At 43.1% G+C, this 42480-nt stretch carries 33 protein-coding genes (1 of these 33 cut by a window edge); 10 read left to right on the forward strand and 23 right to left on the reverse strand.

Annotation, left to right across the window (positions count from 1 at the left end):
- The 3 genes in view from M0413_RS14680 to M0413_RS14690 are tightly spaced (at most 28 nt apart) and all read right to left on the reverse strand, a layout consistent with a single transcriptional unit that may run on beyond the window.
- Window positions 1–2633, reverse strand: the 5' portion of a protein-coding gene (locus M0413_RS14680) for a beta-N-acetylhexosaminidase (RefSeq protein WP_249554751.1). The gene continues 58 nt to the left of window position 1, outside the view; only the first 2633 of its 2691 coding nucleotides appear in the window; the start codon lies at window positions 2631–2633; the stop codon falls past the left edge of the window.
- A gap of 28 nt (window positions 2634–2661) precedes the next feature.
- Entirely contained in the window at window positions 2662–4149 is a 1488-nt protein-coding gene (locus tag M0413_RS14685) for a methyl-accepting chemotaxis protein (protein WP_249554753.1), read from the reverse strand.
- Window positions 4149–5138 carry a substrate-binding periplasmic protein gene (locus M0413_RS14690; RefSeq protein ID WP_249554755.1) on the reverse strand — a complete coding sequence of 330 codons (990 nt, stop codon included), beginning with the start codon at window positions 5136–5138 and terminating at the stop codon, window positions 4149–4151. Before M0413_RS14690 ends, M0413_RS14685 begins: the two co-directional genes overlap by 1 nt.
- 490 nt (window positions 5139–5628) lie before the next feature.
- Between M0413_RS14690 and M0413_RS14695 the strand changes: the two genes are divergently transcribed.
- Window positions 5629–6537 carry a sulfite exporter TauE/SafE family protein gene (locus M0413_RS14695; RefSeq protein WP_249554757.1) on the forward strand — a complete coding sequence of 303 codons (909 nt, stop codon included), beginning with the start codon at window positions 5629–5631 and terminating at the stop codon, window positions 6535–6537.
- A 60-nt stretch (window positions 6538–6597) separates the two neighbouring features.
- Here M0413_RS14695 and M0413_RS14700 read toward each other — a convergent pair whose 3' ends face one another.
- From M0413_RS14700 to M0413_RS14710, 3 genes are all read right to left on the reverse strand, one after another.
- Window positions 6598–7287 carry a SapC family protein gene (locus M0413_RS14700; protein WP_249554760.1) on the reverse strand — a complete coding sequence of 230 codons (690 nt, stop codon included), beginning with the start codon at window positions 7285–7287 and terminating at the stop codon, window positions 6598–6600.
- 35 nt (window positions 7288–7322) lie between these two features.
- Window positions 7323–8846, reverse strand: coding sequence for a tryptophan halogenase family protein (locus M0413_RS14705; RefSeq protein ID WP_249554762.1), 1524 nt, complete (start codon window positions 8844–8846; stop codon window positions 7323–7325).
- A gap of 96 nt (window positions 8847–8942) precedes the next feature.
- A complete protein-coding gene (locus tag M0413_RS14710; protein WP_037421023.1) occupies window positions 8943–11567 on the reverse strand; it encodes a TonB-dependent receptor in 2625 nt (874 codons plus the stop codon).
- A gap of 426 nt (window positions 11568–11993) precedes the next feature.
- On the opposite strand from M0413_RS14710, the gene M0413_RS14715 reads away from it, so the two are divergent.
- Window positions 11994–13034 (forward strand): LacI family DNA-binding transcriptional regulator, encoded by a 1041-nt coding sequence (locus M0413_RS14715; protein ID WP_249554764.1) that lies wholly within the window; start codon window positions 11994–11996, stop codon window positions 13032–13034.
- A gap of 143 nt (window positions 13035–13177) precedes the next feature.
- Here the strand turns inward: M0413_RS14715 and M0413_RS14720 are convergent, their stop codons facing one another.
- Complete coding sequence (locus M0413_RS14720; protein ID WP_037421015.1) at window positions 13178–14467, reverse strand: NAD(P)/FAD-dependent oxidoreductase; 1290 nt, start codon at window positions 14465–14467, stop codon at window positions 13178–13180.
- Window positions 14468–14659: 192 nt separating this feature from the next.
- The gene (gene glnB, locus M0413_RS14725; RefSeq protein ID WP_011073353.1) at window positions 14660–14998 is read right to left on the reverse strand and encodes a nitrogen regulatory protein P-II; all 339 of its coding nucleotides are present in this window, start codon (window positions 14996–14998) and stop codon (window positions 14660–14662) included.
- A gap of 246 nt (window positions 14999–15244) precedes the next feature.
- Here glnB and M0413_RS14730 point away from each other — a divergent pair, with 246 nt between their 5' ends.
- Together M0413_RS14730 and M0413_RS14735 are read left to right on the forward strand one after the other, a co-directional pair.
- Complete coding sequence (locus tag M0413_RS14730) at window positions 15245–15757, forward strand: GspH/FimT family pseudopilin (protein WP_099457641.1); 513 nt, start codon at window positions 15245–15247, stop codon at window positions 15755–15757.
- 275 nt (window positions 15758–16032) lie between these two features.
- On the forward strand, window positions 16033–16527 hold the full coding sequence (locus M0413_RS14735; RefSeq protein WP_144346248.1) for a GspH/FimT family pseudopilin: 495 nt from the start codon (window positions 16033–16035) through the stop codon (window positions 16525–16527).
- A gap of 150 nt (window positions 16528–16677) precedes the next feature.
- Here the strand turns inward: M0413_RS14735 and M0413_RS14740 are convergent, their stop codons facing one another.
- From M0413_RS14740 to murJ, 12 genes are all read right to left on the reverse strand, one after another.
- The gene (locus M0413_RS14740; protein WP_047536832.1) at window positions 16678–16983 is read right to left on the reverse strand and encodes a TapY2 family type IVa secretion system protein; all 306 of its coding nucleotides are present in this window, start codon (window positions 16981–16983) and stop codon (window positions 16678–16680) included.
- A complete protein-coding gene (locus tag M0413_RS14745; RefSeq protein WP_047540417.1) occupies window positions 16980–17372 on the reverse strand; it encodes a type IV pilin protein in 393 nt (130 codons plus the stop codon). Before M0413_RS14745 ends, M0413_RS14740 begins: the two co-directional genes overlap by 4 nt.
- 10 nt (window positions 17373–17382) lie before the next feature.
- Complete coding sequence (locus M0413_RS14750) at window positions 17383–20895, reverse strand: pilus assembly protein (protein WP_218738107.1); 3513 nt, start codon at window positions 20893–20895, stop codon at window positions 17383–17385.
- Window positions 20896–20898: 3 nt separating this feature from the next.
- Window positions 20899–21360, reverse strand: coding sequence for a pilus assembly PilX family protein (locus tag M0413_RS14755; protein WP_144376112.1), 462 nt, complete (start codon window positions 21358–21360; stop codon window positions 20899–20901).
- Between the two features lie 11 nt (window positions 21361–21371).
- A complete protein-coding gene (locus M0413_RS14760; protein WP_144346244.1) occupies window positions 21372–22331 on the reverse strand; it encodes a PilW family protein in 960 nt (319 codons plus the stop codon).
- Between the two features lie 13 nt (window positions 22332–22344).
- Window positions 22345–22932: a type IV pilus modification protein PilV gene (gene pilV, locus M0413_RS14765; protein WP_047536846.1), complete on the reverse strand. Its 588-nt coding sequence runs from the start codon at window positions 22930–22932 to the stop codon at window positions 22345–22347.
- A 192-nt stretch (window positions 22933–23124) separates the two neighbouring features.
- Window positions 23125–24081, reverse strand: a complete 957-nt coding sequence (gene ispH / locus M0413_RS14770) for a 4-hydroxy-3-methylbut-2-enyl diphosphate reductase (protein WP_037421194.1) — start codon at window positions 24079–24081, stop codon at window positions 23125–23127.
- Between the two features lies 1 nt (window position 24082).
- A complete protein-coding gene (fkpB, locus tag M0413_RS14775; protein WP_249554766.1) occupies window positions 24083–24505 on the reverse strand; it encodes an FKBP-type peptidyl-prolyl cis-trans isomerase in 423 nt (140 codons plus the stop codon).
- Window positions 24505–25017, reverse strand: coding sequence for a signal peptidase II (lspA, locus tag M0413_RS14780; protein ID WP_037421196.1), 513 nt, complete (start codon window positions 25015–25017; stop codon window positions 24505–24507). Before lspA ends, fkpB begins: the two co-directional genes overlap by 1 nt.
- 9 nt (window positions 25018–25026) lie before the next feature.
- Complete coding sequence (gene ileS / locus M0413_RS14785; protein WP_249554768.1) at window positions 25027–27849, reverse strand: isoleucine--tRNA ligase; 2823 nt, start codon at window positions 27847–27849, stop codon at window positions 25027–25029.
- 32 nt (window positions 27850–27881) lie between these two features.
- On the reverse strand, window positions 27882–28817 hold the full coding sequence (gene ribF / locus M0413_RS14790; RefSeq protein ID WP_055648482.1) for a bifunctional riboflavin kinase/FAD synthetase: 936 nt from the start codon (window positions 28815–28817) through the stop codon (window positions 27882–27884).
- Window positions 28818–28882: 65 nt separating this feature from the next.
- Window positions 28883–30442: a murein biosynthesis integral membrane protein MurJ gene (murJ, locus tag M0413_RS14795; protein WP_037421205.1), complete on the reverse strand. Its 1560-nt coding sequence runs from the start codon at window positions 30440–30442 to the stop codon at window positions 28883–28885.
- 252 nt (window positions 30443–30694) lie between these two features.
- Between murJ and rpsT the strand changes: the two genes are divergently transcribed.
- Window positions 30695–30961: a 30S ribosomal protein S20 gene (rpsT, locus tag M0413_RS14800; protein ID WP_037421209.1), complete on the forward strand. Its 267-nt coding sequence runs from the start codon at window positions 30695–30697 to the stop codon at window positions 30959–30961.
- A 61-nt stretch (window positions 30962–31022) separates the two neighbouring features.
- On the opposite strand, the gene M0413_RS14805 is transcribed toward rpsT, so the two are convergent.
- The gene (locus M0413_RS14805) at window positions 31023–31319 is read right to left on the reverse strand and encodes an ArsR/SmtB family transcription factor (RefSeq protein ID WP_006084975.1); all 297 of its coding nucleotides are present in this window, start codon (window positions 31317–31319) and stop codon (window positions 31023–31025) included.
- Window positions 31320–31454: 135 nt separating this feature from the next.
- Here M0413_RS14805 and M0413_RS14810 point away from each other — a divergent pair, with 135 nt between their 5' ends.
- The gene (locus M0413_RS14810) at window positions 31455–32861 is read left to right on the forward strand and encodes a M28 family metallopeptidase (RefSeq protein WP_133182182.1); all 1407 of its coding nucleotides are present in this window, start codon (window positions 31455–31457) and stop codon (window positions 32859–32861) included.
- A 101-nt stretch (window positions 32862–32962) separates the two neighbouring features.
- Here M0413_RS14810 and yaaA read toward each other — a convergent pair whose 3' ends face one another.
- Both yaaA and M0413_RS14820 read right to left on the reverse strand, forming a co-directional pair.
- Window positions 32963–33736 carry a peroxide stress protein YaaA gene (gene yaaA / locus M0413_RS14815; protein WP_249554771.1) on the reverse strand — a complete coding sequence of 258 codons (774 nt, stop codon included), beginning with the start codon at window positions 33734–33736 and terminating at the stop codon, window positions 32963–32965.
- Window positions 33737–33844: 108 nt separating this feature from the next.
- On the reverse strand, window positions 33845–35311 hold the full coding sequence (locus M0413_RS14820) for an alanine/glycine:cation symporter family protein (protein ID WP_249554773.1): 1467 nt from the start codon (window positions 35309–35311) through the stop codon (window positions 33845–33847).
- A gap of 430 nt (window positions 35312–35741) precedes the next feature.
- On the opposite strand from M0413_RS14820, the gene M0413_RS14825 reads away from it, so the two are divergent.
- The 4 genes from M0413_RS14825 to pgi all read left to right on the forward strand — a co-directional run bounded on the left by M0413_RS14825 (window position 35742) and on the right by pgi (window position 42323).
- Window positions 35742–38108, forward strand: coding sequence for a phosphoketolase family protein (locus M0413_RS14825; protein WP_172589581.1), 2367 nt, complete (start codon window positions 35742–35744; stop codon window positions 38106–38108).
- 239 nt (window positions 38109–38347) lie between these two features.
- Window positions 38348–39460, forward strand: coding sequence for an OmpA family protein (locus M0413_RS14830; protein ID WP_249554775.1), 1113 nt, complete (start codon window positions 38348–38350; stop codon window positions 39458–39460).
- A gap of 248 nt (window positions 39461–39708) precedes the next feature.
- Complete coding sequence (gene tal / locus M0413_RS14835; RefSeq protein ID WP_047536880.1) at window positions 39709–40665, forward strand: transaldolase; 957 nt, start codon at window positions 39709–39711, stop codon at window positions 40663–40665.
- A gap of 20 nt (window positions 40666–40685) precedes the next feature.
- Window positions 40686–42323, forward strand: a complete 1638-nt coding sequence (gene pgi, locus M0413_RS14840; RefSeq protein WP_249554777.1) for a glucose-6-phosphate isomerase — start codon at window positions 40686–40688, stop codon at window positions 42321–42323.
- The last annotated feature ends 157 nt before the right edge of the window (window positions 42324–42480 follow it).

Genomic DNA, 42480 nt, shown 5'->3' on the forward strand with positions numbered 1-42480 from the left:
TCAACGGGCGCAGTTACCGCCTGCCCTGCTTGATAGGATTGCCATTGCCCACTCGCTTGTCGCCACTCAATCTTAAGTCCTGGATAAGCCACGTTGGCAAACAGTTTACCGTCACGGATCTCGGCACCTACAGTCGGCACTCGGTAATCGATACCTGTCTTATCGAGTTTAATAAACTCCTTATGCCCTAATGTGTTGGCCATTTGCTGCCAAGATTGTGCCTGCGCGTCACGCATTGCCGCAGTAAAGTGCCCAGTGCTTTGGTTATACAATGCACCTTGATATTGGTAAGGCACTTCCCACTCTGCTTGATGCCAAGCACGCTCAGCCAGCATCAATAAACGAGGGAAAATCATGTACTCAACGGTATCGTTGCTGCGAATGGTTTCACTCCACAACTGCCCCTGTAAACCAGCAAAGTTTTTACCTTGCTCCCGTGGTCCAGATTTTTTGCCTTTCTCATCGGTTCTTGCCCTATCGTCGGCTTCGAAAGGCAGATTTTGCAAGTCGGTCCACTGCTCCGCATTCGCCACTAAGTTATCCGGCATAAAGCTAAACACTTTGTGCGCGTTGGTGGCGCGGCTTGCCCAGTAATAGCCGTGCTCTTTAGGATCGGCTTCGTAGGGAAAATCAAAATAAAGCACTTCAGGATTAGAGAGCACCACATCCCAACCGTTGTTCACTTGCTGATTGGCATGCTCATATCCTTTATAGGCGATCACATCCCAAATATTGGATTGGACTTTAGCAGGCATATAGCTTGGGCGAACATGGCTCATGCCATCACTCCAACCTGCGGCTTCAATGCCTTTTTCCGCCAGTTGATTCGATATCCGCTCAATAAAGTAAGCGCCTAAATCCTCGATGGATTTCACGCCTTTATCGTTATTGGCTACAAAGGATAAACACTCAGGAGATTGCTTCCACGCCCCAGCGGTTTCGTCGGCGCCGATATGGTATCGAGTTAATGGTTGACCCGCGGCTTGGTGTAATTTGGCAATTTCATCAATCACTTTATCGACAAATTGATAGGTCGATTCCATACAGACGTTCAGGGTGTTGTCGTTGTAATACTGCACCGAAGAATACACAGTCGTATCAGCCGCATCCGACAACAAATAGGTGTTCGCCTCCGTAGGCTTACCTTGGGCGAGTAATTTACGGTAACGCGCCTCCATGGATTTTATCGCTGCGCGACTATGGCCAGGCATGTCCATCGAAGGGATCACTTGAATTTGGCGGGCATCGGCGTATTTGACTATATCGATATAGTCTTGTTTGCTATAGAAACCATTAACGCTCGACTCCGCAACAGGCCCACTGCCAAGCTGCGGTAACAAACAGGTAGTTTCCTCAAGATCGTGGCAACGCTTACTACCAATATCGGTCAGTTCAGGCAGGCCATCAATCTCTAAGCGCCAACCTTCATCATCGGCCATATGCAGATGTAATTTGTTGAGTTTGTAAGCCGCCATTTGATCTATCAGTGCAAAAATCATCGCCTTACTGTGGAAATTACGGGCCACATCGATATGCATACCGCGGAATGGATATCTTGGGCTATCTTCAATAGTCATCGCATTTACGCGCAAATCCTGCACATCAATCAAACTGGCAAGCGATGATAACGCATAGGAAAATCCTGCCGCATCACCTGCGGCAACCTTGATACCATCAGGTTTGATATCCAGCAGATAACTGCTCTCTGCGCCTTGGCGCCAGCTCAGTTTCACCACTAAGCCTTGGTCTGACTCTTTAACACCCAAACGTGCTAAGCGTTCAAGCGCCGCAGCCACTTGCTCGGTTTTAAAAGACTGATTTTCAGCGGATGGACTCAATACTGACGCGACATCCAATTTAATGCCAGAGGTGAGTGATACCGCTTTATCGTGAGAATGGATCGTCACTTTTTGCGGCGAAGGAATAATGGTATTGACCGCTAAGCTGGCATCTTCACTGACATTTTGGTTGTTGCTAAATAGCTGTGATGCGGTCGCAGGCACTAATTTATCCGCATCAGTGCGGCGATACTGTTTCACCATATCGGTGAACGGCTCAACATAGGGACGCACTTCCATTCGAGTATCAGGATCTTGCTGCACTTGCGTGCTGGCAATCACCACTGGCGATAAATCCCCAGCAACGATGTAGTAGTTTGGCATGGCATCGGTTTCGGACAATTGCCAAAGCTCACCACGGAACCTTAAGGTCTTTTTAACCCCTTTGTTAAAACCGCTGAATGCCTCAGTAGGCGTTATCCGATAAAGATCGCCCTTGATATGAGTGATGGAAAACTCTTTGCCTTCAACCGATTGCACCGGACGCATCTGGCTAAAATAAATCGCCCAGTCGTGACCTTTGAGATCAACGCCAGGGACAAAATCAATTTCAGCCACAAAACAACGACCTTCAGCGGCGGCTTTATCACAGTTATTATCGGGCCTGTTAGTGAGCACGCGATAACTCACGCCCAAGGTATCCCCAAACTGCTGCAATTGCGCTTGGGTTAATGACGCAGGCGTGGCGAGCTCGGCTGAGCTTGGCACTGGCACATTCACTGTTTTAGGCGCTTGGCTGCAAGCACTTAAACCTAATGCAAATAAAATGGCGGTGGCGGCAATCGTTTTATTCATGATATTCCTTTTCTAGCTTCAGAAATGGCTACAATCTGAAGGAAGTTACTAACGTCCGCAGTCTTTCCCCTTGGTGAAACAGTCGCTCACTCGATTGTGCTAGATGCTCACTATCGAGGGAGGCTGAACCTGAGACATTGGCAAGATCATTTAATGTACGAGAAATCGCTTCGGTGACACAGGTTTGCTCCTGCGCCGCATGGGAAACTTCGATATTCATATTACTGATATTTGAAACTAAATCAGTCACTTTAGATAGAACGAGCTTAATTTCTTCCGAACGATTGACCCCTTGATTGGAGAGAGTCTGGCTCGATTGCATCACATTCACGGTTTCGGCAACTCGGCTTTGCACCTGTTGGATCATTTTTTGGATTTCTCCCGTCGCCTGTTGGGTGCGGCTCGCTAAAGAGCGCACTTCATCGGCAACAACGGCAAAACCACGCCCCTGCTCACCCGCTCTGGCAGCTTCAATCGCAGCATTTAACGCCAGTAGATTAGTCTGTTCGGCAATGCTGCTGATCACCACTACAACTTCATCAATACGCTGCGTTTCCTGTTGTAACTGCGACACCGACTGAGCCGAACGTGCTAACTCAGCCGCAAGTTGGCGAGTAATGGCTAAGCCCGAGTCAAACTGACGCTGGCCATCGTCAACCGCTCTATCGGCTTGGTTTGCCGCATCGGCGGTACGTTTAGCATTGATGGCCACTTCGTTGGCACTGGCACTCAATTGAGTCACGGCCGTGACTGCGGCTTCGGTTTCTTTAAGCTGAGCTTGCACCCTTTGATTGTTGCTTTGCGACAACGTGCCCAGCGCTTTAGCATCGCCCAATAGCAGACCAGAGGTTTCATGCACCCTTGAAATCGTGCCGTGAATGTGTTCGACAAAACCGTTGAAAGCATTGGCGAGTTTGCCAATTTCATCTTCAGTTTCAACGGGTAATCGATGACTTAAATCGCCATCACCATTAGCAATCTCTTCTAACGCGGTGACAACCTTATCTAATGGGGTGATCACTAAACGCTTTAAAATAATGAAAATCACGAAGAGGCTGCCCGCTAAAATCAACAAAGCCTGTATAAAGTAGCTCAGCAACAACTCGGATAACTGCGCTTTTACGGGCAAAATGGAAAAAGTAATGGTTAGACGCCCGGTAGGATTACCTTGGTCGCTGAACTGTAACTCTCTTGTTTGTAGATAGTTGGTGGCAACTGCCTCGACTTGTTTATCCTCTGCGAGCAGCTTACCGCGATGATCCACAACGGTAATTTGATAAATTTGTTCAGACTTTAACATGACGGATAATACAGCCCGGATCTGTTCGTAATCGTAGGTAAAAATCGGCTGTGCCATTGTGACTTGCAGATTAGCGACCGTATTGTCTTCAAAGGCCATTTCGCTGCTCATTAACTTATTGCTCGCCAACCAATAGGACGCCCCAAACAAGGCGCTCACTATCATAAATATCGCCGCAGCTAGCCCAATTTGTACTTTTAAGGCTAAATTTTTCATTATGTTGCACCTTGCATACTAAATAGATCTAACCACAGCTCCTGGCGTTCAATCGGCGTTAAGGGATGTAAATCTGGCGTATCTAAGCGGATAATCACGCGCCGCTCAAACTGCGCATCACGGTAGAGCTGCTCAATCTTAAGTTCACGATTAAACATTTCATCGAAGCTACCGTCGCTAATCATGTGCTCAAGCCCCGCTAAGATTGCCTCAGCTAACTCGGGGCGTTTTGGTGAGACAAAAAAATAGGCCGGAGAGCGATATTGCAGCAGGATATGGCTATCAATCTTAAGTGCGGGATCGGGGTGGCTCGCAAGTTCATCGCCGATTTCCTGTGCGCCAAGCGCAAGGTAGTCGAACCGTCCACCTTCTAACATAGGGTATAGATTGGTGTACTGATAGCTCGTTACCAACGGCACACCATTGGCTTCGAGAATGCTCGCATCGGGCCAATAACGGTTTTGCCCAGCGGTTAATTGTTTAAAATCCGCCAGTGTTTTTACGTTGGCAAACTTAGCCTCATCACTCTTACGGATAATTAATAATCTGTTACCAAGCAATCCCTTAAACAGTGGGATCCGTACGGGCAGCATGGTTTCCTCAAGCTCTTTGGAAGTCATGCTCCAAAATACGTCAACAGTGCCGGCAAGTGCTTCTTCTGCATTGCGTTTTTGGTTCATCTGCGTCGACATTTGTTCTACTTGATACGGCTTGCCGGAGCGGCGCAGCGCCTCTTTAAGCAGATTAAACTGCCATTGCTGTTGGATGGTAGTCACTATCTTGATAGGAGTGGGATTGCTTGCCGAAGAAGTGCCAGCCGCAAAAGCAGCATTAGTAAGCGTGAACGACGTTGGCTCCACAGCGGCTATCGCGGTGAAACTCAACGCACACAGCATAACGCTCGGCCAGAGTCCCAAGATGGACATCAACAAACGCTTAGCCAGAGTTGTCACTACGCTGCAAAGCAATGTAGCAATATGAATAACCATGAATCGCAGCCTCTTTTATAACTGGAAAATCCAGCGAGTTTTATTTATTAATGCCGCTAACTTGTTTGCTTATCCTAAGCAAGGTCGCTCTACCTAAAAAAATGGCTGGGCACTGCTTACAGTACCCAGCCAACGCTAGTTTCTGGGGAGAGACTATCAAATATTAAAGACAAACGTACCGCCGCCCGACCAGCAATACTTCTGCCAAAAACATGAATAAGGAGACCTCATCCTCTTCATGCAGACCTTACTAAACAACGCATCACACAAGCAGATGACAGCGTTGTCATTCATTAAATTACACAAGAAAGAACAGGATTTCTACATTTTTTTGACAATTAGCTTTATATTTTTAAGAAAGATAAACTTATTCTTTAAATTTCAATTATTTAAATTTAAATCTATATTTATCAACCTATATGACAACGCTGTCTTTGACTGATAACATAGGCGCAACAACTCAAACGCCACACTCAGTTATCTTAAAAAGATGCTCACATATATCCCTACCTTTAAGCGTAAAAACACCTTCAGCGGCCAATATTATCGGTCGTTAACGGTACTGCTCACTCTGTTAAGCACATGGATAGTTTGGTTTGTTCAATTCGCACAACCATTTGAGTTAATTAAAGAATATGGCAAGTTTATATTTTTAGGAATAACAGGAGCTATCTTTGCTAATTCAACTGGAGCAGGCGGAGGCGTTATTTTCATCCCTGTTTTCTCTAGTTTAGATTTTACCGAAACTCAAAGCGTTTCAACGTCTTTTATGATCCAGTGTTTTGGCATGACTGCTGGCGCAATTTCATGGTCAAGATACTATCAACGGCATCACCATATGGATAAAACTTGGTATGGTTTTATTCCATGTATCTTGCTTTGTGCATGCTTTTCAGTACTTGGCCTTTGGAGCAGCGAGTTATGGCAACTAACTTCGCCCTCTTCACTCCACACCAGTTTTAGCCTTTTCTCTATCGCACTTGGGATAGCAATCATTTTCAGCAGTCAACACCGCTATCTGCAAAGTAATAGTCTTAAATCCATAGACTATTTTTGTTTAGCGGTTATTGGTTACTTTGGCGGGATCATCACCGCTTGGTTGTCTGTTGGTGTAGGTGAACTGATTGTAATCTATCTGATGTTACGAGGTATCTGCGCCAAGATGGCCGTCGCGGTTGGCGTTGTGGTATCGGCCATAACCGTTTGGTCGGCAAGCCCAATACACGTGTTCTCCAACCACAGTCACGCTTTATATGAATTAGTGCTATTTGCAGGACCCGGTGCAATTATCGGAGGATTGTTAGCCCGCAAGCTGGCGTTATTTCTCCCAGTCAAAACCTTAAAACTGTTTTTTGCAAGCTGGATTATTTTGACTGGGAGTGTGATGCTAGCAAACTAAATAGCCCCAATTACAATAGTTCGCTTTAATATTATTAAAACGAACTATATAAAATTGAGTTTATTTTTCCATCACTAAATCAATTAAATTTAATGAGCAAAGATGCGCATAAATAGCCGAATAGAAACCTCGTTTAGCAAAATCAAGCAATGTCGTATCGTCTAGCTGCTGCAGTTTTCCTTCATCAATGGTATATATTCCATCAATATTGGTTTTAGTGCCATCAAGTGTAGTCACTGTTAATGTACGTGGTTGCAACAGTCCATGATTCAATAACACTTTGATAAAGTACTTTGTCATCTCATGATAACTAGCCTGTAAACTCGCCAATTCAAGTTTTTTTGATAAATAAACCGTTTGATTGCCTGAATCATCAAATAAACGATGCGCTTCATGTTCTGCCACTGATGAATTATTGACATCGACACCCAAGATAACGTTGTCGTTATCTATATAACTCATTCCAAAAGGATACAATTGAACTTGAATAGGTAAATAGCGGCATTGCCACTGACCGTTTTTGAGCAACTTATTAGTATTAGGCTTAAGTGCAGTAATCGCAATGGAGAGGAACTCACCAGTTTGAGCGTTTTTTGTAAACACGATAGGGAAACTGGTCGCAGCAGACATAAACTCTTGAACCTGAAGAGGGAGCATATGCATGGTTTCAAAAAGGCTGTAATCAACCTTATCCCCAATCGCTAAATTTTTATGACTTGCGTCATTTAAAGGTACAAATTGTGTTTTCATTTTATTTTTCCTTTTTACACATTAAAATAAAGCGTTTAGATAGATTGCAAGCCATAAGTACAAATCTTATCAATCAATTCTCTATGTTCAGGTAACCCCTCAAACATATGGCGCTTCATATTCGACATGTTACTCATATAAGCATTCAAATTAGCTTTTGCGACTAAACCTCTATCATGCGGTTGAGTCGGATATTTCATCCCATAAAGAACATATAAGTAATTATCTAAGTTAAACACCTCAAACTTTGAGGGGAAATCCTCTGCAATAGGGCTAAATGACTTCCACATGTTAAGCCGCTCTTTTAACGGCTCAGGAATTGTCTCTTCACGCTGATTATCAAGCCAAAATGCCGAGTCAGTTCTATCTGACACACAATAATGCAATTTGGCAAATTCGACGACCCTTTCCCATGCGTGGTTAACAGTGCGATTAAAACGTATTGATAAGTAATCCACCTCATCTTTATTAGCAGGGAAACGTTCAGCAAGAAATCGAGCAGAAAAGTCCGTTAATAAAATTGAAGTCGCTTCTATGGGTTCTAAAAAGCCCTGTGCCAGCCCTAATGCAACGCAGTTTTTGACCCAAAATTGTTGACGATAGCCTACCGTCATAGGGATTTTGCGATGGGGAATATCGGCAAGTTTACCACCAAGATAACGGTCAAACTTTTGTTCAGCTTCAGTTTGATTCATATGCGCTGATGAATATACAAATCCTGTACCGCGGCGCTGGGTAAGCGCAATATCCCAAATCCACCCGGCTTGATGTGCTGTTGCTTTAGTATAAGGAGGAATAACATCAGCAGGCTGAGTCGGAATTTGCGCAACTAATGCCGTATCAATAAAAAGTTGCTGCGCTTTACTGATAAATGGCACTTTTAATGCCTTAGCTAACAAAATAGATTCAAAGCCACTGCAATCAATATAGAAATCAAAAGATAGATTCCCCTGCTCAGTCTGCAATGACTCGATAGCGCCATCTACATCTAAGCACACGTCGTGTACTGTCGTTAAAATATGCTCTACATTAAATTTCTCAATGGCATTTTTAGCGAGTAATTTGGCAAACTTTGCCGCATTAAGGTGATAGGCATAGCCTAAAATGCCCGCATATTCTGGCGTAGTAATGAGCTTTGGTGCTTTAGCCGCTTCGCAAGCTAAATGCTGTGGGGAAATAAAATCGGCAAAATGTCCGCTTTGTTCGGCCAACCAAGCCGATACAGCGTCACCTTGGTGTAAATTAATGATATCAAATAGATGATGATAAAAATTATGCTTTCCGTGACGCGATTTATCTAACCAGTTCACAAATTTAATAGACTGTTTAAACGTGACATCGCATGTTCGAATAAATTCTGACTCACTAATACCAAAACTCTGTAATGATTTTCTAATCGAAGGCACAGTACCTTCCCCGACACCAATAATAGGAATATCAGGAGATTCAATCACTGAAATAGATAAGCCGGGACGTCCCTTTAACACCCGACCTAAATGATTTGCCGCTAACCAACCTGAAGTCCCGCCCCCTATGATAGCTATTTTTCTGATTGTCATCACGAGCCTCTAAATTGGAGAAACCTAAGTTTATTATTAAATTTATTGATAATAAAAAGCCTAGCGAATGCTAGGCTTTTTCGTGATTAAATTGAATTAGAAGCGTAACGCTACACCAAGCTTGTAGCGAGCTTCACCATCGAAGCTCCATACTGGGTAGTTATCTTTAAATTCACTAATAACACCTTCTGCATCAACAGGTGAAACACCTTTCTGAATACTGTCTTCTTCAAGTAAGTTAACGACTTCAAATGTTACAGATAGATAATCTGTCACATTATAGTTAGCACTTAAATCTACTGTGCCATAAGCTTGATGCTCGCGGTTACCGTAGAAACCTGGTAATTCACGCATCATATACTCTGAACGCCAGTTATATGCTATACGAGCAGAGAAATCATCCATCTCGTAGTAACCGACTAAGTTTACAGTGTGCTTAGATGAGTCTGAGAACACTCCTACACGATCAGCATAATTTTCAGCAGGTGAGGTTGCATCGGCAAAGGTGTAGTTAGCGGAGTAACCAAAACCGTTATCGAATGAATCTAGTAATTGCAGTTCAATACCATCGATTGAACCACCTGTAGCATTATAGTTTTCACTCACTGTCCAACAGTCATATATACCTGCACCACAGGAGCTACCACCTTGACTCACTAAGTTTGGATCTTCAATACCAATTTGTTGATTTAATTTTTCACGGGTTGAAATAAATGAACTAACATCTTTAATAAAGTAAGTTGCTGCAAATAAACCTTCGCCGCTGAAATACCACTCTAAGCTTAAATCTGCTTGAGAGGCTTTAAATGGCAACAGATTCACACTCCCAGTTACTTTCTTTTCGTTACCTGGAGTACCGTCGTTAAAACCAGGTAATTTAGAAGTCGCAAAAAGATCTGCGTAGTTAGGGCGAGACATAACTTGTGCTGCTGATGCTCTTAAAATTAAATCGCTTGCTAAATCAAATGCAATGTTTACGCTTGGTAAAACATCATTATAGCTTGCCTTATCTGTACTTAAATCATCGGCATAAGTACCTTTTGTGCTGAATGCGTAATAATCCGATTCAACATCGGTAGAGATATATCTTAAACCGAAATTACCCCGTACACCTTCACCAGCAAATGTGGCCATAGTGTATAGAGCTAAGTTTTTCTCTTGAAGCGTACCGTAACCAGATTTGTCTAAAGTAAAACCATCAATGGCGGCGTAAGCATCTCTGATCATATTGTCAAAGATAGGCTTAGGTAAGGTAAAACCTGCACCTGATGATATAGTTCCTGAGTAATATTCAGAGGCGTCTTTTGCAGTAATATTTGATGATTGCGCAGCTTCAGTCGTTTGAGTTACGTCATGATCCGCATAGCTAATACCTGATTTAATTGAGGTAATAACACCAAACTCAACTGGAACAGTTATATCAAAGGTCGCAAATGACTCTTCATCAGTATTAGGTTGTTTTTTCAACGCCCAACCCGCAGTTTCCAACTTGCCATTAAAATCACTGGCATCGAAAGCATTATTAGCGATGTCAATTTTGATAACATCACCAGTTGCATCGTAAATACCCGCAAAATCTGCCGCTTTACCAATAGACTGACCATAGTTGGATGTCAAATCGGTACCACCCTCAGCTTTAGTCTTACCGATACGGCCTTCTAACTTATAGGCATCAGCTTGATATGCAAAATCGAGGTCCACTGTATCAGAGGACATGCTTGCCTTACGAGCCCAAGTTTGTGCCCATGCAAAACCACCTTTATCGGTATGCTCAACTAAAGTACAAACACCTGCGGCATTTTTCTTAAGACACTTGTTTTCACCCTGTTGGGTCGGGAATAAGAAAATTGACGTATTGGCATTGTTTGCATCAAGCTGCAAACTCATAACATTTAGACCGAACTCAAGGCTATCAGTTGGTCTGTATTGGAAAGCAGCATTAACAGCAGTGCGTTCACGGTCTTGTTGGAAAGTTGTTGGAACAATTTCCCCCCAACCAAGTAACGACTCAATACCATTACGTTGGTATTCAGTTTTATCTAATGAACCAGCAACTAAAAAGCCAAATTTTTCGTCTTCAGTTTTCCAGCTATATAAACCTGAGGTCTGCGGATCTGTCGCTTCAGAAACAGTACCGTAATCACCTTTCGCACTTAAAAATACAGAATTAGCTTCTAAATCAAGCGGCTTACGAGTCTTAACTAACACTGTGCCGCCAATACCGCCCTCTGCAACATCAGCCTGAGAAGATTTCTTGACCTCTATACCACCAACTAATTCGGGAGGAAGTAAGCTGTAATTAAAACTGCGATCAATGGCTTGTTGATCAAACCATCCTGTTGAGGCGACAGAATGCCCATTTAATAATGTGCTAGTGAGTTGGCTAGAAGCACCTCGAATAGAAACTTGTTGACCTTGGCCAAACTGACGGTTTACCGCAACACCAGGAATACGGCCTAAAGACTCCCCCACGTCACCGTCAGGAAATTTACCAATATCTTCAGCGGTCACAGCATCAACAACAGCGTCAGAAAAACGTTTGTCGTTAACAGAAGCTTTCATTGAAGCTCTCATACCACGCACTTCAATTTTTTCAATATTTTCAGGAGCGGCTGCAGTTGCAGCTGCTTCTGCAGCGACAGCACTGATTGAAACCGCGCTGCCGAGGAGGATAGCAATGTTTGTAGCTAGTACACTTTTCTTAAAGGATGATGGTCGCATCTCGTTTCCCTTCCATAACTTTATTATCGTTTTAGTATTCATAACCATTCCGATGGAATGACAACGCTGTCATGTCTAGAGCAAACATTACACAATAATTAACAGCCTTGCCACAACAAAATAACTCTGGACGAAAAAAAATGTCATAACACTGACTTTGGCAGGATAGAATCTGAATATATTTAAGCAAAAATAATCACTTAAATAATTTGATGTAAAATTACAACTTATAACGGAGTGTTAACAGTTGAAAAATGCCGCAGTTTGTAACAAATGAGCATTGCTATACGGCATAAATGCTCGCACTATAAGCAACATAATAAAAAGTTAACTGACAACGCTGTCGGCTTGTAAATTACGCTTAAAGGATTGAGGTTCATCAATCTGCTAGCCCTTCGCAAATTCGAATAAAGAGTTTTTAGATCAATGAAAGTCACTATCAACGACGTCGCTAAATATGCTGGAGTGTCAATCAAGACAGTTTCCCGCGTAACCAATAATGAGCCATCGGTGAAACAAGCCACGATTGATAAAGTGAACGAGGCCATTAAAGCATTAAATTATCAGCCCAATCTTGCCGCAAGAAATCTGGCAGGGACAAAATCCTATGCTATTGGTTTTATTTATGATAATCCTAACGCGTATTACATTATTGATATGCAAAATGGGATTTTATCGGCATGTAAAGATAAAGGCTACGAGCTTGTTATCCACCCTTGTAATGCTAAATCTGACACAATTTGTGATGAGCTGACTCAGCTTGTTAAACATTCGAGGCTTGCAGGTTTAGTGTTAACACCGCCACTTTCAGAAGATCCAAAAGTACTGAAATCTCTCAACGAGATCGATGCAAATTATGTCCGCATTATTGCAGGGGAAGGAGTTAAAGAGCCTGATGGGCTCACCATTTTAGTGAATGACAAGTCGGGGGCGGTTGAAATAACCCAGCATTTGATTGATTTGGGCCATAAAAATATCGCTTTTATAAGTGGTGATTTGCACCACGAATCCACGAAAGAACGATTACTTGGCTATAAACAAGCATTAACAAAAAACCATCTAATTCTGAATGAGGATTACATAATTGAAGGGAAATACTCATTTGAATCGGGGGTCGAAGGCGCAAATATCCTGATTAAACTTAAAAATCGTCCTACTGCGATTGTTGCTTGTAACGACGAAATTGCAGCTGGAGCACTTTTTGCCGCTCGTTTAGCAGGGCTTGATATTCCTAGCGATCTATCAATTGTAGGCTTCGAAGATAGCCCATTTTCACGCCAAACTTGGCCGAAACTTACCACAGTGCATCAACCCAATTCTGAAATTGCCCAAGTTGCGACAGAACTGTTAATCGATAAACGTCGTGAGCTAGATGCTAAATTTGCAAAAACATTTACCCCAGAGCCGGTTATCCGCGATTCTTCTGCCTCACCTAAACACGCCGATGTGTTGACGTGTAAGAAATAGCTTTATACCGATATTGCTGATATTTAAAAAATTACTGCAACGTCGTTATAATACGTAAGCGAATGCTCTTGCAGCAGAAATACCAAAACCAATAAATGCTACACAAAAACACGAGGGAGCATAGCTCACTCGTGTTTATACCATTAGTGTAATTTCAGCTTTGGTCTTTGCCACTTGAGTAGCTTTTGTGCGATGCGATAAATAATCGCAGAGAACCAGCCATATAGGCTCGCTAAATGCCTTTGATATAAAGAGATGTACATCAGCCTTGCGATATGGCCTTCAACGAAGAAAGTACCAGAGCGCAGATTCCCCATTAAATTACCCACGGCCGAAAAGCGGCTTAATGAAACTAAGGAACCATAATCTTTATAGACAAAAGCCTTTTCAGCCTTATTTTGTAGCCGGTTCACAATATTCTCATATAGCGTATCTGCCATCTGAGCAGCGGCTTGAGCGCGTGGCGGAACAGGTTGACCAGACTCAAGAATTAATAGGGCGCAATCCCCAATGGCATAAATATCTTGATGGCCTTTCACCCGCATACAGGCATCAACTTCGACTTGGTTTCGCGGCGTAATAGGCAGTTTAGAAAAATTTCGGAAGGCTTTTGGACCTTTAACGCCAGCCGCCCAAACCTTTAGGCCTGCCTCAATCACATCACCATCTTGAGTGATGAAGCCGTCACGCGTCACTTCCTTTACCTGCACCCCGATGTGTAAACGAATACCGATTTTATCAAGTACGGCTTGGGCTCTAGCACTTACACGCTCTGGTAGTTGGGGAAGAATTTTGGGAGAGGCTTCAATAAGATGCACATCAAGATGATGTTTTGAGATATTAAGGTAACCATATTCTTTAACTGATTCAATCACATGATGAAGTTCAGCGGCTAACTCAACGCCTGTTGCGCCTGCGCCAACAATGCCTATACTGACTTTCTCTTGTGTTTCATTGAGTTGTAACAAGGCATCCAAGAGCTTTTGATGAAATAAGTTAGCGTTATCTAAACTATCGAGAAAAATACAATGTTGCTCCGCTCCTAGGGTATTAAAGCTATTGGATACTCCACCTAAGGCCAGAACTAAATAATCATATTCAATCTGACGAGGTTCAAGCAATAATTCTCCTGAATCACTATATACAGCAGCAAGCTGAATAGTCTTTGCATCTGGTTCACACTGCTCAATTTCACCACGAATATAACGATATCCATTTTTAAGGCCATGATCTCTGTAAAGTAATCCCTCAATCGACTGATCGATAACCCCCACAGCAACTTCGTGTAATTTTGGCTTCCAGATATGAATAGGGCTTTTATCAATTAAGCAGACATCGACGACATCACCACCGCCCAACTTACGGCCTAATTTTGAGGCCAGCGCTAAACCTGCAGCTCCACCGCCCACAATCACGATTCGTTTCGTAGCCAAAATAACAACCTCACAAGCTCATTTAAGTGGCTAAGTTATACCATGGAACAGATAAGAGATAACTACTTTAGTCTAACTAAGCAGACCATTTTACATTAAAGATATTTCAGAAATCGAACGACTTAATGAGCTACATGATAAAATTTAGGCAACAAAAAAGGGCCCTCAGGCCCTAATTTTAAAAGAATAGATTTAAACCGCTTCTTCGTTTTCTTCCCCAGTTCGAATCCGGATAACCCGCTCAACATCTGTCACAAAAATTTTGCCATCACCAATCTTACCAGTACGTGCAGTTTCAACAATCACATCTATAGCTTGATCAACGAGATCATCTTGGATCACAAGCTCAATTTTTACTTTTGGCAAAAAATCAACCATATACTCAGCACCACGATAAAGCTCCGTATGTCCTTTCTGACGACCGAAACCTTTGACTTCGAGCACAGTCATTCCCGTGATCCCAATCTCAGCAAGTGACTCGCGCACATCATCTAATTTAAAAGGCTTAATAATGGCTTCAACTTTCTTCATCAAACATTCCTCAGCACTTGCTTACAGATAATCAAACAGAATAACACTAGCTTACACGTGGTTAAGGCATTATTGAAGCATTGGCATCGCTTTACTCATAAAACACAGTTTCTATAAAACGGTTCTTAGCACATAAAAATCTAAAAATTACATCGCAGATCCTAGCCTGACATTTATACTTGGAGTTAGCTGTTGATGTTTAAAACCGCCTGCTGGATGCGGGATACTTATGACAAAGGAACTGTTATGAAAACCCATCAAAATGGTTTTAGCCTGATAGAACTATTCACCACTTTATCCATATCAACACTTCTCCTTACGATTGGGGCTCCAGCGTATACTGACATAACTGACCATTTTAGAGCAGATTCGAATATAAAAACTGTTCAACAAACATTCGCATTTGCACGTAACACCGCAATAAACTACGGATATAGGGTAACTGCTTGTCCTCTCGTTAATGGACAGTGCACTGATAACTGGCAGCAAGGTATCTCTGTTTTTACTGACTCAGGTGCAGCTGAAACACTTGATTTAAATGATAAAGTGATAATGATTATTGATGAATTCGATAGCAAAGATTTCATAAAGTACAACCGTAACTCTGTAAGATTTCAGCCAGATGGGCTTGCATCAGGCAGTAACGGCACCTTTAAATATTGCCCACGAACATTAGATAACAAAAATTCTAAAGCAATTGTGGTCAATCAAGCGGGACGAGTTCGCTTATCTACGGCAAAAAATATTGACTGTAAATAAATGCATATTGGTTAATATGCTAGTACACGACCCATTGAATGCAGCTAAGTTGTTAATGCACTGCCACAGTATTGAGATGCAGAGCATCAGCTTTCTCTATACTGAATATAAATTACTCGTACATAACTAAAACCATTTAAACCTAGTGTATTGGCTGTGCTAATTATAAACGACACTGTAAAACAACTTATTGGTTATATTGAATATCTTAGATAGTTACTGATCTTGTAGGCTCTCTCGCATATACTTAACCGAGTTAACGCGAGGATTATTCAATGTTTACTCTCTCAAAAGGTTTTACTTTAGTTGAACTAATGGTCACCATCGCAATTGCGGCTTTACTTCTTTCTATTGGCGTCCCCTCTTTTACTGCAATGTATGAAGCGACTCGTAGCGCAAATGAAATACAAAAAATTAATGACCTTTTTGCCTTTGCGCGAAATCAAGCGGTGAATTACGGTTCTACAGTCACAGTATGCCCCTATGCAGCCTCCCCCTGTGGTAATGACTGGAGTAAGGGGTTTAGTGTGTATATTGAAAAAAATGGTTCAAAAAAAGTCCTAAAGGTAATAGATGGATTTAACTCTAAAGATACTATTTCACTAACTGGCCCGACAGATAAAACCGTGAACTTTACTTCTGATGGCCTAGTCTCTACTGAAACATCGATTATATATTGCCCAAGTGGAGAAAGTGATGGTTCTAAAAGCATAAACATTAGTACATCAGGATTAATTAAAGAGGGAAGTGATAACCAAAATTGCTTATAACTGACTGAGCATCCACTTACAAATTATCACTATATTCAATTTCAAAAATGCCAAATCAAATAAAACGATTTGGCATTTTTAATGCTAAGTTTAAAACCATCGTTTTGGCGCTAAGTTTTTATTAAGCTTAAAATGAATCACTAAAAGTGTTTATCTAGGTGTCAACTTATCCAATTCTTGAGCCTTAAGGCTGTTGAAAGAAGCATTAAGCTCAACGCATTCTTCTACTGCATTGATGTAAGACTTTTTACCATCACTCGACTGACGAAGAGTCCCAACAAGATTTGCCATTCTCAATGGCATTTCACTCATTTTCCAACGATAAAAAGCAATTTCAGCATTATTTTTAAACGTAATATAACATTTAAAATCCTGTTCGACCTGTGGATTTCCGCTGTCAGCCCAAACTTTACTCGATATCAACACCAAAATCGTGGAGAGAATGACTCGTTTCATTTCCAACACTCCGTACTTGGACCTTTAGCCCCGGTATCTGTAATGGTTAAAGGTGTACAGGATGAATCTCTGCTTGCCTGTACTCCTTTTGCGACTGCTTTTAGCGTAAATGATGTAGTACCACTTGATGTCACAGAGTAATTACCATGTTCAGTAATATAGGGATCTGCGCCTATCAGCTTAGTTAAATCAGTAGCATACTTACGATTATCTAAGTAATACTGTTCTTGTAAATTGGCTAATCTCATCAACGCCGACAAACCTTCAGCTCTCGTACTTTGCGCCACGTATCGAGTATAAGAAGGATATGCGATTGCCGATAAAATTCCGATGATAACAACAACTATCATCACTTCAATTAATGTAAAACCGTTATCTTTAATCTTCATATACAAATATTTACTCATTTATATGGTAATAAATTTTATTTACACCTAAACCAGAAGCGACGTTTATCGTGCCACTGTATTCACCATTTTCATTTTTATCGCCTTTTCCGACACCAATAATATAGATATAGGGATCCTTACCAGATTCTGGAGCTGGGATCACAATTTGCGGCGTGTCAGGAACTCTTTCTCCGAGTTCATAATATAACTGAGAAAAAGATCTTGTTCCTTTATGTAAATCAAATGCATAGAGCTTACCAGCACCAGAAACTAAACAAACGTTATCAGCAACAGAATCAGCTGGCGGTGAATAAGAGGTAAAATATACTTTTCCTTGAACAATCAGTGCCGCAGTCAAGCTTTTTTCACCGAGTCCAGAAAAATCATAATACCAACCAAGTTTAGTACCGAAATTGATATTATCCGTTTCTGACGTAGGAGCACTTGATGTCACATCATACAAATTATTAACTGTAATCGTTGCGGGCACATTACTTCCCGTAAAACTCTTAGTGACGACGTTACGATCCTGAAGCATAAAAAACATATCATTAACATCAGTACTTGAAGGACTTGGCCTCATTCCACTACCCACAGCAACGGCATCATAGGGGACATTTTGGTGTGTTTTCGTCGTTACGGTTTCGGTCCCTGTTGTCACCGATACTTCGGACAAATTAGTAAACATTGTTTGCGCAACCACAGGTTCTGCGAAGAAACGTCTATTATCGCTATTTGAACCTCCCAATGAAGCAAACTTAAAAGCGGTCCATGTACTTGAACTTGCTGTAGGTAAATCCATACGCCAAATATTACCTGTAACATCCGATGCATATATGCGGTCTGTATAGCCATCAGTGTTGCTATCAAGCACTGCGACTGAATTAGGAATACTGCCTTGGATACCTGGAAGCACAGTTGCTCCACTCGCCGATCCGCCAAAAGAATGGATCAGCGTTCCCTTTTGTGCATCAACAATATATACAACACTACCTAGGGGTGAAGTCGTCGGCGTAGCATCAAAGCTCACATCATAACCTCCACCAAAAATCAATACCGGTTTATCGTAACCTACGATTTTAGTCACAATTGGTTCCGACCATGTCTGACCTAGATCGGCAAAACCATCACTAGAAGGATTAATAGTCCACATAAGAGAGGGACTGTCTGGATTAGATACATCTAGAGCATAATAAGATGAGCCACCACGCCGCATACCTACAAAAACCCAAGCCTTGTTTACTTTACCGGTAGAATCCGTTTCAGTATAAGCAACGGGAGATGAATCCATTCCATACACAGTGTGGACACCTGATGGGTCATTCGTTCTAAGCTCAAATAAATTTGGTAAAAGCTCGTAGGGTATAAATCCCCATGTTTCTGACACTGACTCACCAGCATCTTTAAACATATGTAAAACGCCTTGGTTTGTGCCCAAAATAATTCGGATATCCGTGGCCGTTTCACTACCAAAATTCAATGCAAGAGGTTTCGAATGTAAAGGGTCTCCCATAACATCACTGCGTTTATCTGTTGTACTACCGTTTTTATTGTCGTCGTCAACATCAATACCTTTTAACCAGTCTAGAGTATTTGCGACTTCATCAATGCTGGTCCTCATAAAGGTAGCTAAAGCTTGATCGCCACCAGCGGCACTTTGTGCATTCGATAACGTAAGAGGAGACAAACTATTTGCTCCTCCTAAATTACTCAAAATGGTTCGACTCGCTTGACTCTTGATTTGAGCCGCAGCACCACCAACCTCCACCTTATTACCATCTTTTTGACTGGCGCAATCAGACCAAATCGTACAAGCGGTATCTTTAATATTTCCGTTATCAGCAATAGCCGCATTTCCTTGACTATCAACTAAGGTGCCATCAGCTGTTACTTTAAGTTTCTTTAAATTACCACTCCAGCGAGGACCTTTACCTGGTAAAAACATCGCATAGTAAGCAGCATCAAAGGTTTGTGTTCTATCAAAGTTATTACTCGCAATACTTGGAGAAGTAAAACTCGAGTCTATATTAAGAATATTTGATAACGCATCATTAAGGGCATTTTGTAATTCTAAACTATTCTGAGCCGCAAAATATAAGCCACCACCACGTTTAGCAGTTTCCGCTAATAAGGGGGCCGCATCCTCTGCGCCTTTACTAAAACCAATAGTATAAGTGCGCACATTTTGCATTTGCTCAGTGTTAGAGCTATCAAGTTTATTGATTAGATCATTATTGAACATATAACTTGCTAATGCAGGTAAATAACTAGGCGAACTTAAACCCTGAGAAAATGAGGAATAATCACCGCTTTTACTTGCTGCCGCAGTTAAACTTTTAACATCGTTATTAGCACTTCCATCAACTGTTGGTGAGCCATCAGTAACATAAATCACATAGGCAATATCAGTACAAACTTTAAATGGGCTACTATAAGTACCGTTTTTTTCTACAGAAGTATCATAAGGAGGGCGATTGCCTACATAAGAGCCATAATCGGTATCCGCGTGTCCAAAAACAACACTTTTACCAGCAAAATAACGATAGGCTTCATACATAGTTTCACACAAAGGTGTATTAGTTTTTGCTGGTAACTTATCAATAGTTAATAGTAAGCTATCTCGAGCAGCATCCGTCATTTGTGTAATACCAGAAACTATCCGGCCACCATCCCTATTCCCCTCATTAGGATAATTGTAATTAAATACAGCCAACCCAAAATCCACGGTTGGGGTAGAATTAATAATGTTAGAAATCGCCTTCTTCGCAATCTCTAACCTTGAAACTTTTACGGTTGGCAACCGTCCGTCTTTAGACAACCAATACCATCTTAAATAGTTATCTGTATAAAAAGTGACAGGCTGACCAACACCAAAATCTGTATTTTTTGCGGCGGCTAAGGCATCAGCCCAGGTATTACTGGGAGATGCAGATGTATAGTAGGGAAATGCCGTTTTTCGTTTACCTGAACCAGTGGTTAAGCCGTTAGCGGGAAAACCATTTGAATAAGAGGATGAGTTCCGAGGATCAACTTGAGAAATATCTTCCCAACAATCAACCACCTTAATATTACGACCATCTGTCTCGGGAAACTCTTTCCACACTCCCGTAGTCCCACTTGAAGTAAACTCGCGAATATAACCTGTAAAACGGCCATATTGATCCAATGCAGCTTTACTTTGATTACAACCGTTTATCGTGGCATCAAAATATCGTCTATCAGAACTTGTATCAGGCTTTGGTAATGCACCGCCTCCCACTGTGTAATAGATTCGGTCGCCACTGTAACCCGAACCACTTACAGGGGGATAATCATAATCGGGATCATAATCAATCACCTGAGTAATTTCTTCGGTAGACATACTTCCCGAGTTATCAAAAATTACCAAAACTTTAGGCCGAGCACCCGTGCGAGTTGTCGACTCTTTAACATATAATTCCGTATCATCGCCAAAGGTTGAGGTTGAAGTTGACGTTACAGCCAATGCAAGCAATGTACACAAAGTGAGCTTTTTGATTAGCATATCTTAACTCCCTGTTAAAACTTCTTGCTCTACACCTGCTACAACGGTGAGTTGCCCTAAGTTATCGCGACCAAAATTAGCTGTACTACTAATTTCTACTCGCCGACAACTGATGATATTACCGCTATTTGGCCTAGTACTCCGTTGACAACCAACATCTTTCGCACCAACAACCACATTACCACTGGCATCCAGTTCAAATGGAATCGGTGTTAAAGTTTGTTTTGCACCGAACTCAGTTCCTGTGGTCACATTGGTTAGAGTGGCTAAGCTAGGCCCCCTATTAGCAGCTATCGCAGCCTCTAGACCACCATCCGCAATTGATTTTGCTTCGATTCGCTCAGAGCCTGCACCAGACATACGCATAGATTGTGTTGAATTGACGGCCAATGCGACACCAATAATTGTCATCAAAAGCAGTACAATAAGTGCGAAAAATAGTACTATTCCTTTCTGCTTTCTCATCCCTTTACCCTCTAATTGCGAATTAACACAGGATTGGCAAGCACCATAGTGGTTGAAACCACTTTTCGTCTAAAGTGGTCATTTAATCCTTTGATTTCCTTGTCACCTAAAGTGTAAGTCGTATCATTTGTATAGCTTTTATCTTCATCGATTGCTCTAACTAATAAATAAACTCTCGCAGCAACTAAACGCTGAAATAATTCGTTATCCCACATTAAAGGTGTAACATTTTCAGCAGGCATAAAACTATCAGCGGCATCATCGCCATCATTATCAAAACCATAGAGAATACGCATATTTTCTATGCCTTCGACTAATTGTTCTTCATTGTTCATACCATTGTTTTTAGTTAACGTTTTACGTCTTAATACCGGCACTGAACCATCATTCTTAATAAAATAAATATGATGTTGATATTCCCAAAATCGTGCATTTTCAAGAGCAGGATTTGGAGGATTCCCCCCTTTAAATAACACCGCTTGACTAGAATTTGCAGCCATGTAATAGCGCTCTCCGTTGGGATTTGTAACAGGCGGGCCAACCAGCCTTTTTATTTGGATCACATCCGTATTTGCATTAACACCATTTAAGCACGTTAACTCCACAGCACTTTTACCTGCTTCATACCCCCACAGTCTTCTAAAGTGTGCAGGTTCATTATTGGGCAATGTGCCATTATTTATCCCAGCCCCAATACAATCATTTGCAATACCATCTCTTAGAGCCATATTCGTTCCGAGAATAAAGTCCGTTCCGGTAATATCCCCCATAAAGCCGAGTTGGGTAATATCTCTTTCCATCAGCGCCAATGCAATCCTGCCATTTTCTTGTAATTGGTTGAATTGACTAGTCGTTACCACATTTGAAGATGACATACTAAACATGGCGAACAGCCCTAGCGTAAGAAATAGCCCGATCAGCATCGAAACCATTAACTCCACTAACGACATTCCCTTTTGAAAATTCGTCATTTTGTCTGCTCGCCTAAATAATCACTGTTGATACAACAAAAATACGTCGACGAGTGCCAAGATCCTCACCACATTCATTCCCTGTGTATGTTGTGCCGGCGCCCTCACGAATACCTCTCCATGCCACGGCAACAGTCACCGTCGTTCCATCAATGGCTATACAAGCTGTTGGAGTATCTAATCCACCGACATTTTGGCCATCAACGATTTCCGCAGCGCCCATGAAACTCTGTTCCCATTGATAAAGGTCCCAAGCTTCAGTTTCAGCTGGAGAACACAAACTGACTGCGCCAACAGCAACATCACACTCTTTAGCCGGCTTAGCCAGCGTTCCAGTATATTCTCCGCTATAATTGGCTAATTGAGTTCGATTAAGCTTCATGCGGTTAATAATATCGTTGGCATAGTAAGAAGCTTGTGTCTGCTGAAAAGATTCAAAGCTGCCGCGCTTAGCCACTATGTGTAAATTAAAAATACCGATCAGGCCAATCACTAAGATCACTAATGCAACAAGCACTTCAATTAGTGAGAAGCCTCGTTGAAATCCTTGATGTGTCAATCGTTCGAATTTAGTCATATTTTTGACATGCTTTTCAGCTATTTACCCTTTTAAATCTTAATCTTACGATAAAACCATTGCTAACAGTTAATAATAGATGAGTAAAAGGTAAGTGGCCAGTAACAATAGCATATAAGCTGCAATCTCATTATGCTTTGTTTGAATTTAGTCATACTTAGACAATAAAAAAGAGGCCATTGGCCTCTTTCAATTTACTACTATTTTCTACATTAATTAGCGTAGTTCAGCGGGTACGGCAAAGACAGTATCTTCTTTTCGTCCTTCGACTTCAGTCACCACACTTGGCGCTAATTTCGCTATGGCTTGAACCACTTGCTGTACAAGAACCTCTGGTGCAGACGCACCAGCCGTTACAGCAACTTTAGTTACACCCTCAAACCAAGATGAATCAATATCATCTGCAGTATCAACCAGATAAGACTCTGTACCCGTTTTTAATGCTAATTCACGTAAGCGATTAGAGTTAGAACTGTTTTTCGAACCGACCACAATTAACAAATCAACATCGGCAGATAAGTTACGCACCGCATCTTGACGGTTTTGCGTCGCGTAGCAAATATCATCCTTACGAGGGCCTTCAATGGACGGGAAACGCTTTAATAAGGCGCTGATGATATCGAGAGTATCATCTACCGAGAGGGTCGTTTGAGTCACGAAGCAGAGGTTATTAGGATCGCGAACTTCTAAAGTCTCGACATCTGCCGGGGATTCAATCAGATAAACACCACCATTAGGGTTATCATATTGTCCCATGGTACCTTCAACTTCAGGATGTCCCGCATGGCCAATCAAAATACATTCAATACCCTTGCGACTTGCTCGAGTGACCTGCAAATGCACTTTGGTGACTAATGGACAAGTTGCATCGAATACTCGCAACCCACGCGCTTTAGCTTCGGCACGTACCGCCTGAGAAACCCCATGAGCACTGAAGATAACAATGTTGTTATCAGGCACTTGGTCTAACTCTTCGACAAAAACAGCACCACGGTCTTTCAAATTTTGCACCACATAGCGGTTATGCACGACCTCATGGCGAACATAAATCGGTGGTGAAAATAACTCGAGCGCACGCTCAACGATGCTAATGGCACGATCCACACCAGCACAAAAGCCGCGAGGATTTGCCAGCATAATATTTAAACTTGGGCTGGTAGGATCTAATTTCATCTTACAGTACCTTCACCACGTCGAGTTCAAATGTGACTTTGCGTCCCGCTAGAGGGTGATTGAGATCGACCGTTATCGAGTCGCCCGCAACCTCACGCACAATTCCAGGGATCTCACTGCCGCCAGGACCGGCGAAACTCACGATAACACCCACTTCTAGCTCCATGTCGGCTGGAAAGCGGATTCTATCCATATAATGAATCGCATCGGGATTTGACTCACCAAACGCATCGACCGCTTCAAGCGTAAAGCTGTGCTTATCACCTTCATTCAAGGAGGCAAGCTGCGCTTCAAATGCTGGGCTTAAACTACCATCACCGATATTGAGACGTGCTGGCTTACCCGAGGCTTTAGTGCTATCGGCGGTCGAACCATCTTCAAGCACAATATTCATATGGCACAATAACGAACGTGTCACAGTCACTACTTCACCTCTTCGGTTTTATCTTGTTCGGATTTGCTGTTAAAAAACGAATCCCAAATGATCAGCACTGCGCCGATAAAAATCGCGGAATCGGCGATATTAAAGGCGGGATAATGGCTCTTACCCCAATAAAAATCGATAAAATCCACCACAAAACCATGCATCAATCGATCGATTAAGTTACCTAGGGCGCCACCAATCACTAAGGTGTAAGCCAAATTTAACTTCCAGAGAGATGCCGCTTGCTTGCGCAGCCACACAGTCAACAAGGTACTAAAACCAACGGCCACTAAGGTAAATAACCAACGTTGCCAACCACCCGCTTCACTTAAAAAGCTAAATGCGGCGCCATAGTTACGTACATAGGTGAAATTAAAAAAAGGTAATAACTGCACCGATTCGAACAAATCAAAATTGGCTAAGACCCATTGTTTGGATAGTTGATCGGCCAAAAACACCAATACAACTACCCAATACCAACGTAAGCCACTGTCTTTCCAAGTTAATGGCATACAGATCCTTTACGCAAACAGACGAACTTCGCCGTCACCTTCAATATTGGTTACGCAGCGATGGCACAGCGTTGGGTGAGCCTCAATCGTGCCCACTTCTTCCCTGTGGTGCCAACAACGTTCGCATTTTTCTGCTGTTGTTGCATTTACCACTAACTTCAATGAAGCCAGCTCAGTTTCAACGGCATCGCTTGTCGCATCTGCCAATGGCAATACTTTGGCTTCTGAAGTTAACAGGACGAAACGCAGCTCATCACCAATATGCGTTAACTGTTCAGTTAACGCCGCATCAGCAAACAGTGTGACTTCGGCTTCTAAGGAGCCACCAATACGTTTATCACGGCGCGCTTGCTCGATGACCTTGTTGACCTCGTTACGTACAGTCAGCAGATTTTCCCAGTACGCATCGCTTAAATCAGTATCTAAAGTGATAGATTGCAGACCTTGATACCATTCTTGGGTAAACACGTAAGCATCACGTTGACCTGGCAGTAATTGCCACACTTCATCGGCAGTAAAGCTCAGGATTGGCGCAATCCAACGCACCATAGCTTCGGCGATATGGAACAATGCCGATTGACAGCTACGGCGGGCATGGCCCTCTTGCTTAGCGGTATATTGGCGGTCTTTAATGATGTCTAAGTAGAAGCTACCTAGCTCAACCGAGCAAAACTGCATCAGCTTTTGCGTCACAATATGGAAGTTATATTGCTCGTAAGCTTCGATAATTTCTTGCTGAAGAGCGGCCGCGCGGCGCACAGCCCAACGATCTAACGCCACCATATCTTCTACTGTCACTAATTCATTAGCAGGATCGAAGCCATTAAGGTTCGCCAGTAAGAAACGAGCGGTGTTACGAATACGGCGATAAGCATCGGCGCTACGGTTCAAGATTTCATCCGATACTGTCATTTCACCGCTGTAGTCGGTTGCTGCAACCCATAGGCGCAAAATGTCCGCACCTAGTTTGTTAGTCACTTGCTGCGGCGCAATCACGTTACCAATAGATTTCGACATCTTGCGACCTTTACCATCAACGGTAAAGCCGTGGGTAAGCACTTGCTTGTAAGGTGCTTTACCAGTCATCGCGGTAGAAATCATCAATGACGACATAAACCAACCACGGTGTTGGTCGCTACCTTCAAGGTATAAATCGACACCATGACCATGAAACTCAGGACGCGCGCCTACCACTGAAGCAAAGGTTGAACCCGAGTCGTACCATACGTCTAAGGTATCGGTCACTTTACGGTATTGTTCAGCTTCTTCCCCCAGTAATTCGGCGGCATCGAGATCCCACCAAGCTTGAATGCCTTCTTGCTCAATACGATTGGCCACACGTGCCATTAATGACACGCTGTCAGGGTGCAGCTCTTCAGTTTCGCGGTGTACGAATAATGTAATTGGTACTCCCCAAGTACGTTGACGGGAGATACACCAATCTGGGCGATTCTCAACCATCTTCTCGATGCGGCTTTGGCCCCAGTCAGGGATCCACTGAGTCTGCTCAATTTCGCTTAATGCTTGCTTGCGCAGGTTGTGGTTATCCATAGAGATAAACCATTGTGGCGTTGCGCGGAAGATAATGGGTGTCTTATGGCGCCAGCAGTGTGGATAGCTGTGACGGTACGCAACATGGTGTAATAGCGCGCCTTTTTCTTTCAGCAGAGCAACCACATTGTCGTTTGCTTTAAATACGTGTTGGCCAGCAAAGAACTCAGTCTCTGGCTTGTAAACACCGTTATCGCCAACTGGGTTTGCCACTTCTAAACCGTATTTTTGACCTACCACGAAGTCGTCTTGACCATGACCCGGCGCAGTATGAACCACACCCGTACCCGCGTCAGTCGTCACGTGGTCACCTAAAATTGCAGGTACGTCAAAGGCTAAGAATGGATGCTTAAAGCGAACCAGTTCGAGTACTGCGCCTTTAACTTTACCTAACACGCTATGGCTCTCGGCGCCGTAACGCGTCATACAAGCTTCAACTAACACGTCGGCCAGAATAACCGCGTGAGTCGCGCCCTCTTTGACAAATTCAACCAAGCTGTAATCAAGCTCAGGGCTGATAGATAACGCACGGTTCGCTGGCAGCGTCCAAGGTGTGGTTGTCCAAATCACCATAGCGACTGGATGTGAGTAATCGCTTACACCAAACTGAGCGGCAACGGCTTTGCTGTCAGTTGCAGTAAAGGCCACATCGATAGCGGGAGAGGTTTTATCCTCATATTCCACTTCGGCTTCAGCAAGGGCAGAACCACAGTCTGTACACCAGTGAACAGGTTTAACACCTTTATGTAAGTGACCGTTTTCAATCACTTTTGATAAAGAGCGAACAATATTGGCTTCGGTGGCAAAATCCATTGTTAGATAAGGTTTTTGCCAATCGCCTAACACGCCTAAACGAATAAAATCTTCGCGTTGGCCATCGACTTGCTCGGCAGCATATTTACGGCATTCTTCACGGAATTCGGCAGCAGAAATTTTTTGACCAGGCTTACCGACTTTTTGCTCAACTTTCAGTTCAATTGGCAGACCGTGGCAATCCCAACCTGGCACATAAGGCGCGTCAAAACCAGACATGGTTTTTGACTTAACAATAATGTCCTTAAGAATTTTGTTGACTGAGTGACCAATATGAATGCTGCCGTTCGCATACGGTGGGCCGTCATGCAAAATAAAAGGTGTGCGGCCAATTCGGCTATCACGGATCTGCTGATACAGACCGTCTTTCGTCCAGCGCTCTAACATCTCTGGCTCGCGATTTGCCAAATTACCACGCATCGGAAACTCAGTTTCCGGCAAATTCAAAGTAAATTTATAGTCGCTCATTGATCCTATACCGTTAATTAAACTGATAAATATCAGCCTGCATCGTTACCAAATAAAGCTCTGGCCTCATTTGCATCATTCAAAATTTGTTGTTTTAGTGCATCCAATGAATCAAAAGGTTGTTCATCGCGAAGTTTTGCCACTAACTCAACCTCAACATGCTTGCCATAAATGTCACCTTCAAAATCAAAAAGATGCACCTCAAGCTGACAAACTTGACCATTTACGGTCGGGCGGAAACCAATGTTGGCAACCCCTTCATAAATATCGCTATCTTCCCAATAGAGTTTCACCGCAAACACCCCGCGCACTGGCACCACATTGCGCTTGAGGGCGATATTGGCGGTGGGAAAACCTATGGTTCGGCCAATTTTTTGGCCATGGGCCACACGGCCGCTTAAGGTAAAGGGGTGACCGAGTAGGCGTCTCGCCTGCTCCAGGTTTCCTTTAGCCAATTGTTCTCTTACCGCGGTCGAGCTCACACGTTGCGAGCCCACCATAAAACTCTGGGTGCTGACCACGGTAAAGCCATAACGAACTCCCGCCTGCATCAGCATTTCGAAATTGCCTTTTCGGCCTTGACCGAAGCAAAAGTCATCGCCAACGACGAGGTATTTAACCCCGAGCTTGCGCACCAGCAGTTCTTCGATGAAATGCTCCGCTGGTTGATCTGCAAAGGCACGGTTGAAGTTAACACACACTAACCGTTCAACGCCTAACTCATCGAGCAGGATGATTTTGTCCCGCAATAAGCTCAGACGCGCGGGCGCATTCTCACCACGGAATAACTCCTGTGGTTGAGGTTCAAATGTCATCACTGTCGGAGGTAATGAAAGCTGTTTGGCCTTTTGCACCAAATTAGCAATCACCTGTGCATGGCCGCGATGCACGCCATCAAAATTACCTATCGTCAGCACACAGCCATGGTGAGATGACAAAATGTTATGTATACCGCGGATTAATTCCATAACTTTAGACAACTGCCAAGCGCAAATCGGCTGATTATATAACAGCTAACGATAAGAATCAGCAATCAAACTCCCCGTTTCATTGACCAAGGACGAATTCCTAACGCCAATAAGCCAAGTAAATACGTCATAGCACCAACAGCAATCAAGCCAATCAAAGCCTTAGCACGTAAAGCTAAATGCCATTCTACCCATTGAGATTGCGTGGGTAATAAATAGTACAAGACTACCACCATCAATGCCGTAGAGACCACGGCTTTAAGGAAAAACACCATAGTTGGTTTGGTAATACGATAAACCCCTGCTTTATGCAGGCCGCGATAAAGTAATGTGGCATTAAGCAAGGCTGACATGGATGTAGCAATCGCCAAACCCACATAACCAAATGGGATTGCAAATATTAAGTTAAAGCCCATATTGGTGATCATAGCGATGATGCCATAGCGTACGGGGGTTTTAGTATCCTGGCGAGAATAATATCCTGGCGCTAAAACTTTGATTAACATAAAACTCAGTAAACCGCTTCCGTAAGCCATCAAACTGTAAGAGGCCATTTGCACATCATTGATAGTAAAGGCGCCGCGCATAAACAGTACCATTAACATAGGCTGTGCGAGCACTATCAACCCCATCATCGCAGGCAAACCGAGTAATAAAATCGCTTTAATTCCCCAATCCATGGTGTTACCAAAGCCATCTCCTTCTGCATTCACATGATTTCGCGATAACGCGGGTAAAATCACGGTTGCAATAGCAATACCAAATAAACCAAGTGGAAACTCTAATAATCGGTCTGAATAATAGAGCCAACTAATAGAACCAGTCATCAAGAAGCTGGCGATAAAGGTATCAAATAACAAGTTGATTTGTGAGACAGAAACCCCAAACAATGCAGGGATCATCAAAGTTCTAATCTTCACAACCCCGGGATGTTGCCAACCCCACGAAGGTTTTACTAACGCTTTCTCTCGGAGCAGAAACGGAATTTGGAATAAAAACTGAATTAAACCACCGCAAAATACTCCCCATCCCAAGGTAATTTCGGGCTGAGAAGACGTTGGAGCGAAAAACATTGCCGCCGCAATAATGGCCACATTTAGAAACACTGGCGTAAAAGCCGATACAGCAAAGCGTCCTCGAGTATTTAAGATTGAGCCCGCTAAAGCAGTAAAGGTGATAAACCACAGATAAGGAAAAGTGATTTTTAGTACGACCGTTGCTAACTCAAACTTAGCACCATCAGGTTCGTTATTCAGCCAGGCCATAAACCAGCCGCCACCAAATAAGGCTGACAACACAGGAGATGCAATCACACCGACAAGCGTGACAATCGTCACTAAGAGCCCTAAGGTCCCCGCCACCTTACTGAGTAACTCGCGAGTTTCGTCCGAGGTATGCTTTTCTTGATATTCGGTCAGTACAGGAACAAATGCCTGTGCAAAGGCGCCCTCGGCGAATAATCGACGTAAAAAGTTAGGAATTTTATTCGCGAAGAAAAAAACATCAGCGCTTGTCCCTGCACCCATTAAATTGGCAACGACAACATCTCTAACCAAACCTAAAACACGGGAAATCAATGTCATAGCACTAACAATCATGCCTGACTTCAATAATTTTTTACTCAAACGTCCCCCAGACCTATATCGAATGGATTAGGTGATTCATCTCAAAAAATCGACTCAGGCTCTGTCACACTGCGGTAATAGCTGCTAGAATTGCGCCACATATTACACGAGTTGGGTTGAAGATAGCCAAGGCAGGTTGAATTAATTTATCTTTATGATGATTATTCAATCATAGTCATTGACAAAGTGACTAAATGCAGGCATATTCCTCGGCCTTTAAAAGTATCAAATCCAGTTTTTAGGAGTTGCACCTTGGCTAATAGCAAGTCTGCAAAGAAGCGCGCGCTTCAATCTGAAAAGCGTCGTCAGCATAACGCCAGCCGTCGCTCAATGTTACGTACATACGTTAAAAAAGTTATCGCAGCTATCAAAGCTGGTGATCACAAAACAGCAACCGAAGCTTTCGCTGCTGCACAACCAATCGTTGACCGTATGGCGACTAAAGGCCTTATTCACAAGAATAAAGCTGCTCGTCATAAGGCTCGTTTGAACGCTAAGATCAAAGCGCTTGTTGCTTAATTATCTTAGTAAATAAAAAAAAACCGGCAATTGCCGGTTTTTTTATATCTGCTGAAAACCATTAATGACAATAAATATTGTTTAGTAAATGGATCATCTCACGCACTTCATCACTCTTCAGTGAATAAAATACGGTCTGCGCTTCTTTGCGTGTGGTTACTAAATTATCTTTGCGTAACCAAGCAAGGTGTTGTGATAGTGCCGATTGACTTAAGCCTAATTTTTTATTCATTTCGCCAACGCACATTTCTCCTTCATTCAGTAAATAACAAAGGATAAATAAACGGCGTTCGTTTGCGAGTGCCTTTAATAGCACCACGGCATGATCGGCTCGCTCCTGCATTAATTCAATATTCATTACGCACATTTTCTCCTAAAACTAACCCCTGCGCTAATATAGCGTTGCCTTACAGATATAGTCGGGACATAAAGCACACTTTTTGCTAGATTGTTTTCAAAAGTGGGACATGCTTAATAAAAACAAAGGAAACCTATGAAACCCTACCAAACAACGTTGATAACAGGCCTTTTTATTAGTGGTTTGAGCGCTTGCCAAACTCATATCGAAACACCAGTCAAAACAGATATCCCTTCTCAATTACAACAAACCGCTTTAGCCTCTTCGATTGGATATGACATTGTCGAATCTCTTACGGTAGAAGTAGGACCGCGCCTTGCTGGTAGTCCAAAAGACATTATTGCCGTGAACTGGGCAATGAATAAATTAACCAGCCTCGGGTTTGATAAGGTTTATAAAGAGCCAGTACAGGTTCCTATTTGGGAACGTGGAGAAGCCAAAGCCAAGATTATCTCTCCGGTAGAGCAACCTTTGGTGATTACTGCATTGGGTGGCAGCATTGCAACGCCAGTAACGGGCATTAGGGCTAGAATAGCTCGCTTTGATAGCCTAGAAGCATTACAACAAGCCAACCCTGATGATGTAAAAGGTAAAATTGCCTTTATCGATCAAAAAACGGAGCGTCATATAACTGGTGAAGGTTACGGTAAAAGTGTCGGCGGCCGCTCGAAGGGCGCAGTCGCAGCAGCACAAAAGGGAGCCGTAGCAATCGTCATTCGCTCAATAGGCACCGACCATGACCGCATGGCACACACAGGCGTGATGCGTTATCAAGATGGTGTGACTAAAATCCCTGCTGCGGCGATGTCTAATCCCGATGCAGACTTAGTCGATGCCATGTTAAAACGCGATCCGAATGCGGTGCTCGAGCTGCATATGTCACCGAAGGATTTAGGTACGAATACCTCTTACAACGTTATTGCAGAAGTCACTGGCAGTAGTAAGCCTAACGAAATCGTGCTGATTGGTGCCCATTTAGATTCATGGGATGAAGGTACAGGTGCAATTGATGATGGCGCTGGCGTTGCGATTGTGACAGCGGCAGCAAAACATATTCAAGATCTTCCACAAAAGCCCGCTCGTACGGTGCGAGTAGTACTATATGCAGCTGAAGAAATTGGCTTAGTGGGGGGTAAGGCTTATGCTGAAGCACACAAAGCCGAGCTACCTCTGCATTATATTGCTGCCGAATCGGACTTTGGCGCAGGCCCCATTTATCAAATCGACACTAAGGTAAGTGACAACGTTTTCGCCCAAGTTCAAGAGAGCATTAAACCAATGACATACAACGGTGTTGCCCTCGGCAATAACCAAGCATCTGGTGGGCCTGATGTCTCTATGCTACCCGCATTAGGCGTACCTGTTGCATCATTAAGACAGGATGGCCACGATTACTTCGATTATCACCACACACCTAACGATACCTTAGATAAAATTGATCCTAAGGCTCTGGCACAAAATGTGGCGGCATATGCTCAATTTGCTTATATTATGGCAAACTCGAATTTAGTGTTAACCCCCATTAGCACTGAATCGAAATAAGCCTCATAAGTAAATCATTCACCCATAAGAAGAAAAATGCCAGTCAGCTTAACTGACTGGCATTAAGCCTAAGCAGCTCTTTTTATTTAAGCAGTAATACGTTATTGCGCTTCACGTAAGAATGTTGGCTCATTCGGTTTACTCAATTCTTCACTGTAGTAATAACCTGCCACATCAAATGCTTTTAATTCATCAATCGAACTCACTTGCTGCTCAATAATATATCTTGCCATCATTCCCCGCGCTTTTTTCGCAAAGAAACTAATGACTTTGTATTGACCATTTTTAAAATCTTTAAAAACAGGAGTGATTAATTTTCCTGCTAATTGCTTTGGCTTTATCGCCTTAAAATATTCATTGGATGCAAGGTTGATAATGATCTCATCCCCCTGCGCAGCGACGGCATTATTGACCGCTTCGGTGAGAGTGTTGCCCCAAAAATCGTAAAGATTCTTACCTTTAGGATTGGCAAGGGCCGTCCCCATTTCTAAGCGATAAGGTAAAATTAAATCCAATGGCCGCAGTAACCCATATAGCCCAGATAAAATGCGCAACTGCGACTGACTACGTTCAAGCTGTTCAGGTGTCAGGGTATCAGCATCAAAACCTGTGTAAACATCGCCTCTAAAAGCGAAAATAGCTTGCTTAGCATTATCAATGCTGTAATCGGGTGTCCACTCGCCAAAACGTGCCGCATTTAAGCCCGCAATGTTATCGCTGACCTTCATTAATGTTGCTATGTCACTGGGAGTTAACCGTTGGCAAACTTGAATGAGCTCTTGGCTATAAGCTAAAAAATCGGGCCGAGTATGGGTTTGAGTCAAGGGAGGTTGCTCAAAATCTAGGGTTTTCGCCGGTGAAACCAAAATCAACATTAACACGCTCCAACAAATAAAATACGCCACTATGATACTGAACAAGCATAAAAAAACCACGTACGGATGACGTGGTTTTTCCGATAGCGCTAATCAGTGAACTTGAGCTTAGCGACTAACCGCAGATTCAGTACGCGATTTAGCCAACTCATTGGCACTATTGTCCTGCCAAATGCCATCATCAAGTTGTTCCATCAATTCGGGGAACTTACTGCGGTCAAACTCAGGCATTTTGCCGCTCTTTAATTGTTCACTGTAATCGTTGATAACCCGTATCGCCAAGCCAGATAACAGCAACAATGCGACGATATTGACGGTAGCCATTAGCCCCATTGACACATCGGCTAAGTTCCACACTAAGCTGATTTTGGCTACGGCACCAAACATCACCATGCCTAATACGCACAAGCGAAATAGCGGTAACGCCTTAGTACTGTTACCCGTTAAGAACATCACATTGGTTTCGGCGTATGAATAATTAGCAATGATTGAGGTAAAGCAGAATAGAAAAATCGCTATCGCAATAAAGGCACCACCCCAATCACCAACATGATTCGACATCGCATTAATAGTAAGACGAATACCATCATCACTAGAACCTATGTCACCAGACAACAAGATAATGGCAGCAGTTGCGGTACAAATAACAATAGTATCAACAAAAACTCCTATCATCTGCACAAAGCCCTGAGATGCTGGATGATTAGGATTAGGTGAGGCACTCGCCGCCACGTTTGCTGCGCTGCCCATCCCCGCCTCATTTGAGAACAAACCACGGGCAATACCTGCTTGCATCGCCTGAGCGACTGTATAAGCAACGCCACCTGCTGCTGCCTCTTGCCAACCGAAAGCACTTTTTACAATCAGGCTAATAACTGCGGGTAATTGCTCTAAATTGAACAACACAATAATGAAAGCGATCAGAATATAAGCCAAAGCCATAATTGGCACGATAAACTCAGATACTCGCGCAACTTTACGTAAGCCGCCGACGATAACAAAACCACTGGCTAACACTAAGCCGATACCGACATAGGTCGGATCGAAGCCAAACACGCGCTCCATCGCCCCCGTAATGGTATTGGCTTGCACCGCGTTAAACACCAAACCAAAGGCGATGATCAGGAAGAAAGCGAACAACACCCCCATCCATCTCTGCCCAAGTCCCTTCTCCATATAATAAGAAGGGCCACCCCGGAATTGGCCGTTGGTATCACGCACCTTATAAACCTGCGCAAGAGTGGACTCTACCATAGCCGTTGCCATACCCAACATGGCAATTAACCACATCCAAAAGACAGCACCAGGTCCGGCGGAGCCAATGGCCACCGCTACCCCCGCCATGTTTCCAGCACCTACACGGGCCGCCATACTAGTACAGAATACTTGGAATGAAGACAAACCACTTTCACAGCCTTGGCGGCTCATGGTCATAACTTTTAGAGAGTGTTTGAAGTGAGTAAGTTGAATAAATACAAGTCGTAAGGTGAAATAGAGCCCCGCACCCACCAGTCCGTAAACGAGCAATTTGCCCCAGAGCAGTGCGTTCAAAAAGTTTACAATCGTTTCTAACATATTATTTTACTTCTTCCCGTAGCAAATGCCCTCCCCCACCTATACTTAGCGAGGTGCAACATTTGTGGTGAATGAATCCTTCCAAATAAAGGTAAGAATATCGGTAGATTTATTCTTTCAAATTATCCTTCCGTGAATTTACAACATCACGGCTACCGAATTCAACGCAGCAAAATAGCACAGTATTCGAAATTACTCATGTGATCAAGCCTAGGTTTTCATTGTTAAATAGCTACAAGCTCACGATCATAAAGCTTAGATAAGTCACTGTTAATATTAAATTAACAATTTAACAAACTTCATTCACATGCGTTAACGACAAACACAAGTTTTAAAATTTGGATGCAGGGCACATTTTTGTAATAAAATTACAAATATAGTAACTCCAAGAAAACATTATTTACTTCCGTCTGCTCTAGTGAGGCTTAATATGACGACAACACATGAGATAAATGCTCTTAAAAAATACGTAAGAGCCACTAACTTCCTAGCCACCTCCCAGATTTACTTAAAGCAAAACGTACTTCATAAGCGCCCACTAGCGCACTCGGACATTAAGCCTCGCTTGCTCGGTCACTGGGGAACCTGTCCAGGTATCAACTTTGTCTACGCGAACGTTAACCGACTCATTGTAAAACACAATCGTCCCTTTATTTACTTAGTTGGTCCAGGACACGGCTTCCCTGCCGTACAAGCTAACTTATTCATTGAAGGCTCTCTAAGCCACTACTATCCAGAAACAATTCCTTATAATGAAACGGGCATTGAGGATATTTGTAAAAAGTTCTCAGCAGCATACGGTTATCCTTCACATGCTAATCCTGAAGCACCAGGACAAATTCTGGAAGGTGGAGAATTAGGTTATTCATTATCCGTTGGCTGGGGCGCAGTGCTTGATAACCCCGATCTTATCGCGACAGTATTAATAGGTGATGGAGAATCAGAAACAGGCCCATTAGCCGCATCTTGGTATGCAAACCGATTGGTATCTCCCGCCACCAACGGCGCAGTGCTACCTATCGTCCATATTAACGGCTATAAAATCTCTGGCCCAACCCGTATGGGACGAATGAGCCATGAAGAATTAGATCTTGAATTCCGCGGTCTTGGCTACCACCCCATTATTGTGGACAGCGAAGCGGAAGAAGATATCTACGTTCAAATGTCAACCGCCATGGATACCGCTTATAGCATGATTAATGATATCCAAGCCCGAGCACGTAAAGGCGAAGATATTGTAAAACCTCGCTGGCCAGTGATTTTAATGCGCACAGCCAAAGGTTGGACAGGCGTAAGCGAATATAATGGTAAGAAGTTAGAAGGCAACTGCGAATCACACCAAGTGATTGTTAACAAATGCGCGACCGATAAAGGCCATCTAGCCGCATTGGATAACTGGTTAGCTAGCTACCAGTTCCAAGAGCTCTATCAAATCAATGCTCAAGGTGAACTGATTTTTGATGCGGATATTAGCTCATTGATCCCACCAAAACACTTAGCTTGTGGTCGCCAACATCTCACTTATGGTGGTGAAGTTGTTAGAGCTTTATCCAATCCAGATCTAGAAAAACTCAGTTACGGTCCAGAAGTACCACGCGGACACCGCGGTTACTCCATGCTGAAAATGGGTGAATGGATGCGTGACGCATTCAAACTGAACCGTGATCAACGCAATTTACGCATTTTCAGCCCTGATGAAACCTATTCAAACCAACTGCAAGCGGTATTTGAAGAAACCGACCGTGCATGGCAATGGCCAATTGAAAGCTGGGATGAAGATATGTCTCGCGATGGCCGTGTACTAGAGCTCCTTTCTGAGAACTTACTATTTGGTATGTTACATGGCTACACAGTGACAGGTCGTCATGGCATGTTCCCAACCTACGAGTCATTCTCGCAAGTAGTTTCATCCATGGCCGACCAATATTGTAAGTATGTTTATGCCAGTCAAGGGGTGCATTTCCGTAAACCTTTACCAGCATGCAACGTAGTACTTTCTTCATTATTAGAGCGTCAGGATCACAACGGTTACTCGCATCAAAACCCATCGTTCCTAGGTGCGATGTTAGAAAAACATCCAAAGATTATCTCTGCTTATTTACCAGCTGATGCAAACAGCACCTTAGTGTATACCGAACGTGCTTTTGCGGATCGTGACAAACTGAACATCCTAGTCGCAGGTAAAAAAGAGCTGCCACAATGGCTAAGCCTAGATGAAGCACGTAAACAAGCCAAAGATGGTGTCATGGTGTGGGATTTTGCTTCAGATGAAAATCCAGATATCGTCCTTGCTGGCTGTGGTGATTATGTCACTCAAGAATGTATGGCCTCTTTAGTGATCATTCGGGAAATGCTGCCTCGAGTCAGAATCCGTTTTGTGAGCGTCACCGAATTAAGCAGTGATGGTTTAGGTAGCCGTAAATTTAAAGAAAAACCATGGATGATGGATGAAATATTTACTCAAGATAAAGGAGTAGTATTTAACTATCACGGTTATCCAAATACAATCAAAAAGTTAATTTTTGATTACAAAGGAAGCCGCCGTTTTAGAATTAAAGGTTATGAAGAAGAAGGCTCAACAACTACACCATTTGATATGGGTGTGCGTAATGGAACTTCTCGCTACCACCTTGTTATTGATATGGCTTATAAACTATTCCAACAAGGCGTCATTGATGAGACTAAACACGTTTCAATCACAACAGATATGTTGCAAAGACTTGTTGATCACCGTAACTATATTAAAGCACATGGTGTTGACCCAACTGAAATCGAAAATTGGGTTTGGACTCGCTAGCAGTTAATTAAATTAACAAAATAAATACAATTTAAAGGCATCCGAAAGGATGCCTTTTTAACATCTCAAGTTAATTACAAGATGGAGTCCCATAAAAAAACTTCAGACTAAGCACTGGAAAATTTTAACAAATGCAGTGATAATTAACCGCTGGCTACAATACCAAAGGATCCCCACACTAAGTGCTAGCAATGTTTTGCTTAAAACCCGCAAAGCATATTGGTGGAGAATCATAAACAATGGACTTAGAAAAAATGATGAAGAATACATTAAAAGTAGTTTTACTTACATCAATGCTTCCACTTGCTGCCAGTGCATCTCAAGAGTTAACTCCTTGGTATGTTGGTGCAGGTTTAGGCGTTAATAACTATGAACACATTGCAACTGATAACGGCGATGATAACCCATACGCATGGGATATTTTCGCAGGCTATATGTTTAATGACTACTTTGGTGCAGAAATCGGCTATCGTGATCTAGGTAGTGCAGATTGGACTAATGGTGGCATTAGCAATGATGCAGATGTTAAAGGTGCAACTCTGGGCTTAGTCGGTGTATGGCCACTAGGTAACCGTTGGAGCCTATCTGCAGAAGCGGGTGCAATGTACTACACCTTAGAAAACAGCCAACATACTGGCACAACTTCAAGCTCATACAGCTCTAACGATTTTGCGCCTTACTTTGGCGCAGGTGTTGGTTATAACTTCACCGATAATCTGAAGTTACAAGCTAAATACCGCCGTTATGAAAACTTAGACGACACAGACTTCAACACAATCGAAGCTGACAGCAACTATTGGGGCTTAGAATTAAGCTACCGTTTTGGTACTCCAGCAGCAGTGGCTCCTGTAGCTGCCGCCGTTGTTGCAGCAGCACCAGTTGACTCAGACAACGATGGTGTATACGACGATAAAGATCAGTGCCCAGCAACGCCTGCAACTCACAAAGTTGACTCTGTTGGCTGTACTATCTATGAAAACGTTAAAAAGCAAGAAGATGTAGGTTCTATCCAGTTTGCTAACGATTCTGCAGTAGTGAAGAAAGAGTACTACAAAGACATCGAAAGACTGGCTAACTACCTGAACAAGAACCCAGAATTCACTGTTGAAATCGCGGGTCACGCTTCTAACGTAGGTAAACCAGAATACAACATGGTGCTGTCAGACAAGCGTGCAGATGCTGTCGCTAAAATTCTTGTTGAAAAGTATGGTATCAGCCAAAGCCGCGTAACTTCTAATGGCTACGGTGTGACTAAACCAATCGTCGCTGGTGACTCAAAAGAAGCCCATGCAGCTAACCGCCGCATCGAAGCCATCGTGACAACTACTGAAAAACAACCTGTTCTGAAGTAATTGCACTGTTAAGAATAAAAAAGTCGCTGCTTGCAGCGACTTTTTGTTTTTAAGGCATCTACACTATCTAACCTGATGGCGCTAAGACTGATTAAGTGGCACTCACCACTATGTTCAGCAAGAAACGATGTAGTTTTACCATTTTTGTAATTTTTTTACATTGATGGTTGGAAAAGTTGGCAAAATCGCTTCTAATAGTCATCAGTTCATTTCTGAGTTTTGACCGCTATCTGAGAAGGATGTTTTTCATGGCAAATACATTAGAGCAACTCAAGTCATACACTACTATTGTGGCCGATACTGGCGATATTGAAGCAATTAAGCGCTATCAACCAGAAGACGCAACCACTAACCCATCACTCATTCTAAAAGCCGCTCAAATCCCTGAGTATAGCGCTCTAATCGACAATGCTATTGCATGGGCTAAATTACAAAGTGCTGATATTGAGCAACAGATTGATGATGCCAGCGATAAACTTGCAGTGAATATTGGCGTGGAAATTCTGAAACTGGTTCCAGGCCGAATTTCAACCGAAGTGGATGCCCGCTTATCCTTCGATAAAGAAAAATCCATTGCAAAAGCGCATAAGCTTGTTCGTCTATATCAAGAAGCAGGAATAGATAAATCTCGCATTTTGATCAAATTAGCCTCAACTTGGGAAGGCATTTGTGCCGCCAAAGAGTTAGAGCAACAAGGCATCAACTGTAACTTAACCCTATTATTTAGCTTCGCTCAAGCACGTGCCTGTGCTGAAGCTGGCGTGTACTTAATTTCTCCATTCGTTGGCCGCATCCTCGACTGGTACAAAAAAGACACAGGTAAAGACTATGACGCAGTAAATGATCCTGGTGTCGTTTCTGTAACCGAAATTTACAACTACTACAAGCAGCATGGCTATAACACGGTAGTCATGGGGGCAAGTTTCCGTAATATTGGTGAAATCATCGAATTAGCGGGTTGTGACCGCCTGACTATTGGTCCTTCATTACTCGAAGAGCTAGCAAACTCTCAAGTCGCTATTCAACCTAAACTCATTCCTGCCAGCACTACAGTTGCTGCGGGTGAACCTTTAACCGAAGCGCAATTCCGCTGGGACTTTAACCAAGATCCTATGGCCGTTGACAAGCTAGCAGAAGGCATCCGTAACTTCGCCATCGACCAAGGCAAACTCGAAGTCATGCTCAAGGCTAAACTGGCAAACTAAGTATCTTCGGAGACGATTCGATGACTATCTTGACCCAAAGCACAACCTGGAAGGCGTTAGCAGCCCATATCCAGCAGATCCCGCATATGCGAGAACTCTTTGCAGGCGATCCTGCACGCTTTAGCAACATGTCGCTTTCTACCTGTGGCTTATTTTTAGATTATTCAAAAAATAGAGCAACACCTGAGACTCTCAACTTGCTGCTGACACTGGCGCAAGAAGCCAAGCTTGACGCTAAAATCAAGGCGATGTTTGCCGGTGATATCATTAACACCACCGAAAAACGTGCCGTTTTGCATACCGCACTACGCAGTACCGCGGACCAATCCATCATTGCCGAAGGTCAAGATATCGTTCCTGAAGTACAGCAAACGCTGAACAAGATGCAGCAGTTTGTCACTTCAGTCACCTCAGGACAGTGGAAAGGCTACACAGGCAAAGCCATTACCGATATTGTCAGTATCGGTATCGGTGGTTCGTTCCTTGGCCCAAAAATTGTTTCCCAAGCCTTACGTCCATACTGGATAACAGGTCTCAATTGCCATTTTGTTGCAAACGTCGATGGCACCTCGATCAGTGAAAAACTCAAGCTGCTCGATCCTGAAACCACCCTGTTTATCATGTCGTCTAAGTCTTTTAGTACACAAGAGACGCTGACCAACACCTTAACAGCCAAAGCGTGGTTCTTAGCTAAAGGTGGTTCACAGTCAGATGTGGCAAAACACTTTGTTGCCGTGACCTCTAACGTGGCAAAAGCAACTGAGTTTGGTATTGATGCCGCTAATATCTTCCCAATGTGGGACTGGGTTGGAGGTCGCTATTCTCTGTGGTCAGCCATTGGTTTACCCATCGCTTTACTCATCGGCATGGATAACTTCCGCTCCCTATTAAAGGGCGCGCACCAAATGGATACCCATTTTGCCACTGCGCCTTTAGCGGAAAATATGCCCGTCATCATGGGACTATTCTCACTGTGGTATGGCAATTTCTTTAATGCTCAAAGCCATGTGGTATTGACCTACGATCATTATCTGCGTGGACTTCCTGCCTACTTCCAACAACTGGATATGGAAAGTAACGGTAAATCAGTCACGCTCAATGGTACGCATGTGGATTACAGCACAGGTCCTGTGATTTGGGGCGGCGAAGGCACAAACGGTCAACACGCTTACCATCAGTTGCTGCATCAAGGTACTGCATTAATTCCTGCTGATTTCATTATGCCGCTGCAAAGCCATAACCCTATCGGTGAACACCATGATCAGTTAGCCTCTAACTGCTTTGGACAAACTCAAGCACTCATGCAAGGCCGTACCTTAGATGAAGCGCTGGCTGAATTGAGCAAGAGCAACTTGAGTGATGAAGAAAAGTTACTTATCGCCAAACACAAAGTCATGCCGGGCAATAAGCCAAGCAACACTCTGTTAATGGATAAGCTGACTCCAGAAACCTTAGGCGCACTGATTGCGCTCTATGAGCACAGAACCTTTGTCCAAGGCGCCATTTGGGACATCAACTCCTTCGACCAATGGGGTGTTGAGCTTGGCAAAACCTTAGGTAACGACGTCCTCGCCCGTATAGGTGCAGATCAAGAAGCGACTGCGTTAGATGCCTCAAGCAATGGCCTAATCAATCTTTATCGACGGGGCAAAATCTGATCGAACAAAAAGCCAGCAATTGCTGGCTTTTTTATTGTATCTCATTAGTAAAGAATCCACCTTCTGAAGAAGGTGGCTTTGTTTTAACCCCCTAAAAGGGGGCCTTTATTCAAGAGCAAGTTGACCCTGCTCTTGCCGCTCTACTTTCTCTTGATGC

Source organism: Shewanella sp. 8A (genome assembly GCF_023475945.1).
Taxonomy (GTDB): domain Bacteria; phylum Pseudomonadota; class Gammaproteobacteria; order Enterobacterales; family Shewanellaceae; genus Shewanella; species Shewanella xiamenensis.

Bases quoted from the DNA above. Each gene is read 5' to 3' on its own strand.
- ileS (WP_249554768.1), bottom strand. From the start codon at position 27,849: ATGAGCGACTATAAATTTACTTTGAATTTGCCGGAAACTGAGTTTCCG.
- lspA (WP_037421196.1), bottom strand. From the start codon at position 25,017: ATGCCATTAACTTGGAAAGACAGTGGCTTACGTTGGTATTGGGTAGTT.
- ribF (WP_055648482.1), bottom strand. From the start codon at position 28,817: ATGGAATTAATCCGCGGTATACATAACATTTTGTCATCTCACCATGGC.
- M0413_RS14755 (WP_144376112.1), bottom strand. From the start codon at position 21,360: ATGAGAAAGCAGAAAGGAATAGTACTATTTTTCGCACTTATTGTACTG.
- glnB (WP_011073353.1), bottom strand. From the start codon at position 14,998: ATGAAGAAAGTTGAAGCCATTATTAAGCCTTTTAAATTAGATGATGTG.
- M0413_RS14760 (WP_144346244.1), bottom strand. From the start codon at position 22,331: ATGACGAATTTTCAAAAGGGAATGTCGTTAGTGGAGTTAATGGTTTCG.
- M0413_RS14690 (WP_249554755.1), bottom strand. From the start codon at position 5,138: ATGGTTATTCATATTGCTACATTGCTTTGCAGCGTAGTGACAACTCTG.
- M0413_RS14735 (WP_144346248.1), top strand. From the start codon at position 16,033: ATGTTTACTCTCTCAAAAGGTTTTACTTTAGTTGAACTAATGGTCACC.
- pgi (WP_249554777.1), top strand. From the start codon at position 40,686: ATGACTATCTTGACCCAAAGCACAACCTGGAAGGCGTTAGCAGCCCAT.
- M0413_RS14805 (WP_006084975.1), bottom strand. From the start codon at position 31,319: ATGAATATTGAATTAATGCAGGAGCGAGCCGATCATGCCGTGGTGCTA.
- M0413_RS14750 (WP_218738107.1), bottom strand. From the start codon at position 20,895: ATGCTAATCAAAAAGCTCACTTTGTGTACATTGCTTGCATTGGCTGTA.
- M0413_RS14740 (WP_047536832.1), bottom strand. From the start codon at position 16,983: ATGAAACGAGTCATTCTCTCCACGATTTTGGTGTTGATATCGAGTAAA.
- M0413_RS14710 (WP_037421023.1), bottom strand. From the start codon at position 11,567: ATGCGACCATCATCCTTTAAGAAAAGTGTACTAGCTACAAACATTGCT.
- M0413_RS14830 (WP_249554775.1), top strand. From the start codon at position 38,348: ATGGACTTAGAAAAAATGATGAAGAATACATTAAAAGTAGTTTTACTT.
- M0413_RS14825 (WP_172589581.1), top strand. From the start codon at position 35,742: ATGACGACAACACATGAGATAAATGCTCTTAAAAAATACGTAAGAGCC.
- M0413_RS14695 (WP_249554757.1), top strand. From the start codon at position 5,629: ATGCTCACATATATCCCTACCTTTAAGCGTAAAAACACCTTCAGCGGC.
- M0413_RS14820 (WP_249554773.1), bottom strand. From the start codon at position 35,311: ATGTTAGAAACGATTGTAAACTTTTTGAACGCACTGCTCTGGGGCAAA.
- yaaA (WP_249554771.1), bottom strand. From the start codon at position 33,736: ATGTTGATTTTGGTTTCACCGGCGAAAACCCTAGATTTTGAGCAACCT.
- M0413_RS14745 (WP_047540417.1), bottom strand. From the start codon at position 17,372: ATGAAGATTAAAGATAACGGTTTTACATTAATTGAAGTGATGATAGTT.
- tal (WP_047536880.1), top strand. From the start codon at position 39,709: ATGGCAAATACATTAGAGCAACTCAAGTCATACACTACTATTGTGGCC.
- M0413_RS14700 (WP_249554760.1), bottom strand. From the start codon at position 7,287: ATGAAAACACAATTTGTACCTTTAAATGACGCAAGTCATAAAAATTTA.
- M0413_RS14705 (WP_249554762.1), bottom strand. From the start codon at position 8,846: ATGACAATCAGAAAAATAGCTATCATAGGGGGCGGGACTTCAGGTTGG.
- M0413_RS14730 (WP_099457641.1), top strand. From the start codon at position 15,245: ATGAAAACCCATCAAAATGGTTTTAGCCTGATAGAACTATTCACCACT.
- ispH (WP_037421194.1), bottom strand. From the start codon at position 24,081: ATGAAATTAGATCCTACCAGCCCAAGTTTAAATATTATGCTGGCAAAT.
- M0413_RS14715 (WP_249554764.1), top strand. From the start codon at position 11,994: ATGAAAGTCACTATCAACGACGTCGCTAAATATGCTGGAGTGTCAATC.
- M0413_RS14685 (WP_249554753.1), bottom strand. From the start codon at position 4,149: ATGAAAAATTTAGCCTTAAAAGTACAAATTGGGCTAGCTGCGGCGATA.
- M0413_RS14810 (WP_133182182.1), top strand. From the start codon at position 31,455: ATGAAACCCTACCAAACAACGTTGATAACAGGCCTTTTTATTAGTGGT.